The following is a 57219-nucleotide window of genomic DNA, read 5'->3' as shown; positions in this document are numbered from 1 at the left end:
CGGTAAAATAACCGGATGAGGTTCGGTGCAGGGTGCCCATCATCATCAGTTCAGAGCTGAAAGGGATTTCAGCGACACGTTCATACTCGCTTGTCAATACAAGGATATCCAGATCCGCGGCAGCGGCCATCTGTATTAGAGCCACTTCTACAGGATCCCCGGCTGTTTCACTGGCATTATTGCAAAGCAGCCCGGCCAATAAGAGTTTTTCCAGGTTTTCAGTGCCTTGCCTGACAGGGCCGCCCGGAAACTTTAAACGGTTGTTTTCGATATGCACCCGGACACTTTCTGCCGGGAAGGCGAAAGTGTCCGCCTGAATTTTGTTTTCGGTCAGGGTGCCGGTCTTATCGGTCAGGATCACACCCGTGCTGCCCAGCGTTTCTACGGATGATAATTGCTTAACGATGGCATTGCGCCTGCCCATCAGCAACATCCCGTAAGCCAAGGCCACCGTGGCAACGACCGGCAAGCCTTCGGGTATGGCGGCTACCGCCAGCGCAATGGAGGTTTCGATAATGGTCAGCAGCGCTTTGCCTTGTATAAATCCTGTTACTGAAAAGATCGCGGTCATCGCCAGGGTCACCCAGATTAGTTTCCGGCTGAGCAGGTTCAGCTTTTTATCCAGCGGTGTAACCGTTTCGGCTGAACTTTCCACCAGCGTGGTGATCGCACCTAACTGCGTATGGGTACCAATGCCAGTGATGATCATTTTCCCGTTCCCGTTAATGACCGCGGCGCCCTTGAAAACCATATTATGCCGGTCGCCAATAATAGTATCCGGAGGCAATGCTTCGGTCGTCTTCTCAACCGGGAGGGATTCTCCGGTCAGGGAGGATTCGTCGCACTGCAAGCGGTGGACGGTTATTAAGCGACCATCTGCGGGAATGATATCTCCGGCCTCCAGCGGGACCAGATCGCCGGGAACCAGGACTTCGGCGGGCACCTGTTGCACTTCACCGTCACGGATCACGTTCGCCAGGATCACTTCCATTTTCTTCAGTGCGTTCATGGAACTGCGTGCCTGCATTTCCATAAAAAAGCCGATCAGCGCATTAATGACGATAACCGCCAGGATGGCTATGGTCTCTAACAAATCCTTAAAGTAAAGGGAAACGATTGCGCCAAAAAACAGCAGGTAAACGATGGGGCTCCTGAACTGCGCCAGCAAGATCAGCCAGGGGCTTTTGGGCGGCTGTGCCGGGTAAATATTAGGCCCATAGGTTTTGCTGCGCCTTTGGGCCTCCGTACCGGAAATACCTTGATCGCTGTGGGTAGCTAACAGCCTGACCACCTCCTCTGCAGGCAATGAAAAAGGATAATCCAGCGGATATCTCATTTATTTTCCTTCCCGTTTATTAAAGGTCAGCAAGGGGATCTTGCCGTAAAAAGAATATTCCTCGGCATTGGAAGGGAAGAACAATTTTTCGAAAAACGATCTCGATTGATGGTTAAACAAAACCACTAGCGAAGGCTTGGTCGATTTGATCGCCCGGTCGATATCCTCCAGTAATGTCCGGGTAATATCCCGTTCGGGGGTTAGCAGACTCACCTGGTAATCCGCCTTTTGCCGCAGTGAGGCTTCCGCCAGTTCCCGGTCATAAGTAAATTCGTAGGGGTAAGAAATATGCATCATCGCCACCGTGGCCTGAATAGGCCTTGCAAAGTCAACGACCTTTTTGAGTTCGTTTTCATAATCGGTCATATCCGATGCGTAGAGAACGTGGGTTAATTCCTTTAAATGATAAGAACTTGGTATACATAAAACCGGCACCTCTGAAGTGTTGATCAGTTTAGCAGTATGTGTACCGAATATTTTTGTAAGGTTACCGGCACCACGGGTACTGATACAGATATAAGAACAGTTATGCTTGTTAGCATAAGCTATTATCCCATCCACTACATCGGTATTTGATGCCAGTACCAATTGATGGTTAATTTCGGGTTCATGGATATCCTGATAGATGCCGGCGATAAATGCTGTTAATTCTTTTGCTGTTTTTTCTTTAAAAGTATCGGTATACACCGTAAAGGCCTGTTCGCTCCATTTGAAGGGCTTTAAAAGGTGGTAAACATGCAGAATTATTAATTCCGCATTGCGTTGTTTGCAAAGTTTAATGGCAAAACGGATAGCGGCTTTTGAATTAACGGACATGTCGGTGGTCACAAGAATTTTTTCCATGAGTTTAAGATTAGTGGTGGGCGATGAACAAGGGCGAATCAATAGCTTTCATGAGCCTGTCGGCCATGCTGGACCTGAACCAGCGGGAAACGTTACCGCGCTGGTAAGCCCCTAAAACAACCAGGCTGTTTTGGGCATTAGTTTTAAGGTAGATTGGCAGCTCTTCTTCCGGGTCCCCGTTTAACAGCGTATAAGTTGCTGCCGGGTAGTGACAGGCGATAAATTCACTGACCAGTTGCTCATTGGGCAGTTCTGCGGGGGCTTGGGTATCGAAAACGGAAACTACCTCAACGGGTTTGCTACGCAGCCAGGGCATCATATAGTTGAATTGCTTGATCGCGTAAACCGCCGCCGGCTTACCATCGTAGAGCAAGGCCACTTTTTCTATGTCCTGATATTTCTTAGGAATGATTAAAACCGGGCATTGTGTAGCGGCGAGTAATTCGCGGATAAAACGGGTGGGCGGCTGTTCCGGCAAATGGCTGAAGGTCTCCGCCGAGCTGATCAGCAGCAGATCGCTGTAAATGCTTTCTTTTAATACTCCCTGCCCCGAAAAACTTGGGGCATGATGAATGGTATAGTTCAACTGCGCTTTTTTACAGGCCCGTTCAAATATATCGGCGGCTTTCATACGCGTAGCTTTATCTTTTTCCAATAGGTGTTTCATCTTTACCTGCGACAGCCCATGCTTTCCAACCAGATCAGCTAGTCCATAACTGTTATAGAGAAACGATTCCAGGAAAACGCCGGATAACAAAGCCTTACTGCTTTCCGCGAGTTTGATCGCGTAGGCCAGCGTGCTGTCTGAAAACTTTAATCCGTTAAATACCGCGCTTATTTTTTTCATGATCAAATATTTTATAAATAACTGAACTGGACAATGACAAGCGGTCGCGAAAAATATGACGGCTGTCATTAAGAGACCAAGCGGTATGTACAATACTTACTTTTCGTTATTTCATTTGCGATCAGCATCAGCCAAGCCAATTGAAACTGCACTATTTTAAAGCATCTACGCGCCTATGTGGAGGTACCGGAAGCGGATTTCTCTAATCACAAGTGGACCCTTGCCATGGAAGTAAGCGACACTAGTTATACCTCATCGATCAAGCGCGCACGCTTGACGGGCAAAGTGTTATATCAAATCCCAGCTCTCCCTTATTGTTAAAGTCGCTTGATTGATTTGGATTTCCGCATCAGCGACATCGGCCACCGAATAGGTTCGCCAAGCAATCACATCAACCAAAATACAGCTCTTTGGATCCAGCTTCAATCCTTTTTGCTCATAAAATTTTTTCAATACAAATAATTTAGCTTCTGCTTCTTCTCTTTTCAATTTATTCGATTCGAAATTGAATTTTAAAAAGCCAACTTGTTTAATACCTGCTTGATCTAAAAGCAGTATATCTGACACGGCACCAATACTGACATCATTGTTCACAATCTTGTTTCTTCTGCGGTGAAGATTATTTTCGAGGGTGTGTCTTTCCAATATTGGTGTAAGAAGATATGACATAGCGATAATGGCATCTAAACCTTTAGCAGAATAAATCCGGTTTTTATAATCATCCCTATTTTCAGCATACGCTTTAGCCTCCTTACGATAGGTTTCTGCCTGCTGTTTAAAAATTTCAAAATACAATTCATGTCCATCCACAAAATTCCCCTCGAATATTTCACAAACCAGTTTCCTAGCCATTTCATAAAATTTGGGTATATAATTAGACGGATATTTGCATTTCTTTAAAATACTCAATTTAACTCTTTCGGATGCGACGATATATCGCGAAATCATTGTCAAAGATATCCGCGGTTCTTTAACAGCTTTTTTTACCTTGACTTCCTGTTCAACTTCACTCATGCTTTTACCTAGATATTGTTACGTTGCCAATATATTTGGCATTACCCCATAGCGCTGTAACTAGTTTATAATGAATAATTTTAATAACTCTAAGATACGAATAAACAATAATGGAATAATCGAAGTTTTACACGACAAGCAATGGCTACTAACATCTTTAGTAAAATAATAAATTAATTACTCTTATCGAGTAAAACGTACCAGTTTCCTTCTCCCACTTTGCTGATAATAATGAATGCGCCAAAAAATGAACGAGTATTTAAACTTTTTTCAAAATAATTTCAGCTGCGCAAATACACTGCGCAGTGCCCCGATTTATTTGTATCAACATTAAAGAAAAGGAGGTTCATAATGAAATTTAACCTGTTAAGCAAATTAAAAACCCAGACCGTTAACTACGCAGGTGCCAAAGCGTTTACGCTGTCACCAGAAATGGAGCTGTACACCGCGGTGGTTACCTGGAGCTTAAATGACTCTTTTTATGAAAAAGACGAGGCGCGTTTAGTGCGCCTGCAAAAACTGATAGCCGCATGTAACCCGGTGTTTGTGGGTAAGCTGGCTATATACGCCCGCACCAAAATGTATATGCGTTCGGCACCGCTGGTGCTGGTTACCGAATTGGCTAAGCTGCACTCGGGCGATAATTTGGTCGCCCGGGTTACCGATGGCGTAATTGGCCGTGCCGACGAGATCACCGAACTGCTGGCCTGCTACGAAACGTTGAACCAGCGTACCGGCACTAAAAAGCTGAACCGCCTAAGCAAGCAATTGCAAAAGGGTTTGAGCACAGCGTTCAACCGTTTCGATGAGTACCAGTTTGGTAAATACAACCGCGATGGCGCCATCAAACTGCGCGATGCTTTGTTTTTGGTTCACCCAAAAGCCAAGGACGAATTACAGCAGGTGCTGTTCAACAAATTAGCGAACGGAGACCTGCAAACGCCTTACACCTGGGAAACCGAACTGTCGGCATTAGGTCAGCTGAATTTCGACAGTGTTGAGGCTAAGGCCATAGCGTTCCGTGCTAAGTGGGAAGAACTGATAGACAGCGGCAAACTGGGCTACATGGCCTTGCTGCGTAACCTGCGCAACATACAGGAAGCTGGCGTAAGCTACGCGCACTTTGAAAAAGTATGCGCCCGTTTAGCCGATGCGGATGAGGTTGCGAAGGCAAAGCAGTTTCCATTCCGTTATTTGGCCGCTTACCGTGAGCTGATTAACCCAGCGATAACCAAAGTGCCTGCACAAAGCCTGGTTAAAAAGCTGACCGCTTTAATGCAGGGCCAAAACAAAGGTTACACCGGCGAATTGCTGGATGCTTTGGAAAAAGCTGTACAGGCAAGCGCTGCCAATATAAAAGGCTTCGGTTATGAAACCCGTGTGCTGTTAGCTTGCGATGTTTCAGGATCGATGCAGGTACCGGTATCGGCTAAGAGTAAAATCTTGTTGTACGATGTGGGCTTAATGCTGGCCATGCTGTTGCAATCGCGTTGTAAAAACGTGGAGGTGGGTATGTTTGGTGACACATGGAAAATCATTGTGGTGCCGCGTAATAACATCTTAGGTAACGTACAGGAGTTTTATCGCCGCGAGGGCGAGGTGGGTTACAGCACCAATGGCTACCTGGTTATCAAGGATATATTACAGCGCAGGGTACAAATGGACAAGGTGTTTCTATTTACCGATGCCCAGTTATGGAACAGCAATAACACTGCCGACCATATCCAAACCCTGTGGTTACGCTACAAGGCAGAGGTATCACCAAACGCGAAACTCTATCTGTTCGACTTGAAAGGTTACGGACAAGCGCCATTGCAAATATTGCGCAATGATGTTTACCTGGTAGCCGGCTGGAGCGATAAAGTTTTTGAAGTGTTAGCTGCTTTAGAAAACGGAGGCTCGGCATTAGATGCTATCAATGAAATAGAACTGTAACCAAGTATGGGGAAGCAAACGCCCCACACTTTTAAAAGGAAATTAAAAAATAAGGATGCCGTAGAAACGGGTTACTTCGCTCATGAAGGGGGTGGGCAGTGTAGTGCAAGCTATGCTGGAGGTTCGAGTCCTCACAAGCGAGCCCCCGTCCCGCGTTCGCCTGTTGCTCCTTATAAAATATAAAGAAGGTGTCGTAAATAAGTCTTACTTCGATTGGACGCTGGGGTTGGCGGTTCGAATCCGTCCCCGCAAGGGTAGCTCAACTGGATAGAGCACAGTGCAGATTGGCTTATTGCTTTTTACCCTTCTTTTTAAAGAAACTAAAATATTAAGGTGCCGTAAATATGCGCTACTTCGTGTCGCCGGTTCGATCCCGGCCTTTGGAAGTAAATCCCATTGTAGCTCAGTTGGTAGAGCAGTGCAAGCTCATATTGACCATCGCCCTTAAAAAAATAAAGAAGATGCCGTAGGTAAGCGTTACTTCAACCTGTCACGTTTAATACGCTTGCCGGATTGTCGCTCTTCTTTTTAAAATAACTAAACCTAAAAAGGTGCCGTAAACTGGTGATACTTCGGTTAGAGCGTCCCGTAAGGGAAGGCCGGTGGTTCAAATCCACCCAGCGATTTATTTCGCATAGTAGCTCAGCAAAAAAACACACCTGTTGCTTTTTGCCCTTTTTTATAAACATAATGAAAGATGCCGTAGGCGGGTAATACTTCGTCTGGTGAAACCGTGTAAACGGTAGGGTTCGACTCCCATAAGACACCCGCCGGTTGTTGCTCTTTCATTTATATTTTGTAACCTTATACAATTAATCATGACCGAGACAATCCTTCAAAAACTGCTCGAACTGGAATTGGCCGAAAATATAAAAATACTGTACGCCTGCGAATCAGGTAGCCGGGCATGGGGCTTTGCCTCGCCCGATAGCGATTTTGATGTACGTTTTATATATGCCCGGTCGGTAAACGATTACCTTGGCATAACAGACCTACCCGACAATTTGGGATTACCTGTTAACGAAGTGTTAGACATAGGCGGCTGGGATATCAAAAAAGCACTAAAGTTATTCCTGAAATCGAATAGCGCACTATACGAATGGCTACAATCGCCAATAGTGTACCACGGAGATTCGCTCTTTGCTGATGATCTGCGTAAGCTCATGTCGAAATACTTCTCGTTACGCTCCGGCGCTAACCACTATCTGTCGATGGCGCATAATACACTTCGAGATGATCTGCAAACTGAACAGGTAAAGCTAAAGCGCTACTTTTATGCACTTCGTCCGGCATTAGCTTGCTTATGGATAGTTGAGAAACAGTCGGTACCATCTATGGAGTTTGAGCATTTGAGAGTTATGATAACCGAGAATGAAGTTCAAAACTCAATAGATGAACTATTGGAAAGGAAAAAGATAGCTGATGAAAAAGCTATGATAACACCTGTTCCGTTACTTAATCAATGGCTAAGCTCTACACTTGACTATTGCAAAGAACGTATACCTGAGCTTCCATCCGAAAAGAAGTATCCGGATGAATTGAATAACATCTTTAGAAAGTATATCCAGATATGACCTACGAACAGTTAAAACAGCAAAAAGAACTTATCCTGCTGGATTGCATAAGCGGCAGTACGGCTTATAATCTGAATGTGGCTGGTTCTGACGTAGACAAGAAAGGGATATTCATCATGCCTCAAAAACAACTTTACGGTTTTGAGCAACAGGATCAGATCGCCAATGCAAGCAACGATGAAGTTTACTTTGAGACAGGCCGTTTCCTGGAATTATTGACGAAGAACAATCCCAATATACTGGAACTGTTAAGCACACCTAAGGAGCATGTTTTATTTCGTCACCCCTTAATGGACCTGATCAAGCCGGAAGATTTTCTGTCTAAACTTTGCCTGGATACTTTTGCCGGTTATGCACAAACGCAGATCAAAAAAGCCCGCGGCTTAAATAAAAAGATCAATAAGCCATTGGATGCTGAACGTAAATCTGTATTGGATTTTTGCTTTGTGATCTATAACAATGGCAGCGTTCTGCTAAAGGAATGGTTAAAGGAGCATAGTTTCAATCAGGATGAATGTGGCTTGGTTAATCTTGATCATTTCAGAAATGTTTATTTGCTATTCCATCAAAAGCAGTTGACCGAAGGTATATTTAAGGGTATTATATCGGGTTCAGAAGCTGACGATGTACAGTTAAGCTCTGTTCCCAAAGGCTTAGAGAATATAGCAGTAATTAACTTTAACAAGGATAGCTATTCAATCTATTGCCGGGAATACAAAGAGTACCAGGAATGGGAAGCAAAGCGAAATGAACAGCGTTATCAAAGTACGCTTTCGCATGGTAAAAGCTACGATGCTAAAAATATGATGCACACATTCCGCCTTTTGAGCATGGCAGAGGAAATCGCTTTGTATCAGCAAGTAATAGTAAAACGCGAGGACCGTGATTTTCTGCTAAAGATCCGCAATGGTGAATTTGAATTTGATGATCTGATGTTGATGGTTGAAGAAAAAATGGAGATGATAAAGAAAGCTTATGAAAAGTCCACTCTGCCAGATAAACCTAATCTTCAAATAGCGGAAAAGATTTTGGTTCAAATCAGAGAATCTTTTTATCGTGGTATTACCTAATGGTGATCAAGAATTCTTCTCCAGTTATGACGTATGGCATTATAGCATGTAAGATAATCGTCTTTCCTGGATGTGGTTCCATCGGCTTCGTATATCGTTTTGCCCCAGATCAGCTTACCGAAATACTTTCCGTTTACTTTATAAACATCAATCTTACCGGTCTTATCTTCACTTAGCCACACGCCTAATATCTTGTCGGCTTCCGGAGTTTGTGCCAACGTTCTCGTTGCAGCAAAGAGGAAAAGCAACAAGGCTATCCTTAGTTTTTTCATTTTTTAATGCTCTTAATGGTATCCTAATCCTCCGGGAGTTAAGTTCCGGCGAAGGCAGACCCGATATTTATTCTACTTAATTTTGATCACAACTTTGCCCTTTGAACGGCCGGATTCTACATAAGCCAACGCTTCGTTGGTTTGTTCGAACGCAAATAATTTGTCGATCACCGGTTTGATCACACCTGATTCTATCAGTGATGTAATTTTTGCCAGTTGATTGCCATCAGCCCGCATAAACAGGAACCGGAAGCTGCTATTGGCCTTTTTTGCTTTTTTCTTCGCACCCGAGCTTAACAATTTGGTCACTAATTTTAAATACCAGGGCAAACCGATCCCGGCGGCGAATTCCGGCGTCGGGGGACCAACCAATGAGATCAGTTGTCCGCCGGATCTTAAAATACGGAATGATTTTTCCAGCACCTCAGGATCCCGGTTACTGTGTAATACCAGATCGTAATCTTTAAGTTTGGTTTCAAAATCTTCTGTTTTATAATCGATCACCAGGTCGGCACCCAGCTTTTTAACCCAATCAGTATTCGCTGAACTGGTAGTTGTGGCAACATAAGCGCCTAAATGCTTCGCCAACTGAATGGCGAATGTGCCTACACCACCGGAGCCTGCCTGAATAAAAACTTTCTGGCCTTTTTTGATCTGGCCGATCTCAACCAAAGCCTGCCACGCGGTTAAGCCAACCAATGGAATAGAGCTTGCTTCGTCCATAGTGAGGTTTTTAGGCTTTAAAGCTAAGTCGCCTTCATTTACCGCGATGTATTCGGCAAAAGAACCTATCCTGTAATCGCCCGCTCTGGAATACACCTCATCGCCTATTTTGAACTGGTTAACGTTCGAACCAACTTTGGTCACCACACCTGCCAGGTCATGGCCGTTTACAAATGGTGGCTTGTAGGGTAAAAACAATTTAAAGTCGCCATTTTTAATCAGTGAATCCAACAGGTTGACACCTGCCGAATGTATTTCTACCAACACCTCGTTTTCCTTTACCGTTGGTTCCGGTAATTCTGCCAGGTGTAATTTTTCTTTTTTGCCGTAGCCTTTTACGATGAATGCCCGCATGATCTTTTTTTTAATTTATTTTTAGGATAGGGAATGATTTTTATGATACTAATACCTGGTAACTTTTTTTAGGATTGACTAACCCGAAAGCTACTTTTGGAAAAAGCCGGTTGATGAGATAAACTGCTTTACTGTCGCCAACCCGGATGGTGAACTGCTCTTTTTTTAAACCTTCGATGAGCGCTTGCACCAGTTTTTCAGGGCTGATCTTTTTATCAGGCCGGTCTGCCACCATATCGGTGTCTACCAGCGGTGGAAGCAACTCATATACTTTGACGGGGCTGCCGATTGCCTGCAGGTGTGCCCTTAAGGTTTTTGTATAGGACGACAGGGCCGCTTTGGACGCGGAATAGGTCGCTTCTACCACGGAAGGTACCATGCAGAGCAATGAAGTGGTATTAATGATCGCTGATTCTTGGCGGGAGTTAAGCATTTTCATAAATAAATTATTCAGGCGTAATACCCCAAAGTAATTCACTTCCATTTCATATACTGCCCCTTCAAGATGTTTATCATTCGCAACGCCCAGGTTCAATGGCGGCACGCCAACCCCGGCGTTGTTATAAAGTATGTCGATACCGCCTATTTGCTCAATCTCACCGAACAGTATCTTTGCGTCACTTTCATTGGATACATCACTTTGAAAGACCGTTATGTCGGGATAGCTTTGTTTGACCGCATCGAGTTTAGTTTTATTGCGCCCGGTGACGATCACCCTTGCGCCTTGTTGCCGGAATTGTTTTGCCGCTTCCAACCCGATACCTGATGCACCGCCTGTGATCAATACCGTTTTTCCTTTGATTTCCATGATCTTGTTTTTGAGTTATTTAGAGGCGTTGATCGATTTTAAAATAGATTTTTCGAAGATCTTGTAAGCGAAATGCTGAAGCAGGAGTATGATCGACGATCCTTTGCCGACAGGGTAGCCAAACGTCGGATCTTTTTCTTTTACTGCCTTTAATAAAGCAGCCACGACCGGCGCAGATTCCGGCGCCTTATCAAATGTACTTTGGGTATAGGCAGTGATCTTTTTCCTGAACACGTCGTAATCCGCGATATTTCCTTCCGCTACAGTGCCGCTTTCGCCGATGCTGGTTTTGAAACTCATCGGTTCAACCATGACCACCTTGATGTTGAACTGGTTCAATTCAAACCGGAGCGATTTAAAGTAACCTTCGAGGGCATGTTTGGAAGCCGCATAATAGGCTACATAAGGAAGGCCAACTAAACCCAGCAGGGAGCCGAGCGTGATAATTTTTCCGTGTTTTTGTCGCCTGAAGTAAGGCAGCAGTTCGTTAGTTAATTTGATCGTTCCCCAAAAGTTGGTCTCAAACTGCTGCTTGCCTAGATCAACCGGAGTTTCTTCAGCAAGTCCGTTTACCAAGAAACCCGCGTTATTGATCAGCACATCTAAAGTTTTGATCTCATTGAACAGTTGTTTGCCAAAAGATTCAATAGAATGGTCATCATTCAGGTTCAACGCCAGTAACTTGAATGGCAGTTTCGCCTGGTGCTTTTCAGGGTTCCGGCTTGTGCCGATCACCTGGTAGCCTTCCTGATGAAGTTTGTTGGCAACAAGCAGCCCAATCCCTGATGAGGCTCCTGTGACTAAAATCGTATGTTTCATTTTGATGTTTTTTAATTATTTAAAAAAGCATTATTGTCCAGCCATCACCGGATAATCGGTATACCCTTTTTCTCCTGGTGTATAAAATGTTGATGGGTCGGCCTGGTTGAGCGGTGCATCTGCTTTAAAGCGTTCAACAAGATCCGGATTGGCAATAAAGGGAACCCCGAATGATACCAGGTCGGCATCACCATCGTTCAATACCTTGCTGGCTTTTGCCTTGTTAAATCCACGGTTTATGATGATAGTGCCATTATAGAGTGGGCGGTAACGTTTAGCCACTTCTTCAATACCCCAGGGATTACCCGATACATCGGTAAATGGCTCAGTCAGGTGTAGGTAAGCCAGTTCATATTCATTCAATTTGGCGACTATATAATCGTGTACGGCGATCGTTTCCTCGTCGAGCATCATCCCCTGGATACCGTGGAGGGAAGGGTTTAGTCTTACACCTACTTTCTTCATGTCGATCACAGAACGCAATGCATCCAGAATGTCGAATAATATACGCGCGCGGTTCTTGATAGAACCGCCATATTGATCCTGGCGTTTATTGGAATAGAGGTTAAAAAACTGATGTAAGAGGTAACCATTGGCTGCATGCAGTTCCACGCCGTCGAAACCCGCTTCCACCGCGTTTGCGGCAGCCTGCTTAAAATCGTTGATGGTTTTTTTTATCTGCTCAACTGTCATTTCCCTGGCATCAACTGTATCTTTAAAGCCTTCAGGGGTGAATGCCTTGGCTAGTGGATTCAATGCGGAAGGTGCTAACGGTAGTTCGCCATCCAGCAGGTCCGGGTGCGATAAACGCCCCACGTGCCATAACTGGGCGAAAATTTTTCCACCCTGCCCGTGCACCGCATCGGTAACCAGTTTCCAGCCTTTAACCTGTTCTTTTGTATAGATTCCGGGAACATTAACATAGCCTACGGCGTCGCGGCTAACATAAGTTCCTTCGGTAATGATCAGCCCTGCCGAGGCGCGCTGCCGGTAATAGCATGCTGTTAGTTCCGTGGCCACATTGCCCGGATTATCAGACCGGCTGCGGGTCATAGGTGCCATTACGATGCGGTTGCTCAGTTGAAGGCCATTTAAATTATAGGGCTCAAAAATAATTTGGTCGTTCATTGCTTTATTTTTAATTGATCAGGGCCTGGTTTGGCCGGCTATCCTTCTGTGGTTTATTTTGTACTTTTTAGTATATTTTAATTCATCAAAAACTTTGATATTACTTGCTTGATCCCAGAATAACTTGCTGCATAACACGGATCCAATAAAAACCTCGTGTAAAGAGCTTCGGGGTGTTTCATGAAAATTATATCACATAACCCTCTAACTCTGCTTTCAGACTCTTGAGCAAGCCCACCATAGGCTTTGCTGTATTCAGCGCCCTGCACATTACAACGGCTCCTTCAACGGCGGAAACAGCTTTAAAAGCGTAAAGTACAGGGTCGAGGTTATCAGAAAACTCCCCTTTCTCAATGCCCTGGTTTAAAATACTCACAAACAATTCCTGGCCATGGCGGATAACACCTGCTATCTTTTCTTTGATAGCCGGAAAATTATCGTCAGATTCCACGGCGATATTACATACCGGACACCCACCTTTCAGGTAGGTATTCAAGGGATCTTTATAGAAATCAAGATAAGCAAAAACCTTGGCCTTTGCAGTTTTACCCTTACTGATGGCCTGCATAATTTTTTCGCCGTTGGTAGCCAACATATAGTTAACAACCTGCAGCGCCAAATCTTCTTTACCTTCAAAATGACCGTAAAGGCATCCTTTTGTCAGCTTCGTAGCTGCGAGCACATCATCTATATTCGCCCCGGATATACCTTTCTGATTAAAAATGGGCGCCGCCGTTTCCAGTATAAATTGCTTGGTTCTTTCAGCTTTGGTAAGCATATCAATATATAAGTTTTACCATGCAAAAATATACTAAAAAGTTTAATTAAAAATACTTTTTAGTATATTAATGCTTTATGATAAGAGGGTGACAATTGCGTTGGGTGCGTTCGTAAGGATTGGAATAAAATAAAAACCCTCTAAATCAGCGATTTAGAGGGTTTTAAGAAGCGGTTAAACTTCATTTGTGCGCCCACCTGGGCTCGAACCAGGGACCAAAAGATTATGAGTCTTCTACTCTAACCAACTGAGCTATAGGCGCAGAAAATATTTACTATTTTCGAGGCCGCAATATTACGGATTTGAACGCAATTACAAAAGCCAAAAATGAAAAATATTAAAAATATCATATTCGATTATGGTAACGTTATCTTCAGTATCGACTTCCGCAAAGCACAGCAGGCATTTAAGCAATTGGGTATCAGCAATCCTGATGAATTTTTCGGTCACCGTAAGCAGGACCAAATATTTGATAAATTTGATCGTGGAGAAGTAACATCTGATGAATTCAGAGGCTATGTAAAGCAAATAATTGACAACCCTGCCGTTACCGATCAGCAAATTACCGACGCCTGGAACAGTCTTCTGCTTGGTATTGCACCCGGGAATCACGAATTATTGTTAAAATTTAAAGAGAAATACCGCACCTTTTTACTCAGCAACATCAACGATATCCATTACACCTACATCATGAACTACCTGAAAACCGATTTTGGCTTTGATGATAACGAGCATTTGTTCGAGAAAACTTATTACTCGCATTTAGTAGGCAAACGCAAACCACAAATAGATTTTTTTGAGCAGGTACTGGCCGAGAATAATTTAAAACCGGAAGAAACCCTGTTTATTGATGACAGTCCGCAGCATTTAGAGGCCGCTAAAACCCTGGGCATCCAAACCTTTTTAATGACTGCCCCCGATACACTTGCTGCATTTGCCGAACGCGAACATTTGGTTTAATTATTGAATAGTAAGTGATATGTATTCAGCGCTATTACATCAATACCACCTGGTTTTATCCGCACGCGGGGCATTGTTTGATTATTGTGAAACAATAAAAACAGAGCATATGCTTACCAGGCTGCCGTCCTTCAATAATGAAAGTATGGTAACGCAGCTAATGCATGTGGCTAATTGTTATTTATTTTGGCTGGCAAAAAGTGTAATGCAACATCAGCGGCCCTATTTTAAGGAGGAGGAACACAGCGACCTAATTTCTGTATGTAACGCGTACCGGCAGGTAGATTTACTTGTGAATGAATTTCTGCAAAACTTCAAAGACTCACTGGAGCAGCAAAGGGTCATTACCCGCCCTGATGGCAACACCCTTAAACGGTCGCCCTTTGAAATATTCACGCACGTTATAACGCACGAATTTCACCATAAGGGCCAGGTAATAAATATGAGCAGGCAATTGGGCTACATCCCTGTAGATACAGATGTGATACGGGATTAGGCCACCTCCATTCCCTCCCTCGGGAGGGGTGTAGTAGGCAAGCATAATGGCAGGGAGGGGTTTTAGGCCATACATGCTTCAATATACACAATGCGAACCCCTCCCTAACCCTCCCAAGGGAGGGAATTAAAAAATTTAGCTATTCCTTCTCTTTTTCTCTTTAACAATTAAACTCAGCTCGCGGCTCATTTGGCCTGCAATGGCGGTATTCTCTTGCGCGCGCCTAAACAGGTATGGCAACACCGCTTTAATAGGGCCGTAAGGCACATATTTAGCCACGTTATAGTTAGCGTTGGCCAGGTTAAAACTCAGGTTATCGCTCATGCCTAAAAGCTGCGAAAAATACACGTGCGGGTTTTTATGTTCTATCTGCTTTTCGTTCAGCAGCTCGGCCAGCAGGCGGCAGCTTTCTTCGTTATGGGTACCGGCAACAATGGCAATATTGCTGATGTTATCGGCACAATAAATAAGTGCGTCGTTATAATCGCGGTCGGTCGATTCTTTGTTGGGCTGTATCGGCGACGGGTAGCCCCTTTCTTCCGCACGTTTACGCTCTTTCTCCATATAAGCGCCGCGTACAATTTTAGCGCCCAGTATAAAACCTTCTTCCTCTGCAACCGAGTGGTCTTGTATGATTGATGCCAGCTTATCGTGGCGGTATAACTGGTAGGTGTTATAAACAATAGCTTTTTCTTTATTAAAAAAACGCATCATGTTCAGCGCGAGGTTATCAATCGTTTTCTGGATCCAGCTTTCCTCAGCATCAATCATCACCGGTACACCTTCTGAATGTGCCATCTCACAAATGGCCAGCACCCTATCCTGTACGGTTTGCCATTCTATCTGCTCATCAACACTAAGTTTAACGCCTTCGTCTAATCGCTCCAGCAAGCCAAAACGGCCAACACCGGTCACTTTAAAAACGGTAAGCGGGATGCTTTTGCTTTTTGATGCGGTAAGTATGGTACGGATGATCTCGTCGCGGGTATTGTCGAATACTTTTTCATCGTCTTCCCCTTCTATCGAATAATCAAGTATGGTACCTACCTTGCCATCGGCCAGGTTTTTAATGGTTGTGCTGCACTCTTCAATAGTTTCGCCACCACAAAAGTGTTTAAATATGGTCGATTTTATCAGCCCTTTGATAGGGAGGCCTATTTTTACGGCAAAATTGGTTATTGGCGGGCCTATCTTTACCAGGAAGTTCACATTGATCACCTTAAACAGCCAGTAGGCGCGGTTAAGGTCGGTATTGGATGAATGGCGGAAAGCGATCTCGGTATTTTCGAAGGATAATTTATCGTTTGGACTCATGTAATTTTTTTGTTCATGGAACATAATTGATAAACTATGTTCCGCCTGAAGTATTGTGCAAAATTATAAAATGATAACTCATTATTGCACGAATAGTTTAATTTTGCCACCCATGATAGAATTTAAGGTAACAGGCGATTATATCCCAATGATACAACTACTTAAAGCGGCGGGTTTGGTACCTACCGGCGGCGAAGCCCAGATAGTGGTTGAGCAGGGCGAAGTAAGCTATAATGGCCAGGTTGATTACCGTAAACGCCTTAAGGTAAAACCGGGCGATGTGGTTGAATTTAGGGGAAAGCAGATCAGGGCAATATAATAAAGATGTGCATATTGCAGATAAGGCCCAACCACTAATTCACTAACCCACTAATTGTTTCAGGATGAATAACATACAGAGCGACGGTTACACCGTATATTTTGAAGACAGCCTTACCCGGCTGGTGAATTTTATTGAGCAGGGCAATTACTCAAGAGTTTTTATCCTTACAGATGAACACACAACCGAGTATTGCCTGCCTATTGTAAAGGAACACTTAGACCACCTGGACAACTACGACCTGATTGAGGTAAACGCCGGCGAAGAAAGCAAAACCATTGATTTTTGTATTGGCATCTGGAAAACACTGATAGATTTTGGTGCCGACCGCAAAGCCCTGATGATAAACCTGGGCGGTGGTGTTATTACCGATATGGGCGGCTTTGTAGCCTCCACCTATAAACGCGGGATAGATTTTGTACAGGTACCCACTACCCTGCTTTCGCAGGTTGATGCATCTGTTGGTGGTAAAACCGGGGTTGATGTAGATGGCATCAAAAACATCATTGGTACGTTCACGCAACCCAAAGCTGTATTTATGCATGGCGGGTTCCTTAAAACCCTGCCCCCGCGCCAGATCCTTTCCGGCCTGGCAGAAATGCTGAAACACGGCCTTATTGTAGATAAAGCCTACTGGGACCAGTTAAAAGTAAGTGACCTGAGTTTACCATCCGACGAGTTGGTACACCGCTCTGTTGAGATAAAAAATGAAGTGGTGATTGCCGACCCGCACGAGAGAGGCATCCGCAAAGCCTTAAATTTTGGCCATACCGTTGGCCACGCGGTAGAGACCTACTCACTGATGAATGATGCCGATCCGCTTTCGCATGGCGAAGCCATTGCCATAGGCATGATCTGCGAGGCCTGGTTAGCCAACAAAAAAATTGGCCTGCCGGATAGCGAGCTATTGGAAGTTACCGAAGTGCTTATCCACCTTTACCCGCGCTACAAGGTATTGGAAGACACCTTCCCAACCTTGCTGGAGCACATGGCAAAGGATAAAAAGAACCAGAACGGCCAAATAAATTGCACGCTGCTGAAACATATTGGTGAATACAGTATTGATAATATCTGCACGGAAAGCGAACTTTGCGATAGTTTAAGATATTACGCCACGCTGTAAGATGCCCCCTTTAGATACCCGTAAAGAAGCTGTTATTGTATTAATAGGCCTGCTGGTGGTGCTTACCCTCACCGAAATGTGGTTTAGCTACCGCGATAACCGCCATTACTATGAAAAGCGCGACACCCTCACCAATATATACTTAACCACACTCGCGTTTTTGCTTAACCTGGCGGTAAACGGCAGTACGTTCTTTTTGCTCAGTTATGCTTACCAGTTCAGGCTGTTCCAGATAAATAACGCGGTACTGTATTGGTTTGTGCTTGTAGTGGTACAGGATTTCCTGTACTGGGTACTGCATTACACCGGGCATTATTGCCGCCTGTTTTGGGCCATGCATGTTACGCACCACTCGTCAGAGCATTTTAACTTTACAACGGGGTTCCGTTCTACCGTGTTCGAGCCTTTATACCGCACTTTTTTTTACCTGCCGCTGGCCTTTATGGGTTTTAACGCGGTCGATATTTTGTACGCCTACCTGGTAACGCAGCTGTATGGCAATTTGGTACACACGCAATACAAAATCCCCTTGCCAAAGTGGTACGGGCTTATTTTTGTAACACCGGCGCATCACCGGGTGCACCACGCGTCAAACATCCCTTATCTTGATAAAAATATGGGCATGGTGCTGATACTGTGGGACAGGCTTTTCGGCACCTTCCATGATGAAGACGCAGACGAGCCTGTTAAATACGGCCTTACTCACCAGCCCGAAAACATGGGGCCGGTAAACGTCCTCTTCCATGAATGGAAAGCCTTGCTCCGCGATGTTAAACACGCGCCCGGCATCAGCAATAAGCTAAAATACCTGTTTAACCCTCCCGGCTGGAGCCACGACGGCAGCACGCAAACGGCAAGAGTGTTGCAAAGGGAGTATAAAAAATTGCCTGTTTAGGCGCAAGCATGCGCCCCGCATGAGCGCAAAATACCTAAAGCCTTATTACGCAAACTTTTATTGCGAGCGTGGGTTATTCTGTTAAACCACCCATGAAAAATATAACACCTTTAACCTGTATCGCTTTTCTATTATTATCAATTACAACCTTAACAGGATGCCATTTTAGCGCCGGTACAAACAAAGATTTAAAAACCGGGCTTTCAAGTTCGTACTACGGTTTCTCGGTTGAAGATGTGTTTTTAGCGAATAGTTCTAAAGAACGGCTTTCATCAAATAAAATACCGCTCAATTCTACTTTTTTGATATTAGCGACCGGCGTAGGTAACTACACCTTAAAAGATGGTAAAGCTTACCCGGGTTGCGAAATTACTATTAAAGATAAAAGCGGTAAAACGGTTGGCCACATTGACAACGCTATGTCCGACATTTCAAGCAGCGGGCTTCCCCCCGAAGGTGCAACAACGTTATCTGCAAGGGTTACACTTTATCCCCCGTTTGTGGCAGGTGAAACCTACCATGTATCTGTCCGCTTTTTTGATAACCAAAATGAAAAAAATAAAATAACTGCCGATATTGATATTGTATTACAGTAAAGCGTTTTTAAAACAGCCTGTAAATATAACTCAGCTCGTAAACCATAAACACAATTACCAGTGCCGCATGGAATTTTTTATTGCTGGTGTTCATGGCGATGACGCACAGTACCAGGTGCGATATATTCCTTGCGGGATACTCCCAGCCGTAATGTGCCGAGTAATAGGCCTTCCCTTTGATATAGGTATCTATAAAATCGAGTATAAAGCTTAACCCCAGCGTACCGAAGATCCATTTTTTGCGGGAGTAGAAATAATTGTAGTATCCCGCATAATCCTCCATATTTTCGGGCAGGAGCAACGAACACAGGAAGTAATATACCGAGATATAAATAAACAGGAAAAAGTATTCAATGAAAGTCCAGTGGTTTATTACCCGCAGCTGCGATTCCCACCACCAAAAGTGCATGATCAGCAGCAGGACATACACGCACCACAATAAGTGCAGCCAGTAAGGTTTGGCCAGTTTGGGGTGTTGTACAAACTTAATAAGGCCTTTAATTAAATGGGCTATACTTAAGCCTAAAATAATACCCAGTATGGTTTTAATATGGTCAAAGGTCATGACTATTGAATAGGTTATGATGTTAAGGTTTATAAATTTAATATTTTATACCATTAATGTTGGACATTTATACTTAAAAACCGAACATCCGGATAACGTAACAAGTAAGCCAATGGTCATTTTTAACAAATTATATTCTGTTAGCCTTAACTATTTTACAAAAAATAAAATTATCTATTGACAAATTAATTTTTACTTGTACATTTACACCATAACAAAAACAAATGACTACATCACGTGCATATTTTTATGGTTACTACTTTTACTTTACCAGTAAGAGCCGGGACTGATATGTACTAACAAAACATACAAATCACTGAAAAGTCCCGGCCCTAAAAGCCGGGATTTTTTGCTTTATAACATTTATGAAAACCGAGAAACCAAGAGTTGCCATACAAGGGATCCGCGCCTCCTTCCACGAAGAGGCCGCATTCAAATACTTTGGGCAAAATATCGAAACTATTGAATGCAACTCTTTTAAGCAAACATTTGAGGCTTTACAGAATGACGAGGCCGATTATGTGATAATGGCTATTGAAAACAGCATAGCGGGCAGCATACTGCCCAACTACTCGCTGATGATGGGTTACAATTTCCCGGTGGTAGGCGAGGTTTATGTGCCAATACAGCTACACCTGATGGCGTTACCGGGCGTACGGTTCGAGAATATTAAATACGTAACCTCTCACCCTATAGCCATACGCCAGTGTATTGATTTTTTTGACGAATACCCGCACCTTAAAATTGTTGAAAGTAATGATACTGCCGCCTGTGCCAAACGCATCCGCGATGAGCAGTTAACCGACACCGTTGCTATAGCCAACACACTGGCCGCACAACTGTACGGACTGGATGTTTTAGAGCGCCGCATCGAATCGAATAAGCTTAATTTTACCCGCTTCCTGATCCTTACCACGCATGAGAACGCCAAGAAGAAAGGGAACCCAAACAAAGCATCGCTATGTTTCCAGGTGAGCAACCAGGTTGGCGCGCTGGCCAAAGTGCTTAACATTTTTGCGCAGGAAGAGGTAAACATGAGCAAAATTCAAAGTATGCCGGTTTTAGGTAAGCGTAACGAGTATAATTTTTATGTAGACATTGAATGGAAAGAAAGTAAACATTACGATAATTCCATTCGCCAGATATTGAAGTACACACACAACTTTAACATACTGGGCGAGTATCAGCGCTACGAAGAAGATACCACACCAAAGCCTTTAAAAGCCGAGAAAACAAAACGGTATATCAACGTAAAGAAACTAAACGAGCAGAAAGATGAGTGAAGAAGATTATAAAGAATTAGCCGGATAACCGAAAGTCGGGATATCCGAAAGGGAAAAATCAAAAACATAACAATTAAATAACACAACAAAAAATTACTTTCCGGACTTTCGGGCACCCGACTTCCGGACTACACCAAAAACGATATGAAACATAACTTAAACATACAGCCCCTTAATTCCTGGATCAATAAATCGGGCAAGGAGCCTCTTGTAATTGCCGGCCCGTGCAGCGCCGAAACTGAAGATCAGTTGGTAGCAACCGCGCATTTATTAGCAAAAACCGGTAAAATAAGCGCACTGCGTGCCGGTATCTGGAAACCACGTACCCGCCCCGGAGAGTTTGAAGGTATTGGCAGTATTGGTTTAGAGTGGTTAAAACGCGCTAAAGAAGAAACCGGCCTGCCAACCGCTGTTGAGGTAGCTACTGCTAAACACGTTGAAGAAGCTTTAAAAGCAGGTGTTGATATCCTTTGGGTTGGTGCGCGCAGTACCGTTAACCCGTTCACCGTACAGGAAATTGCCGATGCTTTACGTGGGGTTGATGTACCGGTTATGGTTAAAAACCCGGTTAACCCCGATCTTTCATTATGGGTTGGCGCTTTAGAGCGTATCAACAACGCGGGTATCACCAAATTGGCTGCTATTCACCGTGGTTTCTCATCATACGAGAAATCGGCTTTCCGTAACGAACCGATGTGGGATATCGCCATAGCCCTTAAAACTTTGGTACCAAACCTGCCTATCATCAACGACCCAAGCCATATTACCGGTAACCGCGACCTGATTGGTTACATCTCCCAAAAAGCCTTAGATCTTGACATGCAGGGCCTGATGATCGAATCGCATATCGACCCTACTGTTGCCTGGACAGATGCTGCACAACAGGTTACCCCTGCTGCTTTGTCAGAAATTATTGATCACCTGGCTTTACGTAAACCCGAAGTTAAAGGTGCCGAACTGAATGATAAATTGGCCGAACTTCGTAACCAGATAGACAAAATTGACGACCTCGTTATCCAGAAAATGGCCGAGCGTATGAAAATTGTTGAGAAGATAGGTAACTACAAAAAAGACAACAACATTACCATTTTACAGGTAAACCGTTGGGACGAGATCTTGCAGAAACGTACCAACTACGCCAAAGCATTAAAATTAAGCACAGAGTTTACCGAGAAGTTGCTTGAGCTGATGCACAGCGAATCAATCCGTAAACAAACCGAGATCATGAACGAAGGCCAGGAGTCAGCCCCTGCCGAAAAATTAACGCACGCATAGATAGGTTATTAGTGATTGGTTGATTAGTGAGTGGTTACATGTCGCTAAAAAGATGCAATCACAATAATCGGTATAATTATGGCAAAACATAATATTATACTTACCAAACAAGGTAAAACGGTAAACGGTACGGTACAGCTCACAGGTTCAAAAAGTGAGTGTAACCGTGCCCTTATTATCGAAGCACTGAGCGGGGGTAAGGTAAAGGTCGAAAACATGTCGGATGCTGCGGATGCGGTGACGCTTAAGGAAGTCTTAAATCAGCAGTTTGAAGTCGAAAGTCAAGACTCAGAACTTAAGACTCAAGACTTAAGACTTGTAAACATCGGCCCTGCCGGTACAGCTATGCGTTTTTTAACAGCATACCTGCCGTTGCAAGGTAACGAGGTTACATTAACCGGTTCCGAACGGATGCAGCAGCGCCCTATCGGGATCTTGGTAGATGCTATGCGTAAACTGGGTGCAGAGATCAGTTATGTAAATAACGAGGGCTACCCTCCTATTAAAATACATAGCGGGTTTCAGCAACAAACAAGCCGCATCGGTATAAAAGGTGATATCAGCAGCCAGTATATTACTGCATTGCTGCTTATCGCATCGAGCTTACCGCAGGGCTTAACCCTGGAGATTGAAGGTGAGCTAACCTCGCGCCCTTATGTGGAAATGACTTTGGCCATGCTGCGCCAGGCCGGCATCCGGCATACCTGGGCAGACAATGTTATCACCATAGAAAACCAGCCCTTTACCGAAACGGCGCTGCTTGTAGAACCCGACTGGAGTGCAGCCTCCTACTGGTACGCTATTGCCGCTTTAAGCGACGAGGCCGAACTTTTTCTGCCGGGGTTAACATCATACAGCCTGCAGGGCGATAGTGTTATTACCGAGCTGATGGCTAACTTTGGCATCACATCGGTATTTAAGGATGGCGGGGTGTACTTAACCAAAGAACCGAAACCCATTTTCCGTAAGATATTTGACCTTAAAGAATGCCCCGATCTGGCACAGACCATTGTTGTAGTATGCGCAGCCCTTGGCCACGATGCAAGCTTTACCGGGCTGGAAACTTTAAAAATCAAAGAAACCGACCGGATCTTAGCCCTGCAAACCGAACTGGCTAAAATTGGCGTTAAGCTGATAGAAAAAGGGCAGGTTTATAAACTTGATTGCAGCGAAAAGCAAATTCCGCAACGTATGTTTGTAAGCACTTACGATGATCACCGTATGGCTATGGCCTTTGCGCCGCTGGCTACGCTGATACCCGAACTGGAAATTGAAGATGCCGATGTGGTTGAAAAATCGTACCCGGCGTTTTGGACAGATCTGGAAAAGGTTGGGTTTAAGGTTGAGGTAAAAGCTTAACAAAATACAATGTCATTGCGAGGAGCGTAGCTACGTGGCAATCTCAGCATATCCGCATGCCCTCTGGGATTGCCACGCTATCGCTCGCAATGACATAGTTTTTTAAAAGCATTAACAAACCATCATTTCGCAGAAGAGGTGGTGACGAAATAAAATCAGTGTTAATCATCTAATAGGTGAAATAAATATAAAAATGGCAGGTAATTCATTCGGTCAATTATTCAGGATAACAACTTTTGGCGAATCGCATGGCGAGGCTATCGGTGTAATTATAGACGGCTGCCCGGCCGGGCTTGATGTAGACCTGGATTACATACAGGGCGAACTGGATAAACGCAAGCCGGGGCAATCAAAAATTACCACGCAGCGTAAAGAGAGCGATACGGTGAAGATCCTGTCGGGCACGTTTGAGGGTAAAACCACAGGTACCCCTATCGCCATGATCATCCCTAACGAAGATCAGCGCTCTAAGGATTATGGCCATAATGTGGATGTGTTCCGCCCATCACATGCCGACTATACCTATGCCACCAAATACGGCATCCGCGACCACCGCGGCGGCGGCCGTTCATCAGCGCGCGAAACCGCTGCACGCGTAGCTGCAGGCGCCTTAGCCAAGCTTTTGCTGAAGACACAGGGCATAGAGGTGCTGGCACATGTAAGCAGCGTAGGCACCATTAATGCGCCGAATGTATTTATTGAAAGCGCTGCCGATTTTTTAGAAACCCGCGAGCAAAACATTGTACGCTGTGCCGACCCGGCCACAGCAGCTGAAATGGTTGAATTTATCGACAGCATCCGCAAACAGGGCGATACCGTTGGCGGCAAAGTTAGCTGCCACATCACCGGTGCCCCCGTTGGCCTCGGCGACCCCGTTTTCGACAAACTGCACGCCGATTTGGGTAAGGCTATGCTCAGCATCAACGCCGTACATGGTTTTGAATTTGGCTCGGGCTTTAGCGGCAGCGAAATGCGCGGATCTGAACACAACGACATTTTCATCAAAAACACCGACGGTAGCGTAGGCACCCGTACCAACTTTTCGGGGGGCATACAGGGTGGCATCAGCAACGGTATGCCTATTGAGTTTAAAGTGGCTTTTAAACCCGTAGCCACCATTATGCACAACCAGCAAACTATTGATGGTGAAGGCAACGCCGCCGAAATTACCGGCAAAGGCCGCCATGACCCTTGTGTAGTGCCCCGTGCCGTACCCATTGTAGAAGCTATGGCAGCGTTGGTTTTAGCAGACCATTGGTTGAGGAACAGAAATTCGAAGTTGTAGTATTGTTAAGCTGAAAGCTTAACCCATTTTGGGTCTAAGTTGAAAACTTAGACCAGTACCTGGGTATAAATTGGTCTGCACGATCAATATCGATTAATTCCCAATCTATCTGTTATAACTTATATCAGCATTTAACCTCTTTCTTTTTAGGCGCAATGCCGCCACGCTTATCCCAAACTTTTTTAATGTATTCGGTTGCGATGGGTACTTTACAGGCGGTACCGTTTTTATCAACCGTTACCACACCTATTTTATTGGCCATAGCCATGGCATCATCTGCCAGCGCAGCCACGTATGAGCCTGCCGAGATCACAAAGCAATTCATGTGGTAGCAAACCCTGTCTTCAGATTGGCGGATATCCTGACCGGCCCTTTGCAGCAAAACACGCAGTTTCGCGATGTCTAATTCGTTATCAGGCCGCAAGGCTACAATATTGCTCAATGTGGCCCAGCCACCGGCGGCAATATGTTCTACCGGGCTGTTTATCCATTCCAAAGCCAGTTCAAAGCCATGCGGGTTGCCGGCAGTTACCCACGGCACGGTATATTCACTAATGTTATTGGAAACAGCCTGTTCAGCCCATATTTGCAGATCGGCTCTCGTCATTTTTTCATCATCAGCTATCAGGCCTGCAAGGTACATGGCATCAGCATTACCAGTGGCAAACAGGTCTTTCGCCAGTTGGTAATCTTTTTTAACCTTTTTCTGTATCGGCTTTAAATACGCTATCTTAACCCCGAAGAACGGTTCTTTAACACCATGTTTCACCAATATCTTTTTGATGCTTTCGCTGCCTTTTGATTGCAGTTCGGCCATAATTTCGGTAACATTCATTGTGGTTGGTTTAAGTAATAAATTTAGATATTTTCATATTTAATACATACAGGCAAAATCAAATACTATTTTTGATGCTGCTAATTAACCGTCCCTAAACTGTGTCAATAATCCACCTATACAAAAAAGCTTACAGCGGTTTATCGCCCAATAGCTGGTACCTCAGCGTGGTGATGTTTATCAATCGCAGCGGTACAATGGTGGTACCTTTCCTTAGCATTTACTGTATCAATAAGCTTGGTTTTAATGTGGTACAGGCAGGCTACATTATGGCCCTGTTTGGTGCGGGCTCTATAGTTGGCGCTTTTATAGGTGGAAAACTTACCGATAAGATAGGCTTTTATGACCTGCAGGTAGCCACACTTTTAAGTGGGGGCATCCTGTTTATTATCCTTGGTTATCAGCGCACCTTTTTATCGCTGGCTATCGGCACTTTTATACTCAGTTTTTGTAACGAGGCGTTCCGCCCTGCAAACTCAACAGCCATAGCACATTATAGTTCGCCCGATAACAAGACCCGCTCCTATTCCCTAAACCGTTTAGCAGTAAACCTGGGCTGGGCATTTGGCGGCGGTTTAGGCGGCTACCTGGCATCCATCAATTACCATTTATTGTTTTGGGTTGATGGCTGCACCAACATACTGGCGGCGCTGATGTTGCTAAAGCTGATGCCACGCGCGGCTATCAAAAAATCGGAAATTAAACCTGTGGCAACAGGCCCGGTTGCATCGGCTTATAAAGATAAAACCTACCTCTGGTTCATCTTCCTGTCTACCATATTTGGCTTATGCTTTTTCCAGTTCTTTATTATGGAGCCGGTATTTTATAAGATCAACTGGCACTTTGGCGAGCGTTTGATAGGTTTCCTGCTGGCGTTGAACGGCATCCTGATTGTGATTATAGAAATGGTGCTCATTAATTACCTTGAAGGTAAAAGGCACGCCTTAACGTATATCGTTTGGGGCGTATTGATAACCGGGTCGGGCTTTGTATTGCTCAATATTTTGCCCGCCGGCGTAGCAACTGCCGTGCTGGTAGTTATACTGGTAACCCTGGGCGAGATCATGAGCATGCCTTTTATGAACAGCTTTTGGATAGCCCGTACCAACAATTATAACCGCGGCGAATACGCGGCGCTGTACACCATATCATGGTCGGTAGCGCAGGTAGTGGCGCCTGCTTTGGGTAGCCAGGTAATTAACTATGGGGGTTTTGCACACTTGTGGTGGCTGCTGGGCATTTTATCGGTTTTAACAGCCGCCGGGTATTATTTACTTTATCGCAGCAGCAACAAAACCGCTATAGAAACTGTTCCTCCCGAAGAGATGGCCACGCTGCCCGAACAATTACCTTAAATTGCACCTATGAAACGTGTTTTAATACTTGATCTTGATAATACCATCTACCCTGTTAGCTCTATTGCCGACCACCTGTTTGCCAAACTGTTTAAACTGATTGACGAGAACCTTGGCGAAGCCGACAGGCAAGCTGCCGATAAAGCAAAACACGAGCTTACACGCCGCCCCTACCAGCATGTAGCCGATGAGTATGGTTTTAGTGATGAGTTGAAGCAGCAGGGTATGCAAATGTTAAGGAACATTAAGTTTGAGGAACCGATGTACCCCTATGAGCAGTACAACGATCTGCGCCGGATCCCCATTGATAAATTCTTGGTGACCACCGGTTTCACTAAACTGCAAATGAGCAAGGTAGAGATGTTGAACATCGGGGGCGATTTTAAGCAGGTTTATGTAGTAGACCCGGAGCAAAGCAACCTGACTAAAAAAGATGTTTTCCAAAAGATAATGCAGGAGAATGGTTACACCAAAGAGGAAGTACTGGTTATTGGCGACGACCCGAAATCAGAGATCAAGGCGGCCAGTGAACTGGGTATCGACACCTTCCTCTTCGACCCGATGAACAAATACACCAACGCCGGTGTTACCTATCGCGCTGCCCATTACGGCGATGTTGCAGAAATTGTGATGAAGTAGCAGTTAGGGCCATCTCTGGGGCCCTCAAAGAAATCTGCGGGCGAAAAAAGGCGAATCAGGGCCGAAAAAATCCGTTTTAAGGGCGCCGTTCGCTGCAAAAAACCTCAATTTTTCAATACCGAAACCGTAACTATCAGTTGCCCTAAATGCCGCATGGTATGCTCCGCGCTGTGCGTATAAAGCCCAATTACAGTTGATGGCAATTGCGCCCGGCCTACTCCCCTAAAATCAGTTAATCTACCGGCATCTTCATTGCCCAATTGTTTTATAGCCATGCTAACCTGAGTATTGAAATTTTCAACCAATTGTAAAACGGTGTATGCTTTTGTGGTCGGTTTGCCTTCGCCTTGCAGGTAATTTAGTTGCTGCTCGGTCAATGCCTCGCCGCGTGCATAAGTAAAAAGCCTGTCTAATACTCCTGTCAAATGCTGCAAATGAAACCCCGCCGAAGCCATTCCGGCAACTTTCTCCCACAGTAACGCATCCGGAAAATGAAGCATTAAGGCGTTCAATTCCTCGCATGCCTGCAATAAAGCGTGTGCAACTGGCTGTAACAAAGCAGGGATATCTTTTAAAGGTCCGCGCAGCCAAACTTCCGGGAGGGTATTATTTGCCATATATCAAATGTAATTAAAGGTCTACTTTATCGCATCAGTAAAAAGTAAAAGCATAAATAAATGTTTGCACAGCTTTATGGTATAGCTATTGCATTGCTGCGTATAAATGAATTTCAATATGACAATATCTGCTACTATAAAAAGATCGGCCCTGCCGGTATTCGTGTTTCTGTTTTGTGTACTTACCTTAACCATTCAAAGCTGTAAAAAGAAAAGCCGCTCTGACCTGGGTGCCGAGCTTTTTAAAAAAACCAAGAATAAGGTATTTAAAGATGCCACACCCGAAGGTTTGGCTGAAGTATTTAAAAAAGTACTGGCAAACGATAAAGCTAAACTTGCCAATCCTAAGCTTATCTCTTCCTTTTATGAGGGGAATGATTACGACCCGGTATTTGTAATGGACCATATTTTTAATGGCGATGTTGATATTACCGCCAGCTATTTTGAAAAAGCAAACGAGCATGGCCTTGATCCGCGGATGTTTAAGGCCGACCAGATAAAACAACTGGTTGCAAAATTCAAAGATAAAAAGGCCATTAAAAATTTAGATGAAGCATATCGCGATATTGCTGAACTGGAGATACTGACAGCCAACTCATTGATCAATTATTCAAGCGCTTTAGAGTATGGTATGATCAGTCCGCGTAAAATATACTCGCGTTACTTTACCGCAACCAAACGCCCGGATAGCACTTCGATGCTAAAAACCCTGCGCGCAACAAACCTAAAAGCTTACCTGGACAGTATCCAACCAAAAGACCCGCAATACCTTATGTTGCAAAAAGCTTTGCTGGCCGGCGGTACTGCAAAGGGCATGAGCAAAGAAGAAACTCAGCGTTACCTGGTAGTAAACATGGAGCGCCTGCGCTGGAAGAATAAGCCAAGCCAGCCCGAATATGTAATTGTTAATATTCCTGATTACCGCCTTGACGTAATGCAGAACGGTAAATCTATCCTGAACATGAAGGTTGTTGTTGGCGAAGGCCGTAATACAGATAATGATATATCATTAGTGGAATACAGCGAAAGCGACAAAATTGATCGTCCGTTTAGCAGGGAAACGCCACAGCTTAACAGTATGATACATAGCGTACAAGTTAACCCTGTTTGGAACATCCCCCAAAGCATTGCCAGTAAAGAGATTATGGTTGAGGCCGCACAGGACCCTTACTACCTGTCTAACAAAGGGATAGACGTGTATGAGAATGGCAAAAAAGTGGATGACCCGGAAACCATCGACTGGTCAAAGGCATCAAAAGACAAGTATGAGTTTAAACAGCGCCCCAGTGATGATAATTCATTAGGGAAAATAAAGTTCCTTTTCAACAATAACAGCAGTGTTTACCTGCATGATACTCCTGCAAAAAGTGGGTTCACAAAAAACATGCGTGCTTTAAGCCATGGCTGCGTTCGCCTTGGCGACCCGCAGGCATTAGCTAAGGCAGTATTTGGCGAAGGTGCTACTTATAATAAAATTGTTAAAGCCATGAGCGAGGATAACCCCGAGCCCACTACTATTGCATTACCTAAAAAGATGCCGGTTTACATAACTTACATAACTTGCTGGGCTGATGAAAACAACACCCTGCAATACCGCCCCGATGTTTACGGGTTAGATGTGGTACTATACGGACATCTACAAAAATTTCTGGCAAATGCAGAGCAGATAGCTTCCTTGTAAGTTTAAGATTGAAAGCATAAGGTTACTTCAATAAAAAGCCCGTCGCGTTGAGCTGACGGGCTTTTTTATAATAGAATAGGTTTGTTCCGTTTTATAGTTTAGCCATAGTAGCTGCCCCTGTTGTATCGGGTGCTATAAAATTGGCCGGTGCAGTATCATCAAGCAACTTTGAAGTATAGTTCCTGTCGTTACCATTAATATATAGCATTGAACCGCCTTTTATAGTATTGATAACCTTGTCAGATACCTCGGGAGATACAGCAGGGCAACCAAAACTACGGCCTAAACGGCCTATCTGGTTAATGGTATTCTGGCATACGTAATCGGCAGCATGTATTACAATACCACGCGCACGCGCAGCGCTGTTAATGCCTGCATCCAAACCGTCCAGCTTTAACGAACGGCCGTGTTTGCCAAAGTAAACCTCGCTTGCCAAATAAAAGCCTAAGCTGCTTTCGTGCGACTCGTTATTATTTGAAAAACGGCTGGCCATATCATCTCCACTACCCTGCCCGTGGGCAACCCATGTATTTAATATCAACGATTTATTTAGTATATCGATGATCCACATACGTTTTTCACGACTCGATTTTGTAAAATCGACCACAGTGATGACGTTGCTGTTTGGAGATAGTTTATTAGCCAGTTTAAGGTTTAAATAACCAGTAACCGCTTTTTGAAGTACTGCTGCATCCATACCGGTTTGCTGCAGGTTTGCTGTATTATAAATATCAGATACGTATTGCGCAAAAAGTTCTTTTGCACCAAGTTTTTTTGTAACCGTACTGTTTGTCTTGATCGCGCTAAACGGTTTCCAGCTAATAACCGTAATAGAAAATAACAATAAAGCGCCAATGATCCACCACAAGTGTTTCCTCATAAATATTGGGTTTAATAGTTAGTTTAAATTGGTAACAAATCTTCCAATGATGTATTATTAGTTGAAATTGTTAATACAAATATACGCAAAACCGATAAAAATATTGTCACAGCAGTCTAATAGTCTACCATCATGAAATTTTATGTCCCTCAAATTAAACTCAAAACTTTTTAGAATATTATGAAGGCGGCGTATTAATAACGCACAGATGTTAGATTGACTTACCCGCACATCCAAACGCTACTTTTGCAACAAACATTTTCAATTTACTACCTGTCGGAGGCCTGTTAAACAAAAAAGGTTGCTGAACAACAGCAACCTTTTAAATACTTTTATTACAATCCCTTATTTATTCCAGGTGATCTTTTCTTCGATAGGCATTTTTCTTTTGCCTTCGGGCTGTACATCTGTATAACCCATAAACAGAACACCTAAAACACTATCCTCGGCACCTAAGCCAAAATGCTCTGCGTAAGCAGGTTTTAACACCATACCACCGGTACTCCAAAAAGCGCCGATATTTAACGCTGTTGCGCCTAATAACAGGTTCTGTACAGCGCATGATGCAGCTATCACTTCCTCAAACTGAGGGATCTTTGGCAGATCGCCACGTTTTTGGTAAGCTATAATAACATGCGATGCATTGTTAGCCTGGTTTTGAAAGTTGGTGTATACAGTAGGGTTAAAACTTTCGCCGGGGTTAGCAGCTTTGTATAATTCGGCGTGTTGTGCGCAGTAAACTGTAGGGTCTTCAAACACTATGAAGCGCCATGGCTCGGTGTTACCGTGGTTTGGCGCCCAGTCGGCCAGTTCTAATATAGAAGCGATATGGCCATTCGGGATCTTGTTACCGTTCATGGTCGACGGTTTAATGGTACGGCGGGCCTTGATGTTATTTGCGATTGCTGAAAATGTAGTATCCATAGTTGTAAAAGTATAACAGCCTGATTTAGGCATGCGCAAAAATAGAGAAATAAGTTACATGAATAAATATTTTAAGAGGGATATTATTTACCTTTCTGATCGATTAGTTAACATCAAAACAGCAGGGAATAAATGAGTAACTGGATAAAAAATTATAGTGGGATGATATGGCTGATAGCCGGTATTATTGCAGGCAGTGTGGCCGGTATTATACTGGGTACAAAGGCCGAAATACTAAAACCAATTGGCGATATATTCCTGAACCTGTTGTTTGTTGCCGTGATACCTTTAGTGTTTTTTGCCATTTCTTCGGCCATTGCCAATTTACATGGCTCGCAAAAGCTGGGGCGTATTATGAGTGTAATGTCGGCAGTATTTTTGGGCACGCTGATCATGGCTGCGCTGCTTACTATTGTTGCTTTATGGCTTTTTCCGATAGGGCAAACGTCATTTGCGACAGTTGGTACAACACCTGCAGAAACAGGCAAAAACCTATCCGGCGACCAGATAACCCAATTGTTTACTACCAGCGAGTTTTTCAACCTGCTATCGCGGAAGAATATGCTGGCTATGATCATCTTTGCTATACTGGTTGGTTTTGGCGCACGCAGCGCAGCCGAAAAGGGAAAAGCATTTGTGCAGTTTTTAAATGCGGGTAACGAGGTGTTTAAGCACGTATTCGGCATCATCATGAAGGCCGGGCCAATTGGTTTAGGTGCATACTTTGCTTACCAGGTAGCTGTGTTTGGCCCTTCATTATTTGGCACTTATGCTCATGTGCTGGGTATTGGCTACGGCGTAAGCTTGTTTTACTATGCCGTATTTTACAGTCTTTACGCGTTTATTGCAGGTGGTATAAAGGGCATTAAACGTTACTGGGAAAACAACATTATCCCATCGGCTACTGCGGTAGGCACCTGCAGCAGTATTGCCACTATACCTGCCAATTTAGATGCAGCCAAAAAAATGGGTGTTACCGATGCTATTGCCGGGATAACTATCCCGCTAATGGGCACTTTGCATAAGGATGGTTCAAGTATTTCTTCTATCCTGAAAATGTCGGTAGTATTTGCCATGTTTGGCAGAAGCTTTGACAGCGCCGAAGTGATCATCCTGGCGCTGGGTATGACAGTATTGGTAAGTATTGTTGAAGGCGGCATCCCCAACGGCGGCTATATCGGCGAATTGCTGTTTATATCGGCTTACGGTTTCCCACCAGAGGCACTGCCACCCGCCATCATCATAGGCACATTAATTGACCCTGTAGCCACGCTTTTAAACGCCACAGGCGATACAGCGGCCGCGATGCTGATTAATAGGTTTGCCGGAGAGAGACAGGCAGCTTAATAGCCTAAGGTTTTACCGCCTTACCAATAAGATCGACGTCAACCAGCTCAAGCGATTTAACCATGTTTTGTACAACAGCTTTGTACTTTTTAAAATGCGGCGTTTCTATATGAGCCTTGTATGCCTCTACATCAGCATAAATTTCAAGTATAGTGATGCGTGATGCATCGTTTTTATCGGCTACGGCGTAATAAGTGAGCACACCTGGTTCAACGGCAACAGCTGTCGTCATTTGAAGCTTTAGAGCTGCATTATACTGCGCTAATTGCGTAGGGTCTACCTGGATTTTTGCAAGCCTTACCATCTGTATTTTTTGTTGTGCAGAAGCGTTTTCGACAACAAATAACATTACTACCAATACAGTAACACTTAAAAGTAGTTTTCTCATAAGTAAATATAATAAATACTAACGCAGCTATACAAAAAAGGCACGTTAATATCGGGCCTTAAAAATATACAGTCTGTGGTGCGGTGATAAGACCGACCACAGGCTGTATTCATAGGGGCAGGATTAATTATATCCCCCCACTCTAAGACGCAATATTCTCCCATAGCACCATAAGTGGAATGTTTGCGCAACAACGTATATGTTTTATTAATAATATTATTTACATTTAAGTATTAATTAAAAACTAAATATCTAATACCTAACACAATGAAAAAATTATCAAGAAAAGAAATTAAAAATGTAACCGGTGGCGTTGTTGGCAAAAGCTATCAATGGAGATGTTATAGCTCTGAGGCTGGCGGCTATTATTTAACCTGTTCAGATGTAGACCCAACAGCTTATTGCGCGCCATGCGGTTATAGCGGCTGTGTCAATACCGGGGTGAGCTGTAATTTTTTGCCAGCCTGCGCCTGCTAACATCTAAACAGTTTCAATTAAAAGCAAAAGGCCAGTTTTATAATAAAACTGGCCTTTTGCTTTTCCTTCTGTTGATTGGTTAATGTTTGATACTAACCATCAGCACATATACTAATATATCGCCGGGTATTTCGCCGGGTTAGCCTCGTTCATCATTTTGTAAACCGCTTCAATAACATCATCATGCGATGGTTTGCTGAAGTAGTCGCCATCCGAGCCGTACGGCGGCCTGTGTTCGGCTCCGCAAAGGGTTTTCGGCTGTGCATCAAGCGAGTAATAACCGTTTTGCTGTTCGATGATCTTTTGCAGGATAAAGGCAGAACCACCGCCCGGCAGGTCTTCATCAATAACAAGCAGCTTATTGGTTTTTTGTAATGATTTACCACAAACGTTATCAGTATCAAAAGGATAAAGCGTTTGGGGGTCTATCACTTCGATATTGATACCCATTTTCTCCAGTTCTTCGGCAGCTTCCATTACAATACGCAGGGTTGAACCGTAGGTAACCACGGTAACATCCGTACCCTGTTTCAATATTTCGGCCTTGCCTAACGGCACGGTAAACTCGCCTACGTTGGCTGGTAGTTTTTCTTTTAAACGGTAACCGTTAAGGCATTCAATAACCAGTGCAGGCTCATCGCCACGCAACAGGGTATTGTACATACCTGCAGCCTGGGTCATATCACGCGGAACGCAGATATGCATACCACGCATGGCATTCAATATCAAGCCAAGCGGCGATCCCGAGTGCCAGATACCTTCTAACCTGTGGCCACGGGTGCGCACAATAAGCGGCGCGCGCTGCCCGCCACGGGTACGATAGCTTAAGCTGGCCAGATCATCACTTAAAACGGTAATAGAGTACAGCAGGTAATCGAGATACTGGATCTCGGCTATCGGCCTTAAACCACGCATGGCCAGGCCCATTCCCTGTCCAATAATTGTTGCTTCGCGGATGCCTGTATCGGTGATACGCAGATCGCTGTATTTACTTTGCAAACCGGCAAAACCCTGGTTCACATCGCCTATGGCACCCACATCTTCACCAAAAGCTACGATAGCTTTATCGCGGTCAAAATTAGCGTCGAAACAAGCGTTCAATACTTCGCGGCCATCCATCAGTTTTGCATCGTCGGCATATAGCGGAGCAACAACCGGCACATATAATGGCGATTTTGGCGTATCAGTAAACAATTTAGAATTAAAACGCTCCGCGTTCTTTTCGGTTTCGGCAGTAAGCCAGTTCACCAAATTTTGGCGGGCATCGCTGTTTTCTTTAACAGTTAAACGTAATACCTTGCGTACGCAGGCAATGGTATCGCGGCGGCCCGGGTCAACACAGGTTTGCAATGACGACATTAAGCCAAGCAGATCTTCGCGCAGGGCAGATTGCTGGGCAATACGGTCTATTAGCTCAACAGCCTGGGCCATTTCCGCTTTTATTTCGTCCTCCAGTTCACTCCACGCTTCGCGCTGGCAGTTGCGTACGTGCTTTTTGGCTTCAGTTTCTAAAGCATCCATTTCCTCGGCAGTTATAACAGCCGATTCTATCATCCATTTACGCATCTGCACAAGGCAATCATGCTCTTCTTCCCAGCCTAATCTTTCTTTTGATTTATAACGCTCGTGGCTACCCGAAGTAGAGTGGCCCTGTGGCTGGGTCATTTCTATTACATGTATCATTACCGGTACATGCTCTTCGCGGCACATCTTTATAGCGCGCTCGTAAGTTTCGCAAAGGGCAACATAGTCCCACCCACGTACTTTAAATATCTCATATCCGTTACCTTTATCATCACGCTGAAAACCTTTCAGTATTTCAGATATATTCTCTTTTGTAGTTTGCAGCCTTGCCGGTACAGATATTGCGTAGGCATCATCCCATATAGATATAGCCATAGGCACCTGTAAAACACCAGCGGCGTTAAAAGCCTCAAAAAACAACCCTTCGGATGTTGAGCCGTTACCAATGGTGCCAAAGGCAACCTCGTTACCATTAACAGAAAAATTCTTCAGGTATTCCAGTTCTTTGTTCTGGCGGTAAAGTTTTGATGCGTATGCCAAACCAAGCAGGCGCGGCATGTGCCCGCCGGTGGTTGATATATCTGCTGCGCAGTTCATTGTTTCGGCCTGGTTTGTCCAGTTACCATCGGCATCAACATAACGTGTTGCGTAATGGCAATTCATTTGGCGCCCTGCCGATGCAGGATCCTTCTCAATATCGGGGTTGGCATAAAGCTGTGCAAAAAACTCCTTAAGGTTGCTCATGCCGGTGGCAAACATAAAAGTTTGGTCGCGGTAATAGCCTGCGCGCCAATCACCTTTTTTAAAAGCTTTAGCCATAGCCAGTTGGGCAACTTCTTTACCGTCGCCAAAAATTCCAAACTTGGCCTTTCCGGTCAGTACTTCGCGCCTGCCAATAATACTGGCCTGGCGGCTCTCGAAGCCAACACGGTAATCTCTGATCACAATTTGTTTAAAATCGTCAAAACTGAGTTCGGCAGCATTTGTGGTATTGCCTGTGTGTATTACAGTTTCGGGCATATAAAATTTTGTTTAGGCGGTAAAATTAGGAAATTCTATTCTGTTATTTGTATTGGTTAGTGTAAAACATATAGTTTTTGCAATAGTTTTGTATTTAGGTTAAACCTTTTATATTTGTAAGAATCAAACACGTAACCATGAAAAAAATATTATTAATATGCGCAGTTGTTTTAGGTTTTGCCTTTAATGCATCTGCACAAACCGACGCTAAAGCCGAGTTTAAATTTAACGAGGAAAAACACGATTTTGGTAAAATACCACAAGGAACCCCGGTTACCACCGTATTTGAATTTACTAACGTTGGTACTGAGCCACTTATTTTAACCGAAGTAAAACCAACCTGCGGTTGTACCATTGCCGATTACACTAAAACACCCGTAGTAAAAGGCGCAAAAGGCACAATCAAGATCACTTACAACGCTGCTGTAGTTTCTGCATTTAACAAAACTATTGTAGTAACATCAAACGCTAAAACACCTACGAAATATTTAAATATTGTGGGCGAAGTGGTTGCAAAACCTGCTGTAAGCAGCAAATAAGCAATTTGTTAAGGAAAGAAATTTAAAAGGCACCGATAGTATCGGTGCCTTTTTTTGTGCCTCATAATTAATGTTATGTATGCATAGATTTTTACAAAAGGTGTATTACATCTTTTTACTAATTTTGCGCCATGCCAAAAATATCTGAAAAAGGGCAGCGCATGCCCGCATCGCCTATTCGTAAATTAACACCCTTTGCCGATAAAGCTAAACTGGAAGGCAAAAAGGTTTACCATCTTAACATCGGCCAGCCGGATATTGAAACGCCGGAGGGCATGCTGAATGCCATTAAAAATATCGACTTTAAAGTATGGGCGTACACCCCATCCGAAGGTACTTTGAGCTATCGTAAAAAACTTACTGAATACTATAACAAGCTGGGTTACAACATTACGCCCGAAAATATAATTGTTACCACCGGCGGATCTGAAGCCATCACTATTGGTATGATGACCTGCCTTGACCCGGGCGACGAGGTAATTATCCCCGAGCCTTTTTATGCCAATTACAACGGCTTTGCTAACCAGAGCGATATTGTGGTGAAACCCATCCTATCATACATCGACAATGGTTTTGCCCTGCCTCCTATCAGCGAGTTTGAAAAACTGATCACGCCAAAAACAAAGGCTATTATCATTTGCAACCCTAATAATCCTACGGGCTATTTATACTCGCAGGATGAGTTGAACGCGCTTAAAGAACTGGCCATAAAATACGACCTGTACCTGTTTAGCGACGAGGCTTACCGCGAATTTTGCTACGATGGCCGCGAATTTATATCGCCTATGCACTTAAGTGGATTAGATGATAATGTTATTGTGATGGATACCGTAAGCAAGCGTTACAGCGCATGCGGAGCCCGCTTAGGTTGCCTGATCACTAAAAACAAAGCAGTAATAGCCGCAGGTTTAAAATTTGCCCAGGCACGTTTATCGCCGGGTATGGTTGAGCAGATTGCCGGCGAAGCAGCTGTTGATACCCCCGATGAATATTTTACCGCTGTAAATAAAGAATATACTAAACGCCGAGACACGCTGGTAACCGCCCTTAACAAAATTGAAGGGGTTTACTGCCCTAACCCGGGTGGCGCATTTTACGTGGTAGCTAAATTCCCCATAGATAACGCTGATAAGTTTTGCCAGTGGATGCTGGAAAGCTTTAGCTACAACAACCAAACTGTAATGATGGCCCCGGCAACCGGTTTTTACAGCACCGAAGGTGCCGGAACGAACGAGGTGCGCATGGCCTACGTTTTAAATAACGACGACCTGAACAAAGCCATGGAATGCCTGGCCGAAGGTTTAAAAGCTTACCCGGGCAGGGCTTAATTTATACGGAGAATACTTTAATATTAAAGCCTCTGAGTTTCATCAGGGGCTTTTTATTTTTTGCTGCTGCTGCTTGTTCTTGTCTACCCCTTCAATGCCCTTTTGTAACAACCTGTGTATATAACCATCTAATACAAGTAATATTAACACCTTACCTTGAATTAGCATTTATATGGGCGCCAATAAAAAAACCGCGAGGATAGCGGGTTTGCTTTATTTAATTGTAGTAATTACCGGCACTATTAACCTGGGATACGTACCGGGTAAACTTATTGTGTGGGATAACGCGCAGGCTACTTTCAACAACATCATAGCATCCGAAACTCTGTTCCGTTTAGGTATTTTAAGCGGATTGATCTGCTACACCGCCTTTTTGCTGTTACCTTTTGTATTGTATGATTTATTTAAAGCTGTTAACAAAACCTACGCTGTGCTGATGGTTGTGCTGGCCGTGGTGAGTGTGCCAATATCTTTTGTAAACCTGCTGAATAAATTTGCGGTGCTGTCGCTTATTGGCAAAGCTGCTTACCTTAAGGTTTTCACCACTGCCGAACTGCAATCGCAGGTAATGCTGCACCTGCGTTATTATAGTAACGGCAACCAGCTGGCGCAGATATTTTGGGGCTTATGGCTATTTCCTTTTGGATGGTTAGTGTATAAATCGGGCTTTTTACCAAAAATACTGGGTGTATTTTTAATGGCCGGGTGCTTTGGCTACCTTATCAACTTTACAGGCGGGTTCCTTTTCCACGGATACTCAGACACAGCAATATCATCATACATCACATTACCGGCCAGCATTGGCGAAATAGGCACCTGTTTATGGTTGCTGATAATGGGCATCAAGAACAAACCGGCACAATGATCTGCCTTACTTTTGTTTTATCATCCTGTATGAAAACCCCTTGTCGTTTTCGCCCAGTACAGCTATAAAAAGGGTGGTATCGTTCAGTTTTGTGTATTGTATTTTCTTCGGGAAATCGTGCTCCATATTTTCGAACGAAAACTTGTCTGTAACCGAAACGTTCATTGTAAAATCAACAGGCTGGCCATTGTTTTGGTTTAACACCCTTGCCGTATAAATAAGTTTACCGGCAACCGCTTTTATAGCCAGGTATTCATCAATACGCTTATTACCGTCTTTTATCTTATACGAGTTACCTTCGAGTGAGCTGTCGTTATTCATCTTCCAGGTTTCATAGCTTTGCTTATTCTCTACCTTCCAGGTACCGTTTAAAAAATGCAGGTCTTTAATAGTTTTATTTGGCAATGTGTTACAAAACATGATGCATATCAGTAAGCCAGGTATTATTTTCATAATGTTAAAATCATTTAGTTAAATGCAATTATCGACTTATTATTCATCCTAAAATTGTAAAAACACGACAAGCACTTACTCCCTGCCTTGAAACAATGCCGACATTTTAAGCCGGCCCGAATAAAACTTTTTAGGGCTTACCCCGGTAAATTCTTTAAAATCTTTTATAAAATGGGCCTGATCATAATAACTCCCTTCATGGGCTATATTGGTAAGGCTGCCCGGTTGTTCATTCATCAGCATTTTTATAGCTGCGTGTAGCCGTATTATTTTTGATAGCTGCTTTGGACTTAACCCAATTACAGCAGCAAACCTGCGCTCCAACAAACGGCGGTTAACATTCAGTTCTTTTGAGATATCGCTTACAGATAATTGCCCGTTTAAAGTAACCATTGCTGTAATAGTGGATTGAATGATCCTGTCGATAGACCCGGCTGAACCTACCCTGCCGTTCAAAAATGATTCGATTATTCTGACACGATCATCCGTTGTTTTGGCGGATAACATATCATTTTCTAACTGCAACCCATCCATTCCAAACAATTGCGTCAGGGGAACAGCCTTGTTTTCCATGATACTAAGGGGGCCTGCAGCAAACGGCATGAACCCATCCGGGTTAAAACGAACAGCAAATATCCCTGTTTCTCCTGTCGGCTCAATCTCTAATGGCCGGGTCAATTGTCCAAATACAAAACTTCGGGGTTGTAAAATACTACCCCCGTCTTCCATATATTGTTTGTACAGATCGCCGTAATGAAATATCATCTCCATACAGCCATCGGGTATAATGCGCTGTTTACCGGGTTTAGTTTCTTTAGGGGCATCCAGTGTCCAGTAGCATCTAACAAAAAGGCTAAGATCAGCCGCCGGATCTATTGTATTATAATCCACTACCTTCTGTTTATATGCTAATCACCGGTTTTAGGTTAGTTTTATTTGATGCAGCTAATCTTTCTAACTTCTCATATAAGGCTACCGCTTCGTACGGTTTTGAGAGGTAATCCTGCATACCGGCAGCTATTACCTGCGGGTATATATCGCCGGATATGGAGGCTGTTAAGGCTATAATGGGAATATTGGATTTGATAGGGTCATCAAGCGACCGAATAGTTAAAGCGGTTTCGTAACCATCCATCAACGGCATTTGCAGGTCCATCAGTATCAGGTCTATCGTTTCGGTTTTAAGCTTCTTAACTACCTCCTGCCCGTTAGCAGCCCAATATGTTTTTATGCCCCAGTTAATCAGCATTTTTTCAAGCAGCATGGCATTAATACTATTATCTTCAGCTATCAATACGTTTAAATGGGCCATTTTTAATGCAGTACCCGGTATTTTTGGCTTACTAACAATAGCTTCAGTTACGGAAAAATTTATGCTGAATGAAAACTCACACCCTTTACCAACTTCACTTTTAACATTTATAGAGCTATTAAAAAGCAGTAACAACTTTTTAACTATAGCCAGGCCAAGTCCGGTTCCCCCAAAATGCCTTGTGGTATCTGTTGATGCCTGCGAAAATGGCTCAAAAATACTTTCGAATTTTGATTGCGGGATACCAATACCGGTATCTTTTACAACAAACTGCACCTGTATGTGTTCAGTTGTAGTTTCTGTCAATTTAACATTTAGTTCCACCCTTCCCTTTTTGGTGAATTTAATGGCATTACCAACCAGGTTATAAATAATTTGGGTAAGGCGCGTAGGGTCAGAAACAACACATATTGTGTTCAATCTTTCATCAGTATTAACAACTAGCCGCAGGTTTTTTTCGTTTGCCTTTAACCTCAGGGTCGAAAATATCTTACTCAACAGTTCGGGCAGGTTTACAGGGATCGCCTCCAGCTCAATTTTGTCGTTCTCGCTTTTATGGTAATCCAGTATATCATTCACCATGGATAGCAGGCTGATAGTAGAAAACTCCAATATCTCCAGGTTCTCGTGCTGTTCTGCAGATGCGCTTCCTTTTAAAAGATCGGTAATACCTATAACCGCGTTTAAGGGAGTACGCAGCTCGTGCGACATGCTGGACAGGAACATCGATTTTGAATCGGCCAGGGCTTTAACCTCGGCTACTTTTACCGCCAGTTGCGCGTTCAACTCGTCTTTTTCTATAACGCTATTCTCATAGGCTTTATAAAACAAGTAATTTATAACGGCTATTGATACAAAGTTAAGGAACACAATAATTTCATACACCGGCGATACTACCTGCTGCGGTGGAATAATAACCACGGCGTTTGAATGCCGGGTGATGATCATGAAAAGAAATACAGGCAATATACAAAGCGTAGCATATACTACAGCGGTACGGTTACCAATAAGATAAAAACTACATAAAACAGTAGTTACCACAACCTGCACGGTTACAATATTAAGTTGCTGAACAACAAACACCAGGTTTGACCATATTATTAACAGGCCTGTAATTAATACCACATGTGCTATTGCCCGCATATGTTGTGGCTTATATAAAAGATATTTTAAACACGTAAAAAAGATCAGGAATATGCCTCCCGATCGTATTGCCTGAATATGCTGATGATGCATAATTGCAATAGGTATGGTGATCACGATTTTGACTAGAGCAAACATCAGCATCACGTACGCGATCTTTATTTTGGCCTTAGCAAAGTTATCCTGCTCGCCTGTCAGGACTTTACTTAAAGAGAAATTTAAGAAGGGAATTGTGGGCGGCATCAGTTAAATGTAAGGGTGATGCAATATCGGAAAAAAAGAACTGAAAATGAGAAGGTTTTTTGTGAAATATATAGGGATATATAGTGTAACGAATAGAGGGCAGCAGCGTTATAGCTACTGCCCACCATATTAGTTAAATTTCGAAATACTGTGACCGGTCAAGATCAGCTATCAGCCCGGGCTGGGTTGGCTGCCATCCCAGCCATTGGCGGGTTAATGCGCTTGATGAAGGGTTATCAAACCCGGCAAAGTGTGCTATCCAGCCAAAATGTTTGGCTGCTTCCTGTGGCGATTTAGATACCACCGGTATATTCAGGTGTTTGCCAATTATTGCAGCAATATCCCGCATAGCAATTCCCTGATCGTCAACGGCATGATAGCGGCCAATTCCTGTACCTTGCTCTAAAGCCAGCCTGTAAAGGCGGGCAGCATCCAACCTGTGTACTGCAGGCCAGCGGTTTAGCCCCTCGCCTACGTATGCAGCAACACCTTTTTGGCGCGCTATACCTATCAGGGCAGGGATAAAACCATGGTCGCCATCGCCATGTACAGATGGTGGCAACCTCAGCACCAAAGCGCGTACGCCGCGTTCCATAGCAGCAGTGGCCGCTTCTTCTGATGCTACGCGGGGCATAGCGGCAGATGCGGCTGGCGGCATTAGCTCTTCGGTAGCAACCAGCCCGTTGCCTGCAAGCAACCCTGTGCCCGAGGTAATGATCAAAGGGCGATCCGAACCAATGAGTACGTCGGCCATGGCGGTAATAACCCGCCTGTCTGTTTCACAATTGGCCTGATATTTCGAAAAATCATGGTTAAAAGCGGTGTGGATAACGGCATCGGCCACGGCCACGCCGCTGCGCAGGCTATCCAGATCTTCTATATCTCCCCTGTGCACTTCTGCGCCGGTGGCACTCAATAATTTAGCCGATGCATCTGACCGTACAAGGCCAAGCACCTGGTGGCCTGCAGCCATCAATTCCTGAACAACGGCCGAGCCTACAAAGCCCGTAGCGCCTGTTACAAATACACGCATGTTTTAATTTTTTTTAGTTAACAATTTGATAGATAAAAATCGTTCTAACATCCGGCCATCAATCTAAATGTAATGGCCGGGTGTTTTTAACAATACAAAATTGCTCAACGCCGCACTGTAAAATGCGGACATTTGACGCTATTTTTATTTTTATCGTTTTAACTGGGCTTGCCTGATGCGGCTAAGGGTTTTTAGCGAAACCCCAAGATAAGAAGCTACCATGTGCAACGGTATGCGGGCAAATATATTTGGATAGGACGCCACAAACTCATCGTATTTTTCTTCGGCTGTTGCACTTAAGGCGCTGAAAATACGCTGGCGGCCTAAGTTAAGGTTTATCGAGATCAGCTTTTCTGAATAGGCTTTCAAGGCGGGGATCTGGGCACACAGCATGTCGAAATCCTTTTTTGTCCATAAAAGCACTTCGCTGTCTTCCAGCGCATCAATATAATACAGGGATGGGGTTTGGTTATTCAGGCTCTCGGGGTCGGTTGCCCACCATGTTTCGGGCGAGAACATCATCACATGTTCGCTACCATCCTCGCGGGTACGGTAGGTACGCAACAGGCCTTTGCAAATAAAAATCTTGTGGCGGCATACCTCTCCTTCCTCTAACAGCAATTGTTTTCTGCGTACTATTCTTTCAACAGCTACCGAAAGCATCAGTTTCAGATCCCCGCCGGATAGCTTCAAGTTCTCTTTTATATACCTTTCAAATTCAGCAACCATCGTCACATCAAAAATAAATAAAATATGACAGAAGAATAAAATTGCAATTTTTGAACCCTGCAGTTTTAAAAATCTTCTGCAACCTCAAAGCTTATTTTTTCTTTAGTTACAGGATGCACAAACTCCAGGTAAGCAGCATGAAGATATAACCTTTCGGCATTTGTGCCATACAGGTCATCGCCAACAATAGGCGCGTTAAGCCCCTGCTGATGGGCCGAGTGAACGCGTAACTGATGGGTACGCCCGGTTAACGGCCAAAAATGCACTTTTGTAGTTGTTGCATTGGTTGTAATAACCTTCCACCTGGTTACACTTTTTTTCCCGGATTCAAAACATACCAGTTGCCTTGGCCTGTTCAATAAATCGCCACGCAGCGGAAGAACTATGTCGCCTTCTGATGCTGTTATCGCTTTAGATAGCAAAGCCGTGTAGCGTTTTTTTACCGTACGTTTAAGAAACTGCCTTTGAATAATCTTGTGTGCATCCTTTGTTTTGGCTACAACCAATAAGCCCGAAGTTGCCATATCCAGCCGGTGAACAATGAGGGGTTCAATACCTGCCCATAGTAATTTAAGCCTTGTATAAACAGAATCATTGATATTAACACCGGGAACAGAACGCAACTCCACGGGTTTATTAATTATTACAAATGCGTCATCTTCATATACAATGGTGATCTTGCGGCTTTCTCCCGGGTTTTTCAAAAGCGGATTTTCATCTAATGCGATCCCTTCCAGCATATGTTTAAGGATGGGTTTACACTTACCGGTGCAGGCCGGGTAATATTGCTTGTGTTTCCTGATCTCAGATTTTGGGGATGCCCCCCACCAAAATTCGGCCATTGCCAACGGTTTGTACCCGTTTAAAAAAGCATACTGTAACAATTTGGGTGTTGCGCACTCCCCGGCGGCAGAGGGCGGCTTACCAAATACGGTGTCGCTAAATATAGACTGTAAACTTTTTCTGACACCGTTTTTATTCAAAAATTCATATTGTTCAAACAGTTGCTTTTGTAGTGCGGCAGATCTTTCCCTGCGTTCATTTTTCAACGCTTCTAATTCAGCGTCGAATTGTTCTATACCGGTATTTATTTCTTTTAAAACTTCGCCCCATTTATTCAATAATACGTTAAGTAAATGCTTATCGCGTAAACTTTGTTTAATCAGATCTGCCTCAATATCATGGTAACCATCTTCACTTAACCCACCCTTTTGCTCTTCCCTTAATTTTTTACGTTCGGCTTTATTGCTCTTTAATTGTTTCTTAAAGTCAGCGATTTCCCGAATGGATAAGGCATTTGAGCGCTCAAACTCCTGTATCAATTTTTTGTAATCATCACCCGATTCTATCTTTTTGATCTGCAGGTTAATGCTATTGATGATCTCCTGCCCTTTTAAAAAAAAGCTATTTTCGATCAGCATATCAAACACAGGAGGGACAAATTTAGGATGATCGTTTGAGCCGGCCAGTTTCCCTGAAAATGCTGATAAATAGCCTAATTTTCCTTGCTTATCCTTAACCACCAGAACACCAAACATTTTCCCGATAGCCGGGCCTTGCTGGTCTTCGGCAAGGCCAAAATTATGCTGCAGGTCTGTTTGAGTTTCCAGGTAGTGTTGAAGTTCGGCAGCTGCTATTTTTGTAAGCGGATGCGGCTCATAATAAAAAGGAAAGGTAAAGCACGCAGGTAACTCAATCCCTTTTATGGAGCTATCAGAAAAGTAGGTAATATTATTGGGGGCGTTATGCACCAGGTGTTTTGTTTTCGTATTATCCAATTATCCGCATTAAAAAAATAAGGCCTAACCAATTTATTTTCTAATTGATTAGGCCTTTGTTTGTGGAGCCGGAGGGATTCGAACCCTCGTCCAAACATGGTATAAGATAAGCTTTCTACATGCTTAGCTGTTATTTAATTGTAGGGACTATGGAAGGTTAACCGCTTACCTGTACCTTAATCCTTAGGTGCTTTGTTTCGCTCGCTTCCCACACCTTAAAGCAAACTATTTCCGTTTTTCGATGCCCCGATTGCCGATCCAACAGAACAGAAAACCGGCGGGACAAAAGCTATGCTAATTCTAAATTAGGCAGCTAAGGCGTAGTTATTTTCGCCATTTGTAAGTTTGAGCGTTCAGATTTTAGCGCTAATTCACCCAACGCGCTGCATGCTTACCTATTTATCTCCATCCTGTCAATTCCGGTCGACCCCATTTTAAAGTCTAAAGTCGGGAGCATTGAGTCCTGAGTTAAATACTGATACAAATATACAAACTTTATACGGCCTGTGTTGGCCAATATGTAAGCCTTTTGTTAAAAGGCTGATAACGGGGCTATTGTATTTCATTATCAGCAATCTTAAACAACAAAAGCCCGGCTTGGCCGGGCTTTTGAGTACATCGGTTTATCTAAATATTACTTAGGTGCTAAAACGCCGTTAAGGCCATTCACTATACCGTTGGCACCAATCAGATCATACAAAATAACCTGTGCGGTATCGCCTTTTGCATCGGCTAACTGTAGCTTTTTATCAGCCGTAACAGACAGCGTAAGTGTTTGCCCATCAAGCGTAGTGAGCGTTGCCTTGCCTTTACCTGCATTTAATGCTTTAATAATATCGGCTTTGGCATATTTACCAGTAACTACGTGCCCTTTTAAAACTGTTGCAAGTTTTGCAGGGTCTTTCATCAGGCTATCTAATTTAGCCGGCGGCAGGCTACTAAATGCAGCATTATTAGGTGCAAAAATAGTATATGGGCCACCTGTTTTTAGGCTGGAATCAAGCCCGGCTGTTTTCACAGCACTAAGCGCGGTAGAATAATCGGGGTTGCTCCCTAAAGCCCTTACTACATCACTGGCGCCATCTGTAGCTGCCGGTGCAGTAGTTGTAGTGGTTGTTTTCTTAGTAGTGTCTTGTACTTGTGCAAATACGCGGCTGGCTGTAAAATTTAAAAGCACCATTGCGCCAACCATTAAAAGGGATTTTTTCATGTTGTTCATGTTGTAATTCAATTTATTATTTGGTTAAATGCGTAGATGTTTTTCCTTATAGCGTATCTGTTTTAAGCAATAACTGCCAATTATAACGCTAAAAGAAAGAAAATTGTTTAACAGTCAATAAAATCAACCATCACAAACATCTGGTGTAGCCCTGCAAATAGTTAATAACTAAACACTTGTAAGGGCTTAATTAAAAGTATTTTTTTTATTACCTGCCGGTTTGCGCAAAGCCCCATTTAGCAATTGCTGTTAACACGGGGGTTAGGCTCTCCCCTACATCGCTAAGTTTATAACTTACTATGGGCGGCATAGCTTGTTCGGCTGTGCGTACTACCAGGTTATCGGCCTGTAGTTGCTTCAAATGCTGTATCAGCATCTTTTCGGTAACAGCCGGGATCTCGCGTTTTAATTCGCTGTAACGTTTGGGGCCGCTCATTAATTGGTACAGAATGATGGGTTTCCAATGGCCGCCAATTTTGCTCATTACATAGCTTACCGGGCACGCACCTATGTTCGCTATCTTATTTGCATTCTGGGTAGAGTTTTCTTTAACCTGTGTCATTGCTACTTACTTTGGGGTAGGTACTTGTATAAAAGTAAGTACAAATATACCTTTGACATCAACAAATCAAAAATAAATTATCATGAAAATTACAGTAACAGGTTCTTTAGGGAACATAAGCAAACCATTAGCAACACAATTAGTAAAAGCGGGCCACCAGGTAACCATAATAAGCAGTAGCCCTGATAAGGCCGAAGCCATAAAAGCATTAGGTGCTATCCCGGCCATTGGCTCGGTTGATGATGTAGCTTTCCTGACCGGAGCATTTAAAGGTGCCGATGCCATTTACACCATGGTGCCCAATAACTTTAGCGCGGCTAATTACAGGCAATACATAGGCGGCGTGGGTGAAAACTATGCCGAAGCTATAAAGGCGGCTGGTGTAGCCAAAGTGGTTAATTTAAGCAGCATAGGCGCACATATTGATGGCGGCACCGGCCCAATTTCGGGTATACATGATGTAGAGCAAACTTACAGGCAATTAGATGGTGTAGCTATAAAGCACCTGCGCCCCGCATTTTTTTATACCAACTTATTAGGAAATATCGACATGATAAAACATCTGGGCTTTTTAGGTGCCAATTACGGCGATAATTCGCGCGTGGTATTGGTACACCCAAATGATATTGCCGAAGTTGCCGCAGAGGAATTACAAAGCAACTTTACCGGTACCAGCGTCCGTTATATCAGTTCTGACGACCGTACAACCAACGAGATCGCATCGGTATTAGGTGTGGCCATTGGTAAACCCGACCTGAAATGGGTTGATTTTACCGATGAACAGGCTTTACAAGGTATTGAGCAGGCAGGGCTGCCCGCCGAGATTGCCCGTAACTATGTAGAAATGGGTACGGCTGTTAAAAGCGCCATTTTATGGGAAGATTACGACCAGCATAAACCCGCCCAATTTGGCAAAACAAAACTGGAAGACTTTGCGGTTGAGTTTGGCAGAAAGTTTAACGGGTAACCCTTTTAGCGCTTTAAGAAAAAGGCGAAAAAAACAGGATTTTTTTTCGCCTTTTTTCGGCCTTGATTCGCCCCTTACAGCCTGATAAAGTTGTGAAAAAGCCAAATAGCAGCTTTAATCAGACAGCCCATGTACTAATAATTATAAATTTGCCCCTGTTGCGTTTTTTCCCGAACGGAACAAAATGGAACAGGGGTTTTGGCGTTAACTATTACTTATCCGGCTGAAAATCTAACGAAACCGAATTCATGCAAAACCTTTTATAGGTTGGCGCGGGGCCGTCATCAAATATATGCCCCAGGTGCGATTCGCAACGGGCACAGATCACTTCGGTGCGCTGCATGCCGATGGAATTATCTACCTTATAGATCACACTGTTCTTCCTGACAGGCTCATAAAAACTTGGCCAGCCGCAATCACTCGCAAACTTAGCGTCAGACCGGAACAACTTGTTACCGCAAACAGCGCAATAGTAAGTACCCTTAGCACTTTTGTTCCAAAACTGGCCGGTAAAAGGGCGCTCGGTGGCTTGCTTACGTGCAGTAGCGTACAAAGCCGGCGACAGTATCTTTTTCCATTCGGCATTGCTTACCTTAATGGGGCGCGTATCGGTGTTAGAGTAGTATGGATTGTTCTGGTGCCCTTTGTCGCTTTTGGGGTTTTGTGCAAAGGTACAGGTAAAACACAGCAGCAGCAGGGCTGTAATATATATTGCTCTCATTGGTTATTGATCTTTTAGTTTGTTTTTAAATACTTTTCTAAACTTATCCAGTTCGGGCTGTATCACATATTTACAATACGGGTTGCTGCCTTTGTTCTGGTTAAAATAATCCTGGTGGTAATCCTCCGCCTTGTAAAAGGCTTTGTAAGGCGCTACCTGGGTAACAATTTTGCTTTTGTAAGCTTTCTCGGTATTAAGCCTGCTTATATAATAATCAGCCTTTTGCTTTTGGGCGGCATTATGGTAAAATATGGCCGACCGGTATTGCGTGCCCACATCATTGCCCTGGCGGTTTAGCTGGGTAGGATCATGCGCTACAAAAAAAGCTTGCAGCAGTTCGTCGTAAGTGATCTGCGCGGGGTCGTAAATAATGTTACAGGCTTCGGCGTGGCCGGTGGTGCCGGTGCAAACCTCTTTGTAGGTTGGGTTGGCAACTGTGCCCCCGCTAAAACCCGAAACTACTTTTTTAACGCCTTTAAGTTGTTGAAACTTTGCTTCGGTACACCAAAAGCAGCCTGTGGCAAAGGTTGCGGTATCTAATTTGGCTTTGGTATCACTAACAGCAATGTTGGCTGTACCCGCAAAAGCCGTAAAGCAGGTAGTAAGTAATAGTACTATTTGAAACGTTATTTTTTTCATATAAATTTTAGGTGCCGGCCTGTTAATGCCTGCAAGTATACAAACGTAAAAAACAGGCGCGTGTATTTTATGTAACAAAATGTGATATGAGGTTGACAAAACAATTACCAACCGTACAGGTAACATATAAATACCCACTATAGCGGCCAATGCTGTAAACCAATCTCACTCACTTTGTAGATAGCCGGTCATTTTCCTTACAAGGGAATTATTAGGACTATGTATTTAATTGGTATTTAATACATTTATAGTTGTCGGGCAGTGCGGATAGAAAAAAACGAAGTTCACAGAGGTTTTTTACGCGAATACGCGAAAGAGAAATAAATTTATCGCGTCTTTATGTGAGGTATTAAACTACTTTGCCTTCAAGCGTTCACATTGCCGGGCTATCGCGCGAGTGGACGTTCACATCATTTATTATCTAAACGTGGGTGCTGATGAGCGGCGAAGTTATGTACATGACGGCACATAAGACATTTTGCCAATCCAACAAAAAATAAGTCAGGGATATTCTATAATTGATATTGGTATTGATAAAAGCAGGACAAGCAGGAGCCCGTATTATATGATGGAAAGGAGTTATGTTTATAAATGATAAATATCATAGAAAGCACGAATCTAATTACTGAAAAGCTATCTTTTTTAAACAATTGTGGTTATATAAAAACTACAAGGGTAGATGAGTTAGAAAAAGATAAAAATTACTATCTAATTGAGTACACTAGTGAGCCGAATAATAAAAAAATTGAGATAGCATTGGCCGATAGTAACGAGTACATCAGTGTTGTTATTAGAAGGAAAATTAAAGATTGGGCCGGATATAATGATGCAAAAAACTGCATAAGTATAACCGATTTAGCATTATTATCAGAAATTACTAATTATAACGAAGATGATTTCAGCCACAATTTAGTTGGAAGAGAATCGGTTATTGAAAATACATGCAAGCTGCTACACTTGAATAAAAATACATTTTGTAGTATAGAGTGGTTTAATATAACCGCTTTAAAGCAAATTAAAATAGATTATTATAAACAAAAGTTCAACATTGATATATCATCTTATACACAGGACAATAACCCTTCGTTTCGACTAAAAAAAGCGACTGTTTTTTTGCTAAAAGAAGGTTATAAATTGATAGAAGATTCGGAGGATTCTCCCCCTTACAAAAATTTGGTGTGGTTTATTACATATCAAAACGAATCTAATACTATCAAAATTAAACAGGTAGATTGGCGAGATAGCAATTATGTATATAAATTAATAATTAATGGAGAAGCTATCATGGACTTTGATATTACTAAATACCAAAGCACAGAGGATATGAGTAATCATATTAAATACTTAATTAAAGAGGTAATCTAACATATGACTTACTTATATATCAGCCGGATAAAACCGATTATTGAATTACGGGAGTAACTTTTTTACAGGAAAGTTCGCAATCATAATTATAATAGGCAAAAAACACTCGATATTAAACTCTATAAAAAGAGCCGCAACATTTTGCTTTTACTATATAAAATATTGTTTTATATAGTAACCACCTTAGCTGTCACAATGAAAATCCCTTTACTCCATAAATAGTAAATAGTATAATCCAATGAAATTTTAATTTTAATGTAAGGGGCTATTTTTTTGCTTTAACGCTATGCTTAATAAATGTATTTGCTGCGCAAACCAAAACGCGACAAAATACAGAGGGCCAAAATGATCAGATATCGTCACCTGCCGATGTTTTGCTAAGTTATTATATTGGTGCGACACATAAAGCCAAACTCGATAGGATTAATATATTTCAAGCAGACACAGCATCTGATACTTTGATCGGTTAAAGCATTAAATTATAGAATAATGAAAAAAACAACATCAATAATTTTTTCACTTATATTTTTTTACTCATTTGCTTTTGCCCAAAAAACAAAAAATCAGACTGAAGAAGCTCAAATAAAACAAACCTGTATTAACTTTTTAAAGTGGCATAAAGCTGGTGGAGAAGAAAAATTAGGTGAAAAATATTTTGTTCCCCGATATGATGGGAAAGATAGCGTGAAAACCTATTTTGATCGTGATAGCTTAGAAACCTATTTTAATAATTTTAGAAATAGTGGTTTTACTTCGGAACTATATATTGGGCAGTTAAAAGAATATTTTAAGTATTATGAAAAATTCATTGGAAAAGAACCTAAAAAAGGAGAATTAATCAAAATAGATGGATTAGATAAGGACATCGTACTCAATACTTTCGAACCCGAGGAAATATTAGAAAATTTAAGAAAATTTAAAATCACTAAAATTCTAATTATATACAATAAGGCTCTTGTTGGTATAAACTTTAAGAAAAATGTTGATATGATTTTTCAATTGACTAAAGGCAAAGACAAGTGGTTGATAGATTACGTATGGCCTGATAACACAAGCATAAATAGTTTTTTCAGGTACTAAATAATATAACTGCGGGGTACCCCCTACTGGTCAAAGCTTGCGGCTTCAACCCAAAACATAGAAAATTTTCAACTTGTGTGGGCTGCAAAGAATTTACCTGATTTAAGCCTCCGCGGAAACGCCTGTGCGAGCGTTAGGTGCGGTTTTTTTTTCATATAAATTTTAGGTGCCGGCCCGTTAATGCCTGCAAGTATACAAACGTAAAAAACAGGCGCGTGTATTTTATGTAACAAAATGTGATATGAGGTTGACAAAACAATTACCGGCCCTATACCGTTATATAAACATACACACCTTATAGTAACCTGATGCTGTAAAGTTAACCTCTGTATGCTTTGTAGGCTATGAGTCATTTTCCTTACAAAAAAGTTTATTTTATAAGTAAAAGTGTATCAATAATTTATTTATGCCATTTAATGTGAATAATTAAAGGTATATTTGTCACTATTTAAATTAATATAATGCAACAAGGAACAGTAAAATTTTTTAATGAAGAAAAGGGTTTTGGATTCATTACCCCAAGTAACGGTGGCAAAGAAGTATTTGTACACTCAACAGGTTTAGTTGATCGCATCCGCGAAAACGATACTGTAGAATACGAAGTTGAAGAAGGCAAAAAAGGCCCTAACGCGGTAAAAGTTAAAATAGCTTAACACACTATAATAAATGATCGTGAAGCATTCTCCCTAAACCGGAGAATGCTTTTTATGTTTTTCAAGGGCTATTTAAAACGCCCTTCCCCCGCTCTTTTAAAGTTTAATATATTATTTAATCGCAGGCACCCGGTGCCGCATTAGCCCTATTAAATGAGACAACTTAAGATAAGTCAATCCATTACCAACCGCGAAACCCAATCGCTTGATAAATACTTAACAGAGATCGGTAAAGTAGACCTCATTACAGCACAGGAAGAAGTTATCCTGGCACAAAAAATACGTGAAGGCGACCAGGCCGCTTTAGAGCGCCTTACCAAAGCTAACTTACGCTTTGTGGTATCGGTTGCAAAGCAATACCAAAACCAGGGCATTACCCTTGGCGATCTGATTAACGAGGGTAACCTTGGCCTGATAAAAGCCGCCCGCCGTTTTGATGAGACCAAAGGCTTCAAATTTATATCGTACGCCGTTTGGTGGATCCGCCAATCAATTATATCAGCCATATCAGATCAATCGCGTTCGGTACGTTTGCCATTGAACCAGATAGGCACCCTGAGCAAGATCAGGAAAACACAATCATCGCTTGAGCAGGAACTTGAACGCGAAGCTACACCCGAAGAACTGGCAGAATGCCTGGAAACTACGGTGGAGAAAATTGCCGACTCGTTACGTAACTCGGGCCGCCAGGTATCTATCGATGCTCCTTTTCAACAAGGTGAAGAAGGTACCTTGCTTGATGTTATGCATAATGATGATCCATCAACCGATAGTGGTTTGATCCATGATTCGTTAGCTACCGAGCTTGGCCGTTCCCTGTCTAAATTAGGTGAACGCGACCGCGAAGTGCTGATGTTATTTTACGGCCTGGGCGATAACCATACCCATACCTTAGAAGAAATAGGCGAAAAATTTGTGCTTACCCGCGAGCGTGTACGCCAGATAAAAGATAAAGCCCTGCAACGCATCAAACAATCATCGCGTAGTGGCGCGCTGCAATCATACTTGTAGTATTTGCTAACCTGCAGAGATATTAAAAAAACCGCTTTTAAATTGTTTGAAAGCGGTTTTTTTGTGGCCGGGAAATTGCTTAATTATGCATCATCAACACTGTGTAAAATATAAGGAAACATACATAGTGTATAAATTACAATAAGTACCTTTACATCGTCATTTATAACGGTGACAAACATAAACTTACACAAATGAGCGATCTTTCTAACCCTACAGCTTTCACAGGTAACCAACCCGTAACTGCTAAAAAAATTGTGGTTATTGGGGGCGGTTTTGCCGGTGTTAACTTTGCACAAAACGTGGCAAAAAATAAAAACTACCAGGTTACCCTGGTTGATAAAAACAACTACAATTATTTCCCCCCGCTGCTTTACCAGGTATCAACCAGCTTTTTAGAGCCATCGAGCATCAGCTACCCTTTCCGCAAACTTTTCCGTAAGGATAATATCCGTTTCCGGATGGGCGAACCCGTAAAGATAGACCCGGTTACCAAAACCATTTATTTAAACGACGGCGAACTGGATTACGATTATCTTGTATTTGCCAGCGGCGCCAAAACAAACTTTTTTGGCAACGAGAATATAGAGAAGAACGCCATCCCGATGAAAACCATTGACGATGGCCTGCGCATGCGTAACGCCTTATTACAAACACTTGAGGAAGCTGCCATTACCAAAGACCCCATTGAACGTAAAAAGCTGCTTACCATAGTTGTAGCCGGCGGCGGGCCAACCGGTGTTGAGGTATCGGGCATGTTGGCCGAGATGAAGAATTACATCTTCCCTAAAGATTACCCCGAACTGATCAACCAGCCGGGCGGCATTTACATTGTTGACGGCAGCCCTGCCCTGCTTGGCGCCATGAGCGAGAAAACGCACCAGGAAGCATATAACGTACTAACCAAACTTGGTGTAAAAGTTAAGCTAAACCTGCACGTAAATGATTATGTTGATGGCAAGATCCTGCTATCAAACGGCGAAGTGATAGAATCAAACACCCTGATATGGGCGGCGGGCATTACCGCCAATACCTTTGAGGGCATCCCTGCAACAAGCCTTGGCCCCGGCAGGCGTATGATGACCGACGAGCATAATAAAGTACTGGGCTTAGAGAACATCTATTCTATTGGTGATGCATGTATACTCACTACCGACCCTGATTACCCGAAAGGCCACCCGCAGATAGCCCAGGTTGCCATACAGCAAGGCAAAACCCTGGCCAATAACTTTATAGCCATGGCCAAAGGCCAGCCTTTAAAACCTTTTATATACTTTGACAAAGGCGATATGGCCATTATAGGCCGTAACAAGGCGGTGGTTGACCTGTTTAAGCACAAGGTTCATTTCCGTGGCATCATCGCATTATTTATGTGGCTGTTTATCCACCTTATATCGTTGGTAAACTACCGCAATAAACTGCGCACTTTATACAACTGGGCTGTGGCTTATATTAGCCGCGATCAGTCGTTTAGGATGATATTTAAGTCGGGAGTGTAATAGAATTGCAATAATGAAACGATCGTTTCATTATTTTTTGATTTAATTTGGAACGAACATTTCAAAACGTTTATATTTGCTTTATCAAATCACAAAAACACACATAAACTCATAACAATGAAAATTTTAACAAACAAAGTAGCCGTAGTTACAGGTGGTAACAGCGGTATTGGTTACGCAACAGCAAAAGAATTAGCCGATAAAGGCGCAAACGTTATCATCACCGGCCGCAATAAAGATGCAGTAGCCAAAGCAGCTGATGAACTTGGCGTTACCGGTATCGTATCAGACCAGGGGCAATTGGGCCAGATAGACGAATTAGTGACCCAGGTTAAAGCCCAATTTGATAAAGTTGATATCCTGTTCCTGAATGCAGGCGTAGCCAATTTTAGCCCGGTTGAAAGTGCTACCGAAGCGCATTTTGACGGCATAATAGACCTGAACCTGAAAGGCGTTTATTTCACCGTTCAAAAATTCATCCCTATTTTAAATGATGGTGCATCTATTGTGTTCAACACATCGGTAAATGCAACCTTAGCTATGCCAAACAGCAGTGTTTATGCGGCCAGTAAGGCAGCAACTCTATCTTTGAACAAGGTATTGGCTGTAGAGCTTGCCCCACGCGGTATCCGTGTAAACGCGGTATCGCCCGGCCCGGTTGCCACCCCGCTTTACGGCAAAATTGGTTTAACCCAAGAAGAAGTGAGTGGCTTTGGAACAATATTAGGCGAACGCATTTTATTAAAACGCTTTGCTAAACCCGAAGAAATTGCCAACGTGGTAAGGTTCCTGGCTTCTGACGATGCATCGTTTATAACCGGTACCGAACTTGTTGTTGACGGTGGCTTAACTGTTAACGCGGTTACTTATTAATTGGCCCAACAGCCTATTTTACACCAATTTTGTTAATTATTATTTGATAATGCTATGCCACGTAAAAAGGATTTTGATGAAGATGAATTGCTGGAAAAAGCGGTGAATATATTCTGGAAGAAAGGGTACCATGCCACATCAGCGCAGGACCTTGTTGACGGCCTTGGCATTAACAGGTCCAGCTTGTATAACACCTATACTGATAAGCGTACATTGTTTACCAAATCGCTCAAAATGTATCAGCAGCAGCGTACCGGGCTTATGCTTAATACGCTTCAGCAATCGCAGGATATTAGCGAAACCATCAAACAGATCTTTAATAATATTATAGATGAAGACATGGCCGATACCATGAAAAAAGGTTGTTTTATGGTGAATACCGCCGTGGAGCTTTCAGGCCAGGACCAGGAAATAAACGACATAGTAACTGCAAATAACCAAAGCGTAGAAGATGCACTTGTAGCCGCCATTGAAAAGGGACGGCAAAGCGGCCAGGTTTTAAACCCGCTATCATCACGCGCTATAGCACAATTTATTTTTGCTACTATT

The 57219-nt window shown here is 43.2% G+C and carries 58 protein-coding genes, 1 tRNA gene and 1 other RNA gene (2 of these 60 only partly in view); 29 read left to right on the top strand and 31 right to left on the bottom strand.

Translation table 11 applies throughout. From position 1 onward, the window contains the following. The 4 genes from IDJ75_RS03475 to IDJ75_RS03460 all read right to left on the bottom strand — a co-directional run. Positions 1-1336, bottom strand: partial view of a cation-translocating P-type ATPase gene (locus IDJ75_RS03475; protein WP_191174209.1) — the 5' portion only. The gene continues 1328 nt to the left of window position 1, outside the view; only the first 1336 of its 2664 coding nucleotides appear in the window; it begins with the start codon at positions 1334-1336; its stop codon lies off the left edge, out of view. Beyond that, positions 1337-2179: a universal stress protein gene (locus tag IDJ75_RS03470; RefSeq protein WP_191174208.1), complete on the bottom strand. Its 843-nt coding sequence runs from the start codon at positions 2177-2179 to the stop codon at positions 1337-1339. Positions 2180-2189: 10 nt separating this feature from the next. Beyond that, the gene (locus tag IDJ75_RS03465; protein ID WP_191174207.1) at positions 2190-3026 is read right to left on the bottom strand and encodes a universal stress protein; all 837 of its coding nucleotides are present in this window, start codon (positions 3024-3026) and stop codon (positions 2190-2192) included. A 288-nt stretch (positions 3027-3314) separates the two neighbouring features. Beyond that, entirely contained in the window at positions 3315-4040 is a 726-nt protein-coding gene (locus IDJ75_RS03460) for a hypothetical protein (RefSeq protein ID WP_191174206.1), read from the bottom strand. 351 nt (positions 4041-4391) lie between these two features. Here IDJ75_RS03460 and IDJ75_RS03455 point away from each other — a divergent pair, with 351 nt between their 5' ends. Continuing rightward, positions 4392-5975, top strand: a complete 1584-nt coding sequence (locus IDJ75_RS03455; RefSeq protein ID WP_191174205.1) for a TROVE domain-containing protein — start codon at positions 4392-4394, stop codon at positions 5973-5975. A 642-nt stretch (positions 5976-6617) separates the two neighbouring features. Here the strand turns inward: IDJ75_RS03455 and IDJ75_RS03450 are convergent. Continuing rightward, entirely contained in the window at positions 6618-6764 is a 147-nt protein-coding gene (locus IDJ75_RS03450) for a hypothetical protein (protein ID WP_191174204.1), read from the bottom strand. 29 nt (positions 6765-6793) lie between these two features. Here IDJ75_RS03450 and IDJ75_RS03445 point away from each other — a divergent pair, with 29 nt between their 5' ends. Continuing rightward, on the top strand, positions 6794-7549 hold the full coding sequence (locus tag IDJ75_RS03445; protein ID WP_191174203.1) for a nucleotidyltransferase domain-containing protein: 756 nt from the start codon (positions 6794-6796) through the stop codon (positions 7547-7549). After that, the gene (locus tag IDJ75_RS03440; protein ID WP_191174202.1) at positions 7546-8619 is read left to right on the top strand and encodes a DNA polymerase beta superfamily protein; all 1074 of its coding nucleotides are present in this window, start codon (positions 7546-7548) and stop codon (positions 8617-8619) included. The genes IDJ75_RS03445 and IDJ75_RS03440 overlap by 4 nt, the downstream gene beginning before the upstream one ends. Here the strand turns inward: IDJ75_RS03440 and IDJ75_RS03435 are convergent. From IDJ75_RS03435 to IDJ75_RS03405, 7 genes are all read right to left on the bottom strand, one after another. Beyond that, the gene (locus IDJ75_RS03435; RefSeq protein ID WP_191174201.1) at positions 8616-8837 is read right to left on the bottom strand and encodes a DUF2147 domain-containing protein; all 222 of its coding nucleotides are present in this window, start codon (positions 8835-8837) and stop codon (positions 8616-8618) included. The two genes, IDJ75_RS03440 and IDJ75_RS03435, sit on opposite strands and share 4 nt — an antisense overlap. Positions 8838-8963: 126 nt before the next feature. Then, positions 8964-9968 carry an NADP-dependent oxidoreductase gene (locus tag IDJ75_RS03430; RefSeq protein WP_191174200.1) on the bottom strand — a complete coding sequence of 335 codons (1005 nt, stop codon included), beginning with the start codon at positions 9966-9968 and terminating at the stop codon, positions 8964-8966. 40 nt (positions 9969-10008) lie between these two features. Beyond that, the gene (locus tag IDJ75_RS03425) at positions 10009-10776 is read right to left on the bottom strand and encodes an SDR family oxidoreductase (protein ID WP_191174199.1); all 768 of its coding nucleotides are present in this window, start codon (positions 10774-10776) and stop codon (positions 10009-10011) included. 15 nt (positions 10777-10791) lie between these two features. Further along, positions 10792-11595 (bottom strand): SDR family NAD(P)-dependent oxidoreductase, encoded by an 804-nt coding sequence (locus IDJ75_RS03420; RefSeq protein WP_191174198.1) that lies wholly within the window; start codon positions 11593-11595, stop codon positions 10792-10794. Positions 11596-11625: 30 nt separating this feature from the next. After that, positions 11626-12723 carry an alkene reductase gene (locus IDJ75_RS03415; protein ID WP_191174197.1) on the bottom strand — a complete coding sequence of 366 codons (1098 nt, stop codon included), beginning with the start codon at positions 12721-12723 and terminating at the stop codon, positions 11626-11628. A gap of 187 nt (positions 12724-12910) precedes the next feature. Further along, complete coding sequence (locus IDJ75_RS03410) at positions 12911-13501, bottom strand: TetR/AcrR family transcriptional regulator (protein ID WP_191174196.1); 591 nt, start codon at positions 13499-13501, stop codon at positions 12911-12913. A 188-nt stretch (positions 13502-13689) separates the two neighbouring features. Further along, positions 13690-13763 (bottom strand) — tRNA-Ile (locus IDJ75_RS03405). 65 nt (positions 13764-13828) lie between these two features. On the opposite strand from IDJ75_RS03405, the gene IDJ75_RS03400 reads away from it, so the two are divergent. After that, positions 13829-14461 carry an HAD family hydrolase gene (locus IDJ75_RS03400; RefSeq protein WP_191174195.1) on the top strand — a complete coding sequence of 211 codons (633 nt, stop codon included), beginning with the start codon at positions 13829-13831 and terminating at the stop codon, positions 14459-14461. A 19-nt stretch (positions 14462-14480) separates the two neighbouring features. After that, positions 14481-14957, top strand: coding sequence for a DinB family protein (locus IDJ75_RS03395; RefSeq protein ID WP_191174194.1), 477 nt, complete (start codon positions 14481-14483; stop codon positions 14955-14957). Positions 14958-15092: 135 nt separating this feature from the next. On the opposite strand, the gene IDJ75_RS03390 is transcribed toward IDJ75_RS03395, so the two are convergent. Further along, positions 15093-16271, bottom strand: a complete 1179-nt coding sequence (locus IDJ75_RS03390; RefSeq protein ID WP_224746464.1) for a proline dehydrogenase family protein — start codon at positions 16269-16271, stop codon at positions 15093-15095. Positions 16272-16383: 112 nt separating this feature from the next. Between IDJ75_RS03390 and IDJ75_RS03385 the strand changes: the two genes are divergently transcribed. The 4 genes from IDJ75_RS03385 (at position 16384) to IDJ75_RS03370 (ending at position 19204) form a co-directional block, all read left to right on the top strand. Beyond that, positions 16384-16590, top strand: a complete 207-nt coding sequence (locus IDJ75_RS03385) for an RNA-binding S4 domain-containing protein (protein WP_191174192.1) — start codon at positions 16384-16386, stop codon at positions 16588-16590. Between the two features lie 64 nt (positions 16591-16654). Further along, a complete protein-coding gene (gene aroB / locus IDJ75_RS03380) occupies positions 16655-17713 on the top strand; it encodes a 3-dehydroquinate synthase (RefSeq protein ID WP_191174191.1) in 1059 nt (352 codons plus the stop codon). A gap of 1 nt (position 17714) precedes the next feature. Next, complete coding sequence (locus tag IDJ75_RS03375; protein WP_191174190.1) at positions 17715-18608, top strand: sterol desaturase family protein; 894 nt, start codon at positions 17715-17717, stop codon at positions 18606-18608. A gap of 92 nt (positions 18609-18700) precedes the next feature. Then, entirely contained in the window at positions 18701-19204 is a 504-nt protein-coding gene (locus tag IDJ75_RS03370; protein ID WP_191174189.1) for a hypothetical protein, read from the top strand. A gap of 7 nt (positions 19205-19211) precedes the next feature. Here the strand turns inward: IDJ75_RS03370 and IDJ75_RS03365 are convergent, their stop codons facing one another. Next, on the bottom strand, positions 19212-19769 hold the full coding sequence (locus IDJ75_RS03365) for a hypothetical protein (RefSeq protein WP_191174188.1): 558 nt from the start codon (positions 19767-19769) through the stop codon (positions 19212-19214). A 365-nt stretch (positions 19770-20134) separates the two neighbouring features. Between IDJ75_RS03365 and IDJ75_RS03360 the strand changes: the two genes are divergently transcribed. From IDJ75_RS03360 to aroC, 4 genes are all read left to right on the top strand, one after another. Then, positions 20135-21052 (top strand): prephenate dehydratase, encoded by a 918-nt coding sequence (locus tag IDJ75_RS03360; protein WP_191174187.1) that lies wholly within the window; start codon positions 20135-20137, stop codon positions 21050-21052. Between the two features lie 144 nt (positions 21053-21196). Next, entirely contained in the window at positions 21197-22327 is a 1131-nt protein-coding gene (locus tag IDJ75_RS03355) for a chorismate mutase (RefSeq protein ID WP_067062850.1), read from the top strand. A 78-nt stretch (positions 22328-22405) separates the two neighbouring features. Next, complete coding sequence (gene aroA / locus IDJ75_RS03350) at positions 22406-23686, top strand: 3-phosphoshikimate 1-carboxyvinyltransferase (RefSeq protein ID WP_191174186.1); 1281 nt, start codon at positions 22406-22408, stop codon at positions 23684-23686. Positions 23687-23879: 193 nt separating this feature from the next. Continuing rightward, the gene (aroC, locus tag IDJ75_RS03345) at positions 23880-24971 is read left to right on the top strand and encodes a chorismate synthase (RefSeq protein ID WP_191174185.1); all 1092 of its coding nucleotides are present in this window, start codon (positions 23880-23882) and stop codon (positions 24969-24971) included. A gap of 124 nt (positions 24972-25095) precedes the next feature. Here the strand turns inward: aroC and IDJ75_RS03340 are convergent, their stop codons facing one another. After that, complete coding sequence (locus IDJ75_RS03340; RefSeq protein WP_191174184.1) at positions 25096-25806, bottom strand: DNA alkylation repair protein; 711 nt, start codon at positions 25804-25806, stop codon at positions 25096-25098. A gap of 101 nt (positions 25807-25907) precedes the next feature. Here IDJ75_RS03340 and IDJ75_RS03335 point away from each other — a divergent pair, with 101 nt between their 5' ends. Then, positions 25908-27161, top strand: a complete 1254-nt coding sequence (locus IDJ75_RS03335) for an MFS transporter (protein WP_317173732.1) — start codon at positions 25908-25910, stop codon at positions 27159-27161. Positions 27162-27170: 9 nt separating this feature from the next. Further along, complete coding sequence (locus tag IDJ75_RS03330) at positions 27171-27800, top strand: HAD family hydrolase (RefSeq protein ID WP_191174183.1); 630 nt, start codon at positions 27171-27173, stop codon at positions 27798-27800. 104 nt (positions 27801-27904) lie between these two features. On the opposite strand, the gene IDJ75_RS03325 is transcribed toward IDJ75_RS03330, so the two are convergent. Further along, entirely contained in the window at positions 27905-28417 is a 513-nt protein-coding gene (locus IDJ75_RS03325; RefSeq protein WP_191174182.1) for a DinB family protein, read from the bottom strand. 118 nt (positions 28418-28535) lie between these two features. On the opposite strand from IDJ75_RS03325, the gene IDJ75_RS03320 reads away from it, so the two are divergent. Beyond that, positions 28536-30098 (top strand): L,D-transpeptidase scaffold domain-containing protein, encoded by a 1563-nt coding sequence (locus IDJ75_RS03320; protein ID WP_191174181.1) that lies wholly within the window; start codon positions 28536-28538, stop codon positions 30096-30098. A 91-nt stretch (positions 30099-30189) separates the two neighbouring features. Here the strand turns inward: IDJ75_RS03320 and IDJ75_RS03315 are convergent, their stop codons facing one another. Both IDJ75_RS03315 and IDJ75_RS03310 read right to left on the bottom strand, forming a co-directional pair. Next, positions 30190-30978, bottom strand: coding sequence for a murein L,D-transpeptidase catalytic domain family protein (locus IDJ75_RS03315; RefSeq protein ID WP_191174180.1), 789 nt, complete (start codon positions 30976-30978; stop codon positions 30190-30192). Between the two features lie 345 nt (positions 30979-31323). Continuing rightward, entirely contained in the window at positions 31324-31902 is a 579-nt protein-coding gene (locus IDJ75_RS03310) for a nitroreductase family protein (protein ID WP_191174179.1), read from the bottom strand. A gap of 132 nt (positions 31903-32034) precedes the next feature. Between IDJ75_RS03310 and IDJ75_RS03305 the strand changes: the two genes are divergently transcribed. Beyond that, positions 32035-33249, top strand: a complete 1215-nt coding sequence (locus IDJ75_RS03305; protein WP_191174178.1) for a dicarboxylate/amino acid:cation symporter — start codon at positions 32035-32037, stop codon at positions 33247-33249. Positions 33250-33253: 4 nt separating this feature from the next. On the opposite strand, the gene IDJ75_RS03300 is transcribed toward IDJ75_RS03305, so the two are convergent. Continuing rightward, positions 33254-33637, bottom strand: coding sequence for a putative quinol monooxygenase (locus IDJ75_RS03300; RefSeq protein WP_191174177.1), 384 nt, complete (start codon positions 33635-33637; stop codon positions 33254-33256). A 267-nt stretch (positions 33638-33904) separates the two neighbouring features. Here IDJ75_RS03300 and IDJ75_RS03295 point away from each other — a divergent pair, with 267 nt between their 5' ends. Then, the gene (locus IDJ75_RS03295) at positions 33905-34114 is read left to right on the top strand and encodes a hypothetical protein (RefSeq protein WP_191174176.1); all 210 of its coding nucleotides are present in this window, start codon (positions 33905-33907) and stop codon (positions 34112-34114) included. A 111-nt stretch (positions 34115-34225) separates the two neighbouring features. On the opposite strand, the gene IDJ75_RS03290 is transcribed toward IDJ75_RS03295, so the two are convergent. Further along, complete coding sequence (locus IDJ75_RS03290) at positions 34226-36658, bottom strand: alpha-ketoacid dehydrogenase subunit alpha/beta (protein ID WP_191174175.1); 2433 nt, start codon at positions 36656-36658, stop codon at positions 34226-34228. A 137-nt stretch (positions 36659-36795) separates the two neighbouring features. On the opposite strand from IDJ75_RS03290, the gene IDJ75_RS03285 reads away from it, so the two are divergent. From IDJ75_RS03285 to IDJ75_RS03275, 3 genes are all read left to right on the top strand, one after another. Next, positions 36796-37197 (top strand): DUF1573 domain-containing protein, encoded by a 402-nt coding sequence (locus tag IDJ75_RS03285; RefSeq protein ID WP_191174174.1) that lies wholly within the window; start codon positions 36796-36798, stop codon positions 37195-37197. Positions 37198-37328: 131 nt separating this feature from the next. Further along, complete coding sequence (locus IDJ75_RS03280) at positions 37329-38525, top strand: pyridoxal phosphate-dependent aminotransferase (RefSeq protein ID WP_191174173.1); 1197 nt, start codon at positions 37329-37331, stop codon at positions 38523-38525. A gap of 172 nt (positions 38526-38697) precedes the next feature. Continuing rightward, positions 38698-39390, top strand: a complete 693-nt coding sequence (locus tag IDJ75_RS03275) for a DUF4386 domain-containing protein (RefSeq protein WP_191174172.1) — start codon at positions 38698-38700, stop codon at positions 39388-39390. Positions 39391-39396: 6 nt separating this feature from the next. Here the strand turns inward: IDJ75_RS03275 and IDJ75_RS03270 are convergent, their stop codons facing one another. From IDJ75_RS03270 to IDJ75_RS03230, 9 genes are all read right to left on the bottom strand, one after another. Further along, positions 39397-39843 carry a DUF6265 family protein gene (locus tag IDJ75_RS03270; protein ID WP_191174171.1) on the bottom strand — a complete coding sequence of 149 codons (447 nt, stop codon included), beginning with the start codon at positions 39841-39843 and terminating at the stop codon, positions 39397-39399. 75 nt (positions 39844-39918) lie between these two features. Continuing rightward, positions 39919-40734 carry a DUF6597 domain-containing transcriptional factor gene (locus tag IDJ75_RS21365; RefSeq protein ID WP_191174170.1) on the bottom strand — a complete coding sequence of 272 codons (816 nt, stop codon included), beginning with the start codon at positions 40732-40734 and terminating at the stop codon, positions 39919-39921. Between the two features lie 10 nt (positions 40735-40744). After that, a complete protein-coding gene (locus IDJ75_RS03260; RefSeq protein ID WP_191174169.1) occupies positions 40745-42541 on the bottom strand; it encodes an ATP-binding protein in 1797 nt (598 codons plus the stop codon). Between the two features lie 133 nt (positions 42542-42674). Then, positions 42675-43574, bottom strand: a complete 900-nt coding sequence (locus tag IDJ75_RS03255) for an SDR family oxidoreductase (protein WP_191174168.1) — start codon at positions 43572-43574, stop codon at positions 42675-42677. Positions 43575-43724: 150 nt separating this feature from the next. Next, positions 43725-44303 carry a Crp/Fnr family transcriptional regulator gene (locus IDJ75_RS03250; RefSeq protein ID WP_191174167.1) on the bottom strand — a complete coding sequence of 193 codons (579 nt, stop codon included), beginning with the start codon at positions 44301-44303 and terminating at the stop codon, positions 43725-43727. Positions 44304-44368: 65 nt separating this feature from the next. Then, the gene (locus IDJ75_RS03245; RefSeq protein ID WP_224746463.1) at positions 44369-46081 is read right to left on the bottom strand and encodes an RluA family pseudouridine synthase; all 1713 of its coding nucleotides are present in this window, start codon (positions 46079-46081) and stop codon (positions 44369-44371) included. A gap of 60 nt (positions 46082-46141) precedes the next feature. Further along, positions 46142-46512: a transfer-messenger RNA gene (ssrA, locus tag IDJ75_RS03240) on the bottom strand. 203 nt (positions 46513-46715) lie between these two features. Next, positions 46716-47291: a fasciclin domain-containing protein gene (locus tag IDJ75_RS03235; protein ID WP_191174166.1), complete on the bottom strand. Its 576-nt coding sequence runs from the start codon at positions 47289-47291 to the stop codon at positions 46716-46718. Between the two features lie 217 nt (positions 47292-47508). Then, positions 47509-47862, bottom strand: a complete 354-nt coding sequence (locus IDJ75_RS03230; RefSeq protein WP_191174165.1) for a winged helix-turn-helix transcriptional regulator — start codon at positions 47860-47862, stop codon at positions 47509-47511. Between the two features lie 82 nt (positions 47863-47944). Here IDJ75_RS03230 and IDJ75_RS03225 point away from each other — a divergent pair, with 82 nt between their 5' ends. After that, positions 47945-48829, top strand: a complete 885-nt coding sequence (locus tag IDJ75_RS03225) for an NAD(P)H-binding protein (RefSeq protein ID WP_191174164.1) — start codon at positions 47945-47947, stop codon at positions 48827-48829. Positions 48830-49040: 211 nt separating this feature from the next. On the opposite strand, the gene msrB is transcribed toward IDJ75_RS03225, so the two are convergent. Both msrB and msrA read right to left on the bottom strand, forming a co-directional pair. Then, positions 49041-49550 carry a peptide-methionine (R)-S-oxide reductase MsrB gene (gene msrB, locus IDJ75_RS03220; RefSeq protein ID WP_191174163.1) on the bottom strand — a complete coding sequence of 170 codons (510 nt, stop codon included), beginning with the start codon at positions 49548-49550 and terminating at the stop codon, positions 49041-49043. Between the two features lie 3 nt (positions 49551-49553). Then, on the bottom strand, positions 49554-50189 hold the full coding sequence (gene msrA / locus IDJ75_RS03215) for a peptide-methionine (S)-S-oxide reductase MsrA (RefSeq protein WP_191174162.1): 636 nt from the start codon (positions 50187-50189) through the stop codon (positions 49554-49556). Between the two features lie 591 nt (positions 50190-50780). Here msrA and IDJ75_RS03210 point away from each other — a divergent pair. From IDJ75_RS03210 to IDJ75_RS03180, 7 genes are all read left to right on the top strand, one after another. Next, a complete protein-coding gene (locus IDJ75_RS03210) occupies positions 50781-51554 on the top strand; it encodes a hypothetical protein (protein WP_191174161.1) in 774 nt (257 codons plus the stop codon). Positions 51555-52043: 489 nt separating this feature from the next. Continuing rightward, positions 52044-52634 (top strand): hypothetical protein, encoded by a 591-nt coding sequence (locus IDJ75_RS03205; protein ID WP_191174160.1) that lies wholly within the window; start codon positions 52044-52046, stop codon positions 52632-52634. Positions 52635-53095: 461 nt separating this feature from the next. Beyond that, positions 53096-53287 (top strand): cold-shock protein, encoded by a 192-nt coding sequence (locus IDJ75_RS03200; protein WP_067057627.1) that lies wholly within the window; start codon positions 53096-53098, stop codon positions 53285-53287. 153 nt (positions 53288-53440) lie between these two features. Further along, on the top strand, positions 53441-54298 hold the full coding sequence (locus IDJ75_RS03195; protein ID WP_067057630.1) for a sigma-70 family RNA polymerase sigma factor: 858 nt from the start codon (positions 53441-53443) through the stop codon (positions 54296-54298). Between the two features lie 194 nt (positions 54299-54492). Then, on the top strand, positions 54493-55797 hold the full coding sequence (locus IDJ75_RS03190; protein ID WP_191174159.1) for an NAD(P)/FAD-dependent oxidoreductase: 1305 nt from the start codon (positions 54493-54495) through the stop codon (positions 55795-55797). 117 nt (positions 55798-55914) lie between these two features. Next, a complete protein-coding gene (locus IDJ75_RS03185; RefSeq protein WP_191174158.1) occupies positions 55915-56670 on the top strand; it encodes an SDR family oxidoreductase in 756 nt (251 codons plus the stop codon). A 54-nt stretch (positions 56671-56724) separates the two neighbouring features. Further along, positions 56725-57219: the 5' portion of a TetR/AcrR family transcriptional regulator gene (locus IDJ75_RS03180; RefSeq protein ID WP_191174157.1), read on the top strand. Its footprint extends 87 nt past the window's final position; 495 of the gene's 582 nt are visible here — the first part of the coding sequence; its start codon is at positions 56725-56727; its stop codon lies beyond the right edge, outside the window.

The organism is Mucilaginibacter rigui (assembly GCF_014773275.1).
GTDB classification, from domain to species: domain Bacteria; phylum Bacteroidota; class Bacteroidia; order Sphingobacteriales; family Sphingobacteriaceae; genus Mucilaginibacter; species Mucilaginibacter rigui_A.
The sequence above is the reverse complement of the archived record's forward strand: the minus strand, read 5'-3'. Positions and strand labels throughout refer to the sequence as shown.

What these genes read in the sequence shown, in the direction of transcription:
- IDJ75_RS03470 (WP_191174208.1), bottom strand. Translation starts at nt 2,179, where the DNA reads ATGGAAAAAATTCTTGTGACCACCGACATGTCCGTTAATTCAAAAGCC.
- IDJ75_RS03465 (WP_191174207.1), bottom strand. Translation starts at nt 3,026, where the DNA reads ATGAAAAAAATAAGCGCGGTATTTAACGGATTAAAGTTTTCAGACAGC.
- IDJ75_RS03460 (WP_191174206.1), bottom strand. Translation starts at nt 4,040, where the DNA reads ATGAGTGAAGTTGAACAGGAAGTCAAGGTAAAAAAAGCTGTTAAAGAA.
- IDJ75_RS03455 (WP_191174205.1), top strand. Translation starts at nt 4,392, where the DNA reads ATGAAATTTAACCTGTTAAGCAAATTAAAAACCCAGACCGTTAACTAC.
- IDJ75_RS03450 (WP_191174204.1), bottom strand. Translation starts at nt 6,764, where the DNA reads ATGAAAGAGCAACAACCGGCGGGTGTCTTATGGGAGTCGAACCCTACC.
- IDJ75_RS03445 (WP_191174203.1), top strand. Translation starts at nt 6,794, where the DNA reads ATGACCGAGACAATCCTTCAAAAACTGCTCGAACTGGAATTGGCCGAA.
- IDJ75_RS03440 (WP_191174202.1), top strand. Translation starts at nt 7,546, where the DNA reads ATGACCTACGAACAGTTAAAACAGCAAAAAGAACTTATCCTGCTGGAT.
- IDJ75_RS03430 (WP_191174200.1), bottom strand. Translation starts at nt 9,968, where the DNA reads ATGCGGGCATTCATCGTAAAAGGCTACGGCAAAAAAGAAAAATTACAC.
- IDJ75_RS03425 (WP_191174199.1), bottom strand. Translation starts at nt 10,776, where the DNA reads ATGGAAATCAAAGGAAAAACGGTATTGATCACAGGCGGTGCATCAGGT.
- IDJ75_RS03420 (WP_191174198.1), bottom strand. Translation starts at nt 11,595, where the DNA reads ATGAAACATACGATTTTAGTCACAGGAGCCTCATCAGGGATTGGGCTG.
- IDJ75_RS03415 (WP_191174197.1), bottom strand. Translation starts at nt 12,723, where the DNA reads ATGAACGACCAAATTATTTTTGAGCCCTATAATTTAAATGGCCTTCAA.
- IDJ75_RS03410 (WP_191174196.1), bottom strand. Translation starts at nt 13,501, where the DNA reads ATGCTTACCAAAGCTGAAAGAACCAAGCAATTTATACTGGAAACGGCG.
- IDJ75_RS03400 (WP_191174195.1), top strand. Translation starts at nt 13,829, where the DNA reads ATGAAAAATATTAAAAATATCATATTCGATTATGGTAACGTTATCTTC.
- IDJ75_RS03395 (WP_191174194.1), top strand. Translation starts at nt 14,481, where the DNA reads ATGTATTCAGCGCTATTACATCAATACCACCTGGTTTTATCCGCACGC.
- IDJ75_RS03390 (WP_224746464.1), bottom strand. Translation starts at nt 16,271, where the DNA reads ATGAGTCCAAACGATAAATTATCCTTCGAAAATACCGAGATCGCTTTC.
- IDJ75_RS03385 (WP_191174192.1), top strand. Translation starts at nt 16,384, where the DNA reads ATGATAGAATTTAAGGTAACAGGCGATTATATCCCAATGATACAACTA.
- aroB (WP_191174191.1), top strand. Translation starts at nt 16,655, where the DNA reads ATGAATAACATACAGAGCGACGGTTACACCGTATATTTTGAAGACAGC.
- IDJ75_RS03375 (WP_191174190.1), top strand. Translation starts at nt 17,715, where the DNA reads ATGCCCCCTTTAGATACCCGTAAAGAAGCTGTTATTGTATTAATAGGC.
- IDJ75_RS03370 (WP_191174189.1), top strand. Translation starts at nt 18,701, where the DNA reads ATGAAAAATATAACACCTTTAACCTGTATCGCTTTTCTATTATTATCA.
- IDJ75_RS03365 (WP_191174188.1), bottom strand. Translation starts at nt 19,769, where the DNA reads ATGACCTTTGACCATATTAAAACCATACTGGGTATTATTTTAGGCTTA.
- IDJ75_RS03360 (WP_191174187.1), top strand. Translation starts at nt 20,135, where the DNA reads ATGAAAACCGAGAAACCAAGAGTTGCCATACAAGGGATCCGCGCCTCC.
- IDJ75_RS03355 (WP_067062850.1), top strand. Translation starts at nt 21,197, where the DNA reads ATGAAACATAACTTAAACATACAGCCCCTTAATTCCTGGATCAATAAA.
- aroA (WP_191174186.1), top strand. Translation starts at nt 22,406, where the DNA reads ATGGCAAAACATAATATTATACTTACCAAACAAGGTAAAACGGTAAAC.
- aroC (WP_191174185.1), top strand. Translation starts at nt 23,880, where the DNA reads ATGGCAGGTAATTCATTCGGTCAATTATTCAGGATAACAACTTTTGGC.
- IDJ75_RS03340 (WP_191174184.1), bottom strand. Translation starts at nt 25,806, where the DNA reads ATGAATGTTACCGAAATTATGGCCGAACTGCAATCAAAAGGCAGCGAA.
- IDJ75_RS03330 (WP_191174183.1), top strand. Translation starts at nt 27,171, where the DNA reads ATGAAACGTGTTTTAATACTTGATCTTGATAATACCATCTACCCTGTT.
- IDJ75_RS03325 (WP_191174182.1), bottom strand. Translation starts at nt 28,417, where the DNA reads ATGGCAAATAATACCCTCCCGGAAGTTTGGCTGCGCGGACCTTTAAAA.
- IDJ75_RS03320 (WP_191174181.1), top strand. Translation starts at nt 28,536, where the DNA reads ATGACAATATCTGCTACTATAAAAAGATCGGCCCTGCCGGTATTCGTG.
- IDJ75_RS03315 (WP_191174180.1), bottom strand. Translation starts at nt 30,978, where the DNA reads ATGAGGAAACACTTGTGGTGGATCATTGGCGCTTTATTGTTATTTTCT.
- IDJ75_RS03310 (WP_191174179.1), bottom strand. Translation starts at nt 31,902, where the DNA reads ATGGATACTACATTTTCAGCAATCGCAAATAACATCAAGGCCCGCCGT.
- IDJ75_RS03305 (WP_191174178.1), top strand. Translation starts at nt 32,035, where the DNA reads ATGAGTAACTGGATAAAAAATTATAGTGGGATGATATGGCTGATAGCC.
- IDJ75_RS03300 (WP_191174177.1), bottom strand. Translation starts at nt 33,637, where the DNA reads ATGAGAAAACTACTTTTAAGTGTTACTGTATTGGTAGTAATGTTATTT.
- IDJ75_RS03295 (WP_191174176.1), top strand. Translation starts at nt 33,905, where the DNA reads ATGAAAAAATTATCAAGAAAAGAAATTAAAAATGTAACCGGTGGCGTT.
- IDJ75_RS03290 (WP_191174175.1), bottom strand. Translation starts at nt 36,658, where the DNA reads ATGCCCGAAACTGTAATACACACAGGCAATACCACAAATGCTGCCGAA.
- IDJ75_RS03285 (WP_191174174.1), top strand. Translation starts at nt 36,796, where the DNA reads ATGAAAAAAATATTATTAATATGCGCAGTTGTTTTAGGTTTTGCCTTT.
- IDJ75_RS03280 (WP_191174173.1), top strand. Translation starts at nt 37,329, where the DNA reads ATGCCAAAAATATCTGAAAAAGGGCAGCGCATGCCCGCATCGCCTATT.
- IDJ75_RS03275 (WP_191174172.1), top strand. Translation starts at nt 38,698, where the DNA reads ATGGGCGCCAATAAAAAAACCGCGAGGATAGCGGGTTTGCTTTATTTA.
- IDJ75_RS03270 (WP_191174171.1), bottom strand. Translation starts at nt 39,843, where the DNA reads ATGAAAATAATACCTGGCTTACTGATATGCATCATGTTTTGTAACACA.
- IDJ75_RS03260 (WP_191174169.1), bottom strand. Translation starts at nt 42,541, where the DNA reads ATGCCGCCCACAATTCCCTTCTTAAATTTCTCTTTAAGTAAAGTCCTG.
- IDJ75_RS03255 (WP_191174168.1), bottom strand. Translation starts at nt 43,574, where the DNA reads ATGCGTGTATTTGTAACAGGCGCTACGGGCTTTGTAGGCTCGGCCGTT.
- IDJ75_RS03250 (WP_191174167.1), bottom strand. Translation starts at nt 44,303, where the DNA reads ATGGTTGCTGAATTTGAAAGGTATATAAAAGAGAACTTGAAGCTATCC.
- IDJ75_RS03235 (WP_191174166.1), bottom strand. Translation starts at nt 47,291, where the DNA reads ATGAAAAAATCCCTTTTAATGGTTGGCGCAATGGTGCTTTTAAATTTT.
- IDJ75_RS03230 (WP_191174165.1), bottom strand. Translation starts at nt 47,862, where the DNA reads ATGACACAGGTTAAAGAAAACTCTACCCAGAATGCAAATAAGATAGCG.
- IDJ75_RS03225 (WP_191174164.1), top strand. Translation starts at nt 47,945, where the DNA reads ATGAAAATTACAGTAACAGGTTCTTTAGGGAACATAAGCAAACCATTA.
- msrB (WP_191174163.1), bottom strand. Translation starts at nt 49,550, where the DNA reads ATGAGAGCAATATATATTACAGCCCTGCTGCTGCTGTGTTTTACCTGT.
- msrA (WP_191174162.1), bottom strand. Translation starts at nt 50,189, where the DNA reads ATGAAAAAAATAACGTTTCAAATAGTACTATTACTTACTACCTGCTTT.
- IDJ75_RS03210 (WP_191174161.1), top strand. Translation starts at nt 50,781, where the DNA reads ATGATAAATATCATAGAAAGCACGAATCTAATTACTGAAAAGCTATCT.
- IDJ75_RS03205 (WP_191174160.1), top strand. Translation starts at nt 52,044, where the DNA reads ATGAAAAAAACAACATCAATAATTTTTTCACTTATATTTTTTTACTCA.
- IDJ75_RS03200 (WP_067057627.1), top strand. Translation starts at nt 53,096, where the DNA reads ATGCAACAAGGAACAGTAAAATTTTTTAATGAAGAAAAGGGTTTTGGA.
- IDJ75_RS03195 (WP_067057630.1), top strand. Translation starts at nt 53,441, where the DNA reads ATGAGACAACTTAAGATAAGTCAATCCATTACCAACCGCGAAACCCAA.
- IDJ75_RS03190 (WP_191174159.1), top strand. Translation starts at nt 54,493, where the DNA reads ATGAGCGATCTTTCTAACCCTACAGCTTTCACAGGTAACCAACCCGTA.
- IDJ75_RS03185 (WP_191174158.1), top strand. Translation starts at nt 55,915, where the DNA reads ATGAAAATTTTAACAAACAAAGTAGCCGTAGTTACAGGTGGTAACAGC.